This is a genomic window from Streptomyces sp. NPDC090445 (assembly GCF_044769385.1).
Classification (GTDB): domain Bacteria; phylum Actinomycetota; class Actinomycetes; order Streptomycetales; family Streptomycetaceae; genus Streptomyces.
This window is the reverse complement of sequence record NZ_JBIVXV010000025.1, coordinates 57,672-112,501: the sequence shown is the minus strand read 5'-3', so window position 1 is coordinate 112,501 and position 54,830 is coordinate 57,672. Positions and strand designations below refer to the sequence as shown.

The 54,830-nt window shown below is 75.2% G+C and carries 32 protein-coding genes (1 of these 32 only partly in view); 13 read left to right on the top strand and 19 right to left on the bottom strand.

The genetic code is table 11. The features are described from left to right. The 4 genes from ACIQUT_RS32065 to ACIQUT_RS32050 all read right to left on the bottom strand — a co-directional run. Positions 1-13,478, bottom strand: a 13,478-nt coding sequence (locus tag ACIQUT_RS32065; RefSeq protein ID WP_403568096.1) for an amino acid adenylation domain-containing protein, incomplete at its 3' end; no start/stop codon positions are given. Between the two features lie 104 nt (positions 13,479-13,582). Then, complete coding sequence (locus tag ACIQUT_RS32060; protein ID WP_403568095.1) at positions 13,583-15,841, bottom strand: ABC transporter ATP-binding protein; 2,259 nt, start codon at positions 15,839-15,841, stop codon at positions 13,583-13,585. 248 nt (positions 15,842-16,089) lie between these two features. Continuing rightward, positions 16,090-16,446, bottom strand: coding sequence for a DUF5132 domain-containing protein (locus tag ACIQUT_RS32055; RefSeq protein WP_403568093.1), 357 nt, complete (start codon positions 16,444-16,446; stop codon positions 16,090-16,092). A gap of 403 nt (positions 16,447-16,849) precedes the next feature. After that, positions 16,850-17,779, bottom strand: a complete 930-nt coding sequence (locus ACIQUT_RS32050; protein WP_403568091.1) for an MBL fold metallo-hydrolase — start codon at positions 17,777-17,779, stop codon at positions 16,850-16,852. Between the two features lie 104 nt (positions 17,780-17,883). On the opposite strand from ACIQUT_RS32050, the gene ACIQUT_RS32045 reads away from it, so the two are divergent. Then, complete coding sequence (locus ACIQUT_RS32045; protein WP_403568089.1) at positions 17,884-18,903, top strand: AraC family transcriptional regulator; 1,020 nt, start codon at positions 17,884-17,886, stop codon at positions 18,901-18,903. A 118-nt stretch (positions 18,904-19,021) separates the two neighbouring features. Here the strand turns inward: ACIQUT_RS32045 and ACIQUT_RS32040 are convergent, their stop codons facing one another. Beyond that, a complete protein-coding gene (locus tag ACIQUT_RS32040; protein WP_403568102.1) occupies positions 19,022-19,669 on the bottom strand; it encodes a DUF4360 domain-containing protein in 648 nt (215 codons plus the stop codon). 228 nt (positions 19,670-19,897) lie between these two features. Between ACIQUT_RS32040 and ACIQUT_RS32035 the strand changes: the two genes are divergently transcribed. The 4 genes from ACIQUT_RS32035 (at position 19,898) to ACIQUT_RS32020 (ending at position 26,175) form a co-directional block, all read left to right on the top strand. Then, positions 19,898-21,874, top strand: coding sequence for a galactose oxidase-like domain-containing protein (locus ACIQUT_RS32035; RefSeq protein ID WP_403568087.1), 1,977 nt, complete (start codon positions 19,898-19,900; stop codon positions 21,872-21,874). Positions 21,875-22,323: 449 nt separating this feature from the next. After that, positions 22,324-24,345, top strand: coding sequence for an RICIN domain-containing protein (locus tag ACIQUT_RS32030; RefSeq protein WP_403568086.1), 2,022 nt, complete (start codon positions 22,324-22,326; stop codon positions 24,343-24,345). Between the two features lie 182 nt (positions 24,346-24,527). Continuing rightward, complete coding sequence (locus tag ACIQUT_RS32025; protein WP_403568084.1) at positions 24,528-25,199, top strand: hypothetical protein; 672 nt, start codon at positions 24,528-24,530, stop codon at positions 25,197-25,199. A 94-nt stretch (positions 25,200-25,293) separates the two neighbouring features. Further along, positions 25,294-26,175, top strand: a complete 882-nt coding sequence (locus ACIQUT_RS32020; RefSeq protein WP_403568083.1) for a pirin family protein — start codon at positions 25,294-25,296, stop codon at positions 26,173-26,175. 26 nt (positions 26,176-26,201) lie between these two features. On the opposite strand, the gene ACIQUT_RS32015 is transcribed toward ACIQUT_RS32020, so the two are convergent. The 3 genes from ACIQUT_RS32015 to ACIQUT_RS32005 all read right to left on the bottom strand — a co-directional run bounded on the left by ACIQUT_RS32015 (position 26,202) and on the right by ACIQUT_RS32005 (position 28,807). Beyond that, on the bottom strand, positions 26,202-26,831 hold the full coding sequence (locus tag ACIQUT_RS32015) for a HutD family protein (protein WP_403568081.1): 630 nt from the start codon (positions 26,829-26,831) through the stop codon (positions 26,202-26,204). Positions 26,832-26,910: 79 nt separating this feature from the next. Beyond that, positions 26,911-27,297, bottom strand: coding sequence for a hypothetical protein (locus ACIQUT_RS32010; protein WP_403568079.1), 387 nt, complete (start codon positions 27,295-27,297; stop codon positions 26,911-26,913). A gap of 148 nt (positions 27,298-27,445) precedes the next feature. Further along, the gene (locus ACIQUT_RS32005) at positions 27,446-28,807 is read right to left on the bottom strand and encodes an FAD-dependent oxidoreductase (protein ID WP_403568078.1); all 1,362 of its coding nucleotides are present in this window, start codon (positions 28,805-28,807) and stop codon (positions 27,446-27,448) included. A gap of 204 nt (positions 28,808-29,011) precedes the next feature. Here ACIQUT_RS32005 and ACIQUT_RS32000 point away from each other — a divergent pair, with 204 nt between their 5' ends. After that, positions 29,012-30,112, top strand: a complete 1,101-nt coding sequence (locus ACIQUT_RS32000; protein ID WP_403568076.1) for a PHP domain-containing protein — start codon at positions 29,012-29,014, stop codon at positions 30,110-30,112. Here the strand turns inward: ACIQUT_RS32000 and ACIQUT_RS31995 are convergent. Next, complete coding sequence (locus ACIQUT_RS31995) at positions 30,080-30,538, bottom strand: hypothetical protein (RefSeq protein WP_403568074.1); 459 nt, start codon at positions 30,536-30,538, stop codon at positions 30,080-30,082. The genes ACIQUT_RS32000 and ACIQUT_RS31995 overlap by 33 nt on opposite strands. Before the next feature lie 210 nt (positions 30,539-30,748). Here ACIQUT_RS31995 and ACIQUT_RS31990 point away from each other — a divergent pair, with 210 nt between their 5' ends. The 4 genes from ACIQUT_RS31990 (at position 30,749) to ACIQUT_RS31975 (ending at position 32,769) form a co-directional block, all read left to right on the top strand. Continuing rightward, complete coding sequence (locus ACIQUT_RS31990) at positions 30,749-30,937, top strand: DUF6381 family protein (RefSeq protein ID WP_403568072.1); 189 nt, start codon at positions 30,749-30,751, stop codon at positions 30,935-30,937. A gap of 127 nt (positions 30,938-31,064) precedes the next feature. Continuing rightward, on the top strand, positions 31,065-31,574 hold the full coding sequence (locus tag ACIQUT_RS31985) for a DinB family protein (RefSeq protein WP_403568070.1): 510 nt from the start codon (positions 31,065-31,067) through the stop codon (positions 31,572-31,574). A gap of 31 nt (positions 31,575-31,605) precedes the next feature. Beyond that, on the top strand, positions 31,606-32,184 hold the full coding sequence (locus ACIQUT_RS31980) for a helix-turn-helix domain-containing protein (RefSeq protein ID WP_403568068.1): 579 nt from the start codon (positions 31,606-31,608) through the stop codon (positions 32,182-32,184). Between the two features lie 60 nt (positions 32,185-32,244). Next, the gene (locus tag ACIQUT_RS31975; protein WP_403568066.1) at positions 32,245-32,769 is read left to right on the top strand and encodes an HAD domain-containing protein; all 525 of its coding nucleotides are present in this window, start codon (positions 32,245-32,247) and stop codon (positions 32,767-32,769) included. 47 nt (positions 32,770-32,816) lie between these two features. On the opposite strand, the gene ACIQUT_RS31970 is transcribed toward ACIQUT_RS31975, so the two are convergent. The 5 genes from ACIQUT_RS31970 to ACIQUT_RS31950 all read right to left on the bottom strand — a co-directional run bounded on the left by ACIQUT_RS31970 (position 32,817) and on the right by ACIQUT_RS31950 (position 45,665). Beyond that, entirely contained in the window at positions 32,817-34,742 is a 1,926-nt protein-coding gene (locus ACIQUT_RS31970) for a hypothetical protein (RefSeq protein ID WP_403568064.1), read from the bottom strand. Beyond that, the gene (locus ACIQUT_RS31965; RefSeq protein ID WP_403568062.1) at positions 34,739-38,509 is read right to left on the bottom strand and encodes a DUF5682 family protein; all 3,771 of its coding nucleotides are present in this window, start codon (positions 38,507-38,509) and stop codon (positions 34,739-34,741) included. The genes ACIQUT_RS31970 and ACIQUT_RS31965 overlap by 4 nt, the downstream gene beginning before the upstream one ends. Beyond that, on the bottom strand, positions 38,506-39,669 hold the full coding sequence (locus tag ACIQUT_RS31960) for an AAA family ATPase (RefSeq protein WP_403568061.1): 1,164 nt from the start codon (positions 39,667-39,669) through the stop codon (positions 38,506-38,508). The genes ACIQUT_RS31965 and ACIQUT_RS31960 overlap by 4 nt, the downstream gene beginning before the upstream one ends. A gap of 123 nt (positions 39,670-39,792) precedes the next feature. Then, positions 39,793-44,799 carry a DNA-binding protein gene (locus ACIQUT_RS31955; protein WP_403568059.1) on the bottom strand — a complete coding sequence of 1,669 codons (5,007 nt, stop codon included), beginning with the start codon at positions 44,797-44,799 and terminating at the stop codon, positions 39,793-39,795. Continuing rightward, on the bottom strand, positions 44,796-45,665 hold the full coding sequence (locus ACIQUT_RS31950; RefSeq protein WP_403568057.1) for a DUF4132 domain-containing protein: 870 nt from the start codon (positions 45,663-45,665) through the stop codon (positions 44,796-44,798). Before ACIQUT_RS31950 ends, ACIQUT_RS31955 begins: the two co-directional genes overlap by 4 nt. A 234-nt stretch (positions 45,666-45,899) precedes the next feature. Here ACIQUT_RS31950 and ACIQUT_RS31945 point away from each other — a divergent pair, with 234 nt between their 5' ends. Next, positions 45,900-46,697 carry an HNH endonuclease family protein gene (locus ACIQUT_RS31945; RefSeq protein WP_403568055.1) on the top strand — a complete coding sequence of 266 codons (798 nt, stop codon included), beginning with the start codon at positions 45,900-45,902 and terminating at the stop codon, positions 46,695-46,697. A gap of 92 nt (positions 46,698-46,789) precedes the next feature. Here the strand turns inward: ACIQUT_RS31945 and ACIQUT_RS31940 are convergent, their stop codons facing one another. From ACIQUT_RS31940 to ACIQUT_RS31920, 5 genes are all read right to left on the bottom strand, one after another. Beyond that, on the bottom strand, positions 46,790-47,323 hold the full coding sequence (locus ACIQUT_RS31940) for a GNAT family N-acetyltransferase (protein ID WP_403568053.1): 534 nt from the start codon (positions 47,321-47,323) through the stop codon (positions 46,790-46,792). A gap of 47 nt (positions 47,324-47,370) precedes the next feature. Beyond that, a complete protein-coding gene (locus ACIQUT_RS31935) occupies positions 47,371-48,579 on the bottom strand; it encodes an alpha/beta hydrolase family protein (protein ID WP_403568051.1) in 1,209 nt (402 codons plus the stop codon). A gap of 121 nt (positions 48,580-48,700) precedes the next feature. Then, entirely contained in the window at positions 48,701-49,699 is a 999-nt protein-coding gene (locus ACIQUT_RS31930; RefSeq protein ID WP_403568049.1) for an isopenicillin N synthase family dioxygenase, read from the bottom strand. Then, a complete protein-coding gene (locus ACIQUT_RS31925; protein WP_403568047.1) occupies positions 49,642-50,379 on the bottom strand; it encodes an Imm21 family immunity protein in 738 nt (245 codons plus the stop codon). The genes ACIQUT_RS31930 and ACIQUT_RS31925 overlap by 58 nt, the downstream gene beginning before the upstream one ends. Before the next feature lie 129 nt (positions 50,380-50,508). Further along, positions 50,509-53,367, bottom strand: a complete 2,859-nt coding sequence (locus ACIQUT_RS31920; protein WP_403568045.1) for an XRE family transcriptional regulator — start codon at positions 53,365-53,367, stop codon at positions 50,509-50,511. Between the two features lie 238 nt (positions 53,368-53,605). Here ACIQUT_RS31920 and ACIQUT_RS31915 point away from each other — a divergent pair, with 238 nt between their 5' ends. Both ACIQUT_RS31915 and ACIQUT_RS31910 read left to right on the top strand, forming a co-directional pair. Next, positions 53,606-54,553 (top strand): hypothetical protein, encoded by a 948-nt coding sequence (locus ACIQUT_RS31915; RefSeq protein ID WP_403568044.1) that lies wholly within the window; start codon positions 53,606-53,608, stop codon positions 54,551-54,553. After that, positions 54,546-54,830, top strand: the 5' portion of a protein-coding gene (locus ACIQUT_RS31910; protein ID WP_403568042.1) for a peptidase inhibitor family I36 protein. The gene runs 129 nt beyond the window's last position; the window shows 285 of its 414 coding nt (coding positions 1-285); it begins with the start codon at positions 54,546-54,548; its stop codon lies beyond the right edge, outside the window. The genes ACIQUT_RS31915 and ACIQUT_RS31910 overlap by 8 nt, the downstream gene beginning before the upstream one ends.

Below are 54,830 nucleotides of genomic sequence, written 5' to 3'. Positions count from 1 at the left end.
CCCGCGCCCAACCGCGTGTACAGCGCCGCCAACGCCGCCTGCAGCACCATGAACAGACTCGCACCCGACCCCCGGGCCAACTCCACCAGAGCGGCGTGCAGTTCGGCGTCGATCCGGAGTTCCAGCAGGTCGCCGCCGTACGACACGGCGGCCGGGCGCGGCCGGTCGGCGGGCAGCTGCACCTGCTCGGGCAGCCCCGCCAAGGCCTCGCTCCAGTAGGCGACCTGACGGGCGAAGACGCTGTCCGTGTCGTGCTCGTCGCCGAGGATCTCGTGCTGCCAGAGGGTGTAGTCGCCGTACGTCACGGGCAGCGGCGGCCATGCGGGCGCCCCGCCGCCGCGCCGGGCGGCGTAGGCGGTGGCGAGGTCCCGGGCCAGCGGGCCCATGGACCAGCCGTCACCGGCGATGTGGTGCATCACCAGCAGCAGCACGTGCTCGTCCGGCGCGACCGCGAACAGCTCCGCCCGCAGCGGCACGTCCGAGGTCAGGTCGAAGCCGCGCACGGCCGCCTCGCGCAGCAGGACGGGCACCTCCGCCTCGCCGGCCGCGCGCACGACCAGCGGAACGGCCGCCTCGGCGGCGTCGAGCACCCGCTGGTGCGGGATTCCGTCGGTGTGCGGGAAGACCGTGCGCAGGGTCTCGTGCCGGGCCACCACGTCCGCGAGCGCGGCAGCCAGCGCGCCCCGGTCGAGGTCGCCGGACAGCCGCAGGGCCAGCGGCAGGTGGTAGGTGGCGCTCGGTGCCCCGAACTGCTGGAGGAACCAGAGGCGGCGCTGGGCGAACGACAGCGGCATGGGCTCGCGGCGGGGCCGGGGCGCCAGGGCCTGCCGTGCGGTGGCGGCGTCCTGCAGCCCGGCCGCCAGCCCGGCGGGCGTCGGCGTGCGGAACAGGGCGCGCAGCTCCAGCTCGACCCCGAGGGTCGCCCGGACCCGCGACACCAGCCGGGTGGCGAGCAGGGAGTGCCCGCCCAGGTCGAAGAAGTCGTCGTCGACACCGACCCGCGGCAGGCCCAGCACCTCGGCGAACAGCCCGCACAGAATCTGCTCCTGCGGGGTGCGCGGCGCCCGGCCGCCCCCCGCGGGGCCGGCGGGGCCGGCCTCGGGTGCGGGCAGCGCCGCCCGGTCCAGCTTCCCGTTGGGCGTCAGCGGCAGCGCGTCCAACGCCACGAACGCCGACGGCACCAGGTAGTCCGGCAACCGCTCGCGCAGGTACGCCGCCAGTGCCGCCACGGTGGCCGGCTCCGACGCCGAGGGCACGACGTACGCGACGATCCGGGTCTCGCCCGGCCGGTCCTCCCGGGCGAGCACCGCGACCTGGGCGACGCCCGGGTGCGCGGTCAGCTCGGCCTCGATCTCGCCCGGCTCGATCCGGAAGCCGCGGACCTTCACCTGGTGGTCCACCCGGCCCGCGAACTCCAGCTCTCCCCCGGCGCGCCAGCGGACCAGGTCACCGGTGCGGTACATCCGGGCGCCGGCCGGACCGTACGGGTTGGCCACGAACCGCCCGGCGGTGAGCCCGGGCCGGTTCAGGTACCCGCGGGCGAGTCCCGTCCCGGCCAGGTACAGCTCGCCGAGCACTCCGGGGGCGACCGGGCGCAGCGCCGAATCCAGTACGTACGCCCGGCAGTTGTCGATCGGGCGGCCGATCGGCACCGGCAGCGGGCAGTCGGCGGGGTCGGCCGACAGCGGGTAGGCGGTGATCACGTGGGTCTCGGCGGGCCCGTAGTGGTTGTGCAGCACCCGGCCCGGCCGGCAGGCCTGGAGGCGGCGCAGGGCACCGCCTAGGCGCATCGCCTCGCCGGCCTGGGCGACCAGTCGCAGGTTCGGCAGCTCCAGCCCGGCCTCCTCGGCGGCCTCGGCCAGCGCCTCGATCACCAGGTTGGGCGCGAACAGCTCCCCCACCTCGTGCCGGTCCAGCCAGTGCGCGAACAGTTCGGCGCTGCGGCGCTGTTCCTCGGTCGGCACGACGAGGGTCTTGCCGTACAGCAGCGCGGACAGCACCTCCTGCACCGAGACGTCGAAGCTGATCGCGGTGAACTGGGCGGTGCGCGTGCCGGGTTCGCCGCCGACGGCCCGGTGGTGCCAGGCCAGCAGGTTCAGCAGCCCGGCGGCGGGCATCACCACGGCCTTGGGCCGGCCGGTGGAGCCCGAGGTGTAGATGAGGTAGGCCGGGTGCCGCCCGTCCACGGCGACGGCCGGATCGTGCTCCGGCTGCTCCCCGGCCGGTGTGACGGCCGCGAGGTCGTCGAGCACCACGGCCGGTCGCGCGTCCTCCAGCATGTACGCGATGCGGGCGGCCGGGTAGTCCGGGTCGACCGGCAGATAGGCGGCGCCCGTCTTGAGCACCGCGAGGACGGCGACCACCAGTTCGGCGGAGCGCGGCAGCCGCAGGGCGACGACCTGCTCCGGTCCGACGCCGCGCGCGATCAGCGCGTGCGCCAGGCGGTTGGCCCTGCGGTTCAGCTCGCGGTACGTCAGGGCGGTGTCCTCGAACACCACCGCCGGAGCCTCCGGGGTTTCCCGGACCTGCGCCGCGAACAGTGCGGGCAGGTCGGTGGCGGGCGCCGGGAAGGCGGTGGCGTTGCGCGCGACCAGCAGCTCGTGCCGCTCCTCGGCGGTGAGGACGTCGATCCGGCTCAGCGGCCGGTCCGGCGCGGCGACCACCGCCGCCAGCAGCCGCAGCCACCGGGCGACCAGCGCCTCCACCGTGGCGTGGTCGAACAGGTCGGTGCTGTACTCGACCCGCCCGACGATGCCCTCGGCCGAACCGCCCGTCCCGCCGCGCTCCAGCAGGTGGAAGCCGAGGTCGAACATCGCCGTGGGCGTCCGGACCAGGAGGATCTCGGCGCTCAGCCCGCTCAGCGCGAACTCGGTGCGGGGCACGTTCTGCAACGCGAGCAGCACCTGGAACAGCGGCTGGCGGGCAAGCGACCGGGCCGGGTTCAGGGCCTCGACGACGTGCTCGAACGGCAGGTCCTGGTGCGCGTACGCAGCCAGCGCCCCCTCCCGGACCCGGGTCAGCAGCTCCGCGAAGCTCGGATCACCGCTCGTGTCGGTGCGCAGCACCAGGGTGTTGACGAAGAACCCGACGAGCTCGTCCAGCGCCTCGTCGGTCCGGCCGGCGATGAGGCTGCCGACCGGGATGTCGTCGCCCGCGCCGAGCTTGTCCAGCAGGGCCGCCAGCGCAGCCTGGAGGACCATGTAGACGCTGGCGCCGTGCTCCCGGCCCAGGCGCACCAGGGCGCCGTGCAGGTCCGCGTCCAGGTCGACCGCCAGGTGCCCGCCCCGGTAGGAGGTGGTCGCCGGGCGGGGCCGGTCGGCGGGCAGCCGGATCTGCTCGGGCAGGCCTGCCAGCCGCTCCGTCCAGTAGGCCGTCTGCCGGGCGAACAGGCTCGCGGGGTCGTCACGGTCCCCGAGGAGCCGGTCGTGCCACAAGGTGTAGTCGGCGTACTGCACCGGCAGGGGCGCCCACCGCGGCTCCTCGCGGCGGCGGCGCGCCGCGTACGCGGTGGCCAGGTCGGCGGCCAGCGGGCCCAGCGACCAGCCGTCACCGGCGATGTGGTGCATGATCACCAGCAGTACGTGTTCGTCCGCGGAGATCTCGAACACCTCGGCGCGCAGCGGCGGTTCGGCCGCGAGGTCGAAGCCGCGCGCCGCGGCCCCGGCCAGCAGTTCCGGCAGGGCCGTCTCGTCGGCCGGGGTGACCGACAGCCTCGGGCGCACCTGTCCGGCGGCCAGCACCTGCTGGTACGGCACGCCGTCCGCCGCCGGGAACACCGTGCGCAGGGTTTCGTGCCGGTCGACGAGGTCGCCGAGCGCCTCCTCCAGGGCCGCCCGGTCCAGCGGTCCCGAGAGCCGCCAGGCGAGCGGCATGTTGTAGACCGAGGCGGCGCCCTCCAACTGGCGCAGGAACCACAGCCTCCGCTGCGCGTCCGACAGCGGCAGCCGCTCGGGCCGCTCCGCCCGGGCGAGGGCAGGCCGGGCCCGGTCGGCGCCGTCCAGTCCGGCGGCCAGCCCGGCCACCGTCGGGGCCCGGAACAGGGTGTGCAGCGAGAGCTCCACGCCCAGGGTGGAGCGGACCCGGGCCACCAACCGGGTGGCCAGCAGGGAGTGCCCGCCCAGGTCGAAGAAGTCGTCGTCGACCCCGACCCGGGGCAGGCCCAGTACCTCGGCGAACAGCCCGGCCAGCACGTGTTCCCGGGGCGTGTGCGGTGCCCGGCCGGCCCGCGTCGCGGTGGACTCGGGCTCGGGCAGGGCGCGCCGGTCCAGCTTGCCGTTGGCGTTGAGCGGCAGGGCGTCGAGGGAGACGAACGCGGCGGGCACCATGTAGTCCGGCAGCCGATCGCGCAGGTGCGCCCGGAGGTCCTCCGGCCGGAGCTCCGCACCGGTGGCGGGCACCAGGTAGGCGACCAGGCGGGTGTCCTCCGCCCGGTCCTGCCGGACGGTCACGGCGGCCTGCGCGACCTGCGGGTGTTCCGCCAGTGCCGCTTCGATCTCGCCGAGTTCGATCCGGAATCCGCGGACCTTGACCTGGTCGTCGGTGCGGCCGAGGAACTCCAGGTTCCCGTCCGGGCCCCACCGCACCAGGTCGCCGGTGCGGTACATCCTCGTGCCGGCCGGCCCGAACGGGTCCGCGACGAACCGTCCCGCGGTCAGCCCCGGCCGGTTCAGGTAGCCGCGCGCCAGGCCCGCTCCGGCGAGGTACAGCTCACCGTGCACACCCGCGGGCACCGGCTGGAGCGCATCGTCGAGGACGTACAGCCGGATGCCCCCGAGCGGCCGGCCGATCACCGGGCGCGGGCTCGATTCCAGCGGCGCGACGACCGCGTCCACCGTGCACTCGGACGGCCCGTAGTAGTTCAGGCAGGACACGCCCTCGACGGCCCGCAGCCGCTCCCACAGCCGGTCCGGAACGGCCTCGCCGCCCATCGAGACCACCGCCGGACGACGCCCCGGGTCGTCCAGAAGCCCCCGCGCGACGAGTACTTGCAGGTAGGACGGGGTGGCGTTGACATAGTCCAGCCCGGCGCGCGTGACGTAGTCGACGAAGGCGTCCGGGTCGGACCAGGTCGCCTCGTCCAGGACGTGCAGCTCGTGGCCCGCGTACAGGCTTGACATCTGGTCGCAGGAGGCGTCGAACGACACCGACGTGGTCAGCCCCACCCGCAGCCGCTCCTTCGTCCGCCGGGCGAACAGCAGCGGACGCTGGCTGACGAAGAGGTTGAGCAGGCCGCCGTGCGTCGACACCACGCCCTTGGGCTTGCCGGTGGAACCGGAGGTGTAGATGACGTAGGCCGGGTGCCTCGGGTCGATGGCCACCGCGGGGTCCGTCGCCGGGCGACCCGCCGGCAGCGCGACCGCCTCCGGGTCGTCGACCACCAGCCACCCGGCGGAACCGCCCTCCGGCAGCCGGCCCCGGGTCCGGGAGTCGGTCAGCACCAGGACCGGCCGGGCATCGTCGAGGAGGTACCCGATCCGGGCGGCCGGGTACTCGGGGTCGACCGGCAGGTACGCCGCGCCGGTCTTCAGCACCGCGAGGATCGCCACCACCAGCTCGGCCGAGCGCGGCAGGGCCACCGCCACCAGCCGCTCCGGCCCCGCACCCCGCTCGATCAGGGCGTGCGCCAGCCGGTTCGCCCGCGCGTCCAGCTCCGCGTACGTCAGCGAGACATCCCCGCACACCAGCGCGACGAGGTCCGGAGTCGCCCGCACCTGCTCCCGGAACAACTCCGGCACGCTCGCGGCCGGGAGCTCCGTCGCCGGCCCGGTGCCCAGCGCCGTCAGCTCGCCGTACTCCTCGGCGGTGAGCAGACCGAACCGGCTGAGCCGCCGCCGGGGGTCGGCGACCGCAGCGCGGAGCAGCCGCTCCCACCGCCCGAGCACCGTCTCGACGGTGGCCGGGTCGTACATGTCGTCGGCGTACTCGACGAAGCCGTCGATCCCTTCCGGGGAGCCGTCCTCCGCGTGCCGCTCGGACATCGTGAAGATCAGGTCGAGCTTGGCGGTGGTCGTCGTCAGCGGCATGTCGGTGACGCGCAGCCCGGGCGGGGCGAAGTCGGCCCGGGGCGTGTTCTGCAGCACCAGCATGATCTGGAACAGCGGGTGGTGCGCCAGCGACCGCACCGGATTGAGGGCCTCGACGAGGTACTCGAACGGCAGGTCCTGGTGGGCGTACCCGGCCAGCGCGGTGTCCCGCACCCGGCCCAGCAGCTCGGCGAACGTCGGATCGCCCGAGGTGTCCGTACGGAACACCAGGGTGTTGACGAAGTAGCCGACCAGCTCGTCCAGCGCCTGGTCGGTCCGGCCGGCGACCGGGCTGCCGACCGGGATGTCGTCGCCCGCACCGAGCTTGCTCAGCAGCGCCGCCAGTCCGGCCTGGAGCACCATGAACAGACTGGTCCCGTGCGCGCGGGCGAGGTCGCGCAGACCGCGGTGCAGGTCCGCGTCCAGCCCGGCGTGCACGAAACCGCCCCGGTGCGAGGCGACCGCCGGGCGGGGCCGGTCGGCGGGCAGCTGGATCCGCTCCGGCAGATCGGCCAACTGCCGTGTCCAGTAGGCCGCCTGGCCGGCGAACAGGCTGCCCCGGTCGGTGGAGTCGCCGAGCAGCTCGTGCTGCCACAGGGTGTAGTCGGCGTACTGGACCGGCAGCTCCGCCCACTGCGGCTCCTCGCCACGGCAGCGCGCAGCGTAGGCGGCGGTCAGGCCCTGCGCGAGCGGGCCCAGCGACCAGCCGTCACCGGCAATGTGGTGGAGCACCACCTGGAGCACGTGCTCGTCCGGCGCCGACTCGAACAGCTCGACCCGCAGCGGCACATCGGCCGCCAGGTCGAACGGCCGGGCCTTCGCCGCCGCCATCACCCCCGGCAGCCCGGCCTCGGTGGTCCGGCTCACGAGCAGCCGCGGGCGGGCCGCCACGACGTCCAGCACCTGCTGGTGCGGGACGCCGTCCACCGCCGGGAAGACAGTGCGCAGGCTCTCGTGCCGCTCGACCACGTCCGCCAGGGCGGCCTCCAGGGCATGCCGGTCCAGGTTCCCGGACAGCCGCCACGCCAGGGAGATGTGGTAGTTCGCGCCGTCCCCCTCCAGCTGGTGCAGGAACCAGAGCCGCCGCTGCGCGAACGACAGCGGGATCCGCTCGGGCCGCGGGTGGGGCACCAGGGCCGGCTGCGCCTGGCGGGCACCCGCGAGGGCGGCGGCCACGCCGGCCGGGGTCGGGGTCTCGAACAGGGTGCGCAGCTCCAGCTCCACCCCGAGGGTCGCGCGGACCCGGGCGGCCAGGCGGGTCGCCAGCAGCGAGTGCCCGCCCAGGTCGAAGAAGCTGTCCTCGGCACCGGCCTCGGCCACCCCGAGGACCTCGGCGAACAGCTCGCACAGGACCTGCTCCTGCGGCGTGCGCGGCGCGCGACCGGTGTGCGCGGGAGCGAGGTCGGGTGCGGGCAGCGCACGGCGGTCCAGCTTGCCGTTGGCGGTCAGCGGCAGGCTCTCCAGGGTGACGAACGCCGCCGGCACCATGTACTCCGGCAGCCGCTCCCGCAGGTGCTCGCGCAGTTCGGCCGGGCCCGGGGCGGCGTCCGGGGCGGGCACCAGGTAGGCGACCAGCCGGGTGTCGTCGGCCCGGTCCTGCCGCGCCAGCACGGCGACGTGGGTGACGCCGGGGTGCGCGGCGAGTGCCGCCTCGACCTCCCCGGGTTCGATCCGGAAGCCCCGCACCTTCACCTGGTCGTCGGCCCGGCCCACGAACCGCAGGCTGCCGTCCGCGCCCCGCCGCACGACGTCGCCGCTGCGGTACATGCGCGCACCGGCCGGGCCGAACGGGTCGGCGACGAAGCGCCCGGCGGTCAGGCCCGGCCGGTTCAGGTAGCCGCGGGCGAGTCCGGCGCCCGCGACGTACAGCTCGCCGGGCACGCCCGGGGGCACCGGCCGCAGGTGGGTGTCCAGTACGTACGTGCGCAGGTCGGGGATGGCCGCACCGATGTGTCCGGGGGCGGTGCCGGACCGGCCGAGTGCGGCGTGGGTCACGTGCACGGTGGTCTCGGTGATGCCGTACATGTTGACCAGCCGCGGTGCGTCGTCCGGGTGGCGCTCGTACCAGCTCTCCAGCCGGGCGTGCTCCAGCGCCTCGCCTCCGAACACCACGGTGCGCAGGGCGAGTCCACGGCCGGTCTCCGGCGCCTCCCGGTCCGACTGCATCAGCTGGTAGAAGGCGGACGGCGTCTGGTTGAGGACGGTCACCCGCTCGCGGGCGAGGAGCTCCAGGAAACGGCCGGGCGAGCGGCTGGTCTCGTGGTCCACGACCACGAGCCGGCCGCCGTGCAGCAGCGCGCCCCACAGCTCCCACACCGAGAAGTCGAAGGCGTAGGAGTGGAAGAGCGTCCAGACGTCCTCGGCGGAGAAGCCGAACAGCTCCTCGGTGGTGGCGAACAACCGCACCACGTTCCGGTGCGGGACCACCACGCCCTTGGGGTTGCCGGTGGACCCGGAGGTGTGGATCACGTAGGCGGGGTGGCCCGGGTCGACGGCGACCTCCGGGTCCGTGTCCGGCTGTCCGTCCAGGTCGCAGGCGTCCAGCAGCAGCCGGTCCACCCCGTCCGATCCCGGCAGGTCGCCGGTCCCGCCCGTCGTCACGAGCAGCGACGGCCGGGTGTCCTGGAGCAGGTAGGCGATCCGGGCGGCCGGGTACTGCGGGTCCACCGGTACGTACGCGGCGCCGGACTTGAGCACGGCCAGGACCGCCACGACCAGCTCCGCCGAGCGCGGCAGGGCCAGCGCCACCAGCTGCTCCGGCCCCACACCGCGGGCGATCAGGGCATGCGCGAGCCGGTTCGCGCGGATGTTCAACTCCCGGTAGGTCAGGGTGACTTCGCCGTCCGTGAGCGCGACCGCGGCCGGGTGGGCCAGCACCTGCTGCCCGAAGAGCCCGGTGATGCTGCTCTCCGCCAGCTGCCCCGTGCTGTCGGCTCCGGCCGGCAGCAGCGCGCGGAGCTCGTCGGCGGAGAGCACGTCCACCCGGCCGATCCTCCGGCCGGGGTCGGCGGCCACGGCGCGCAGCAGCCGCAGCCACCGGTCGACGATCCCCGCCACGGTGGCCTCGTCGAACAGGTCGGTGCTGTACTCGACCACGCCCGACAGCCCCTCCGTTCCCGACTGTTCGGCCAGGATGAAGGTCAGGTCGCACTTGGCCGTCCCCGTGTGGACCAGGTCGGTCGCCACCCGCAGCCCCGGCAGGTCGAATGCGCCGAGCGGCGCGTTCTGCAGGGCGAGCATGGTCTGGAACAGGGGGTGGTGCGCCAGCGTCCGGGTCGGGTTCAGCGCCTCCACGAGGTGCTCGAACGGCACCTCCTGGTGCGCGTACGCGGCCAGGGCGTCGGAGCGCACCCGGCCCAGCAGTTCGGTGAACGACGGGTCGCCGGACAGGTCGGTGCGCAGCACCAGGGTGTTGACGAAGAAGCCGACCAGGTCGTCCAGGGCCTCGTCGGTGCGGCCGGCGACCGGCGTGCCGATCGGTACGTCGGTGCCGGCGCCGAGCTTGCCCAGCAGGGCGGCCAGGCCGGCCTGGAGCACCATGAAGAGGCTGGCGCCACCGCCGCGCGCGACGTCGCGCAGGCCCTGGTGCAGCTCGGCGTCGATCCGCACCGGCAGGTGCGCGCCCCGGTAGGACATCACTGCCGGGCGGGGCCGGTCGAAGGGCAGCTCCACCTGCTCGGGGAGTTCTGCCAGCTGCTGCCTCCAGTAGGCGAGTTGGCCGTTCAGCAGGCTGTCCGGGTCAGCGCCGTCACCGAGCAGCTCCCGCTGCCAGAGGGCGTAGTCGGCGTACTGGACCGGCAGCGGCGACCACTCCGGCTTCGCTCCCCCGGCGCGGGCCGCGTAGGCGGTCGTCAGGTCCCGCGAGAGGGGCCCCATCGACCAGCCGTCACCGGCGATGTGGTGCACCACCAGCAGCAGTACGTGCTCGTCGGCCCCCAGCCGGAACAGCTCGGCGTGCAGCGGCGGCTCCTCGGAGAGCTCGAAGCCGTGCCGGGCCGCCTCCGCCAGCCGGTCCGGCAGGTCGCGCTCGCCGGCCTCGGTCACCCGCAGCCGCGGCCGTGCCGCGTCGGGGTCCAGCACCTGCTGGCAGGGCACGCCGTCGGCCACCGGGAAGACGGTGCGCAGGCTCTCGTGCCGCTCGACCACGTCCGCCAGGGCGGCCTCCAGGGCCCGCTGGTCCAGGTCTCCGGCCAGCCGCAGCGCCAGCGGGATGTTGTACGTGGCGCTCGGGCCGTCCATGCGGTGCAGGAACCACAGGCGGCGCTGCGCGAAGGACAGCGGGACCGTCCCGGGCCGCTCACGCGCCGCGAGCGCGGGCCGGGCCCGGCCCGCCACGTCCACCGCCGCGGCCAGTTCCGCCACCGTCGGCGCGTCGAACAGGTCGCGCAGCCGCAGCTCCACACCCAGCACCGACCGCGCCCGGGCGACCAGCCGGGTGCCCAGCAGCGAGTGCCCGCCGAGGTCGAAGAAGCCGTCGTCGGCGCCGACTTCGGGCACGCCGAGCACCTCGGCGAACAGCCCGGCGAGCAGCTGCTCCGTCGCGGTGCGCGGGGCGCGGCCCGGGTCGGCGGGCTGCCGGTCGGGCGCGGGGAGGGCCCGCCGGTCGAGCTTGCCGTTCGGGGTCAGCGGCAGCGCGTCCAGCACCACGTACGCCGACGGCACCATGTGCTCGGGCAGCCGCTCCCGCAGGTGTTCGCGCAGGGTGGCGGCGGTCACCGTGGCGCCGGGCTCGCAGACCGCGTAGGCCACCAGCCGGGGCTCCTCCTCGGTGCGCACCGCGACGGCGGCCCGGGCGACCTGCGGGTGCTCGGCGAGGACGGTCTCGATCTCGCCGAGCTCCACCCGGAAGCCGCGGATCTTGATCTGGTCGTCCGTACGCCCGAGGAACGCCAGGTGGCCGTCGGCGCTCCACCGCACCAGGTCGCCGGTGCGGTACATCCTCCCTCCGCGGAACGGGTCCGCCACGAACCGTGCGGCGGTCAGGCCCGGCCGGTTCAGGTAGCCGCGCGCCAGGCCCGCACCGGCGATGTACAGCTCACCCGGCGCGCCGGCCGGCAGCGGCCGCAGGGCACCGTCGAGCACGTACAGCCGCGCGTTGGTGACGGGCCGGCCGATGACCGGGCGGGAACTCGACCCCATGGGCGCGGCCACCGAGTTGACGGTGCACTCGGACGGCCCGTAGAAGTTGACGCAGGACACCCCGTCGGCCGCCCGCAGGTCCGCCCACAGCTGCTCCGGGACGGCCTCGCCACCCGCTGCGACCATCGCCGGGCGCCGCTGCGGATCGTCCAACAGCCCGTGGGCGACGAGGACCTGCAGGTAGGACGGGGTGGCTTCGACGAAGTCCAGCCCGCGGCGCGCGGCGTAGCCGACGAAGGCGTCCGGGTCGGTCCAGGTCGCGTGGTCCAGGACGTGCAGTTCGTGGCCGGCGAACAGGGCGAGCAGCTGGTTCCACGACGCGTCGAACGACACCGACGTGGTCAGCGCCACCCGCAGCCGCTGCCGCTCGCCGAGCACCGGCGGCAAGTGCCCCTGTCGGAGGTCGGTGAGCAGGTTGAGCAGGCCGCCGTACGTCGGCACCACGCCCTTGGGCTTGCCGGTGGAGCCGGAGGTGTAGATGACGTACGCCGGGTGGTCCGGCGCGACGGCCGCCATCGGATCCACCGCCGGGTGACCCGCCACGCGTGCGGCCGTCTCCGGCTCGTCGAGCACCAGCCGGTCGACCGGGCCGGGCTCGGGCAGCCGCTCCGCGGATCCGGTGTCGGTCACCAGCAGGGTCGGTCGGGCGTCGTCGAGCAGGTACGCGATCCGGGCGGCCGGGTACTCGGGGTCGACCGGGACGTACGCCGCGCCGGTCTTCAGCACCGCGAGGATCGCCACCACCAGCTCGGCCGAGCGCGGCAGGGCCACCGCCACCCGCCGCTCCGGCCCCGCGCCCCGGGCGATCAGAGTGTGTGCCAGCCGGTTCGCACGCGCGTCCAGCTCGGCGTACGTCAGCGAGACGTCCCCGCACACCAGCGCGACGAGGTCCGGAGTCGCCCGCACGTGCTCCCGGAACAGCTCCGGCAGGCTCGCGGCCGGTGCCGCCGCCGGCCCGGTGCCGAGGGCCCCCAGCTCGTGGTGCTCCTCGGCCGTGAGCAGTTCGATCCGGCCCACCGCCTCGTCCGGGTCGCAGTCCGCGACGGCGTCGAGCAGGGCGAGCAGCCGCTGCCGGTGGGCGGCGAGGTCGTGGTCGCCGTACGCCTCCGGCGCGCCGTGGAGCCTGAGGAGCGGGGGGTTGCCGTCGCGGTAGTCGAACACCCAGACGGCGAGGTCGGTGGTCGACCCCGACACGAAGTGGTGCACGGAGGCGGGATGCCCGGCGAAGCTCGGCCTGGAGTTGAAGGCCATGATGTTGACGATCAGCGGGAACGCCGTCCCGATGCTGCCGGGCGCGCCGAGGTCCCGCAGCAGGTCCTCGCTGCGGTACCGCTCGTGCGCGACGGCCGACTCGACCTCCCGCGCCACCTGGGCGACGAGTTCGCGCCACCGCATGTCCGGCCGCACGGTCAGCCGCAGCGGCACCACGTTGGACATCGTGCCCGGTACGGACATCAGATCCCGGTCCGCGGACCGACGGGCCGTGACGGGGAGGGCGAGCACCACGTCCCGGGTGCCGGTCAGCCGGTGCGCGTAGAGCGCCGCCGCCGCGATCACCAGGCGGGACCACCGGACACCGGTCTTCCGCGCGGCCGCCCGCAGCGCGTCCGGGCGCCGCAGTTCCCGCTCCTCGGCCAGGCGGAGCGCGCGGTGCGGGTCGGTCGGGGCCGTGTCGGCGAGCCTCGTCGGCGCCGGCAGGTCCGCGAAACGCTCCGTCCAGTAGGCGCGGTCGGCGGTGAAGTCGGCCGACGCGCGGTAGGCGGCGTCACTGTCGACCAGGTCCTGCAGCGTGCCGAACGGGGACGGCGCCACCGGCCCGCCCTCGGTCAGTGCCGAGTACACGTCGGCGACCCGCTGCCGGATCAGGGCGCTGCTGATCGCGTCCAGCACCACGTGGTGGTAGTTCAGGTACCAGAGGAACCCGGTGGGCGACAGCCGGATCAGCGCGTGGCCGAACAGCGGATCGCATGCGAGGTCCAGCGGGCGCATCAGGTCCCGCTCCATCCACTCCATGGCCGCTGCGCGGGGTGCGGGCTCCCCGCTGACGTCCAGGTGCGCCGGTGCCCAGTCCCAGGTCTCGCGGAGGATCTGGCGCGGGCCCTCGCCGTCGTCGACGAAGGTCACGTGCAGGGCGTCGACCTCGTCGACCACCCGGCGCAGCGCGGTCTCGAACAGCTCCGGCTCCACCGGCCCGTGGATCTCCAGGCACTCGCCGACGCGATAGCCCGGGATCGCCGTGCGGGAGCTCTGCTCGGCGAGCCAGATCTCGTGCTGGGCCGCCGTCAGGGGAAGGGCGTCGCCGTCGCGACGGGACATGGGGGGTACCTCCAGAAATGTGGGCAGGCGTGGTCGCTGGGCGCGCCGGGCCGCGCCGACCGCGGTGGCGTCACGCGGTCGGCGGGTGGGCGCGGGTGCTGCGGTCAGGCGGTCGGTTCGCCGGCCTGGAGCTGCCAGAGGGACGCGTAGAGTCCCTGCCGGGCGAGGAGTTCGTCGTGGGTGCCCTGTTCGGCGACGCCGCCGCCCTTGTCCATCACGTAGACGAGGTCGGCGTGGCGGACGGTGGAGAGCCGGTGGGCGACGATGACCATCGTCCGGTCGGCTGCGAAGACGCGGAGGGTGCGCTGGATGGCGGCCTCGGTCTCGTTGTCCACGGCGGAGGTGGCCTCGTCGAGGATCACGACGGGCGCGTCCTTGAGGATCGCCCGGGCCAGGGCGATGCGTTGCCGCTGGCCGCCCGAGAGGGCGGCGCCGCGTTCGCCGATCAGCGCGCCGTAGCCGTCCGGCAGGGTCGCGATGAAGGGGTGCGCCTCGGCCATCCTGGCCGCCTCGGCCACGGCCTCGTCCGAGGCGCCGAAGCTGCCGTAGCGGATGTTGTCGGCGATGGTGCCGTCGAAGAGGAAGGGGTCCTGGGCGACGAACCCGATCGCGTGGCGCAGGTCGCGCCGGGGCAGGTCGCGCACGTCCTGCCCGTCGAGCAGCACGCTGCCGGATTCCGCGTCCTGGAAGCGCATCAGCAGTTTGGCGATCGTCGTCTTGCCGGAGCCGGTGGCGCCGACGAGGGCGGTGACCTGCCCGGCGGGGATGGTCAGCGAGAGGTCCTGCAGCGCCGGCGGCCGGCCGGGGTAGGCGAAGGTGACGTCCTTGAGGACGAACTCGCCCCGGACCTGCCCGGTGTCGAGCGGTCCGTCGGTGCCGTCGGCCTCGACGGGGAGGGCGTGCAGGCGCTGGACCCGGTCGTGGGCGGCCAGCGTGCGCTGGTACTGGTCGACGATGCCGCCGAGCCGGTTCATCCGCAGCATCAGCATCTGGGGCAGTCCGATGAGCGGGCTGAACACTTCGAACGGCAGGCTGCCGCCCAGTACCGCCCGGCCGCCGATCAGCAGGGTGCCGGCCATCGAGCCGGTCGTGCAGAGCCGGACGATCTCGGCATGGCGGATCGTGCTCCGATCGGTCTGCCGATCGCTCTCCCGAGAGCGATCGCTCAGCCGGTCGATGCGCGCGGCCTCGTAGTCCTCGGTGCAGAAGCTCTTGACGGTGGCGCCGGCCTCCAGGGTGTTGACCAGTTGGCTGTGCAGCCTGGCCCGGTGCTCGCCGGAGACGGCGTAGTCCGCCGCGACCTTGCTCTGGTAGTGGAACGAGAGCCAGGCGATGACCGGGACGGGCAGGAACGCGATCCAGGCGATCTGCGGTGCCAGCAGGAGGAACAGCGGCACCAGGAGGGCCAGGCCGGTGCCCAGGTGCAAGAGGTCGTTGGCGGAGGTGGCGAAGAAGGCGCCCAGCTGGCGGACGTCGTCGGTGAGTGCGCCGGCGACCCGGGTGGTCCGCTCGCCCTCCAGGTGCCGCAGTTCGAGGTGCTGCACGTGCGCGTAGGTGCGGCCCCGCCAGTCGTGCTCGATGTCCTGGCCGAGCCCGCGCCACTGGAGGTTCGAGGAGTACGAGAGGCCCGCCACGGCGGCACAGGCGAGGGCCACCAGCCCTGCCAGGCCCCAGAGTTGAGCGGACGCGGTGGTCAGTCCGAAGCGGGCCAGGGGCGCGGCCTCGCCCTTGATGAGGACCAGCGCGGTCCAGCCGAGGAAGGTTCCGAGTGCCATCTCCGAGACCTGGCAGGCGACCGAGAGCGCGGAGGCGCGGCAGAGGCGCCGACGGTGCGGCCCGACGATCTCCAGCAGGGGGTGCCGTTCGGCGCCGGACGCGGACCGCTCCCCGGCGCCTTCGACCGTCCTGCGCCAGGCCTTCCGGACGACCGCCGCGGTCGCGACCGCGACGCCGCCGAGCGCCACCAGTTGCCTGCTCAGCGCCGACCCGCGGATCAGTGCGATGCCGGCCGCCACCCCGCCGCCCACCGCGAGGACGGGACGCACGACGGAGCCGCGGTCCGGACGCGGGGCGGGTTCGGCGGCCGTCCGGGCCGACGCCGCGCGTCGCGTCCCGGCCGGCCCGTCCGCGACCAGGGCGACCGCCCTGCGCATGATCCGGCCGACGTCCCCCGCGGCCACCCGCGCGTCGTGTCGGACGAGGACCCCACCGGTGACCGGGTTGGCCCGGGCCTCTCTGATCCCGGGGACGCGGAGCAGGGCCGCGGCGAGCACTTCGGCCGCCCGGGGCCGCCCGAGAACCAGCTTGACGTCCCAGCGCTGGCGGCCCGGAATGACCGAGCGCGGGCTCGCGTCCAGATCCACGGAGCGAAATCCGGCTGCGGCACCCAGCAGAGATGGCATGTGTACGATCACCTGTTTGCGGAGGTCGCGGGTGGTCCGTCTACGGGCGCGGCGGAATTCGGCGCACGGCGGATTGCTGCGACGGAGTGGAAAATCCGAAGAGAGCAGAAATACGGCCGAAAGGCCCACGGTCGTCCACCGCGTGGACCCGTCCTCCGCGGTCGGCCGGAAGACGGGCCCGGGGGGCGGGCGGGCCGGGAATCAGGGCGTCACTGCGCCTTCCCGGTGGCGGTCGCGCGGATCCGCGGAGACCTCGCCTCACCCTCGCCGCGATCGGCTGCCTCGCCCTTCTCGCCGTTCGCGGCTCCGTTCCTCTCGCCGTTCGAGGCCGGGCTCTGGGCGGGCCGGTGGCCGTCGCCGGAGGCGATCTGCGCCGCCACCATGTCGGCAGCCACCTCGGCTGCGAGGTCGTGGATGTTCTCCCCGGCCTCATGGGCCGCCTTCTTCACCTCCATGACAACCCCGACGGACGTCTTGACGACGCCGCGCACCAGCGGCTTGAGGAGGCGCTTGGCGAGGGGCGCGACGATGAGACCGATCAGGAACGGCGGAACCAGGGGCGGCATGATGCTCCGACTTCTCTACGCAGACGGACGACAGGGGACCCCGGACACCGCGCACTCCGGAGCACGCACAGCAGGACGGACGGAAGAACCCATTTCCGGAACTCGCATTTCCCGTGCCGGGTTGAATTCCTCATCGATGGGGTACACCGCCCGTTCCGTGATCACCGTAGTCCAGCCATGTCCATCGAGGCCAAATCGCATCGGCGGGTTTCACTCATGCGAGTGCCATCCCCGTTCCGGACCGCAACGAATTGCGGTGGGTGCACCCGCCAGGTGAACCGCTTGCCCTATTTTCCTATTCCTCGTGAACGCTTTCACAGTGGCTGCCGAGTTCGCCCCCAGCCCTCCGGCGCAGGGCGCGAGTGCCGCAACAGGCCGGAGGCGATCCGGCTGACGGGAGGCGTCAGGCCTTCTCTTCCGCGGGGCGGTGCGCGGCCCCGGCGCCGAGCGCGAAGTCGGCTCCCCGGCGGTGGACCTCCAGCGCGCCCGGCCCGGCGAAGTGGGCCGGGATCACCAGCTCGCGCCGGTCGGCGGCCCGTTCGAGGATGCGGCGGCGGCTCGCTGCGGCCCCCTCCGGGTCCATGCAGAAGCAGCTGTTGCAGGAGGGGCGGAGGATCTGGACGGGGCTGTGGAGGAGGTCACCGACGAAGACGGCGCGTTCACCGCGGGATTCCAGGCGCAGCACGGCGGAGCCGGGCGTGTGTCCGGGGGCGGCCTCCAGGGTGAGGTGCTCGTCGATGCGGTGGGTGCCCTCCCACAGGACGGCCTGTCCGGCGTGGTGGAGGGGGGCGACGCTGTCCTCGTAGATCAGCCGGTCGTCCTCCCACAGCCCCTTGCCGTACCCGTTGTCCGGGCCGAAGTGGTGGTCGTCGGCGGCGGGGAGGAGATAGCGGGCGTTGGGGAAGGCCGGTATCCACTCGCCGCCGGCGCCGACGGTGTTCCCGCCGACGTGGTCGGCGTGCAGGTGGGTGCTGACGACGGTGTCGACGTCCTCGGGCCGGACGCCGGCCCGGGCCAGGTCTCCGAGGAAGTCGCCCTGCCGGTGGTGGAAGTGCGGGCTGCCGGGCCGCTCGCGCCCGCTGCCGACGCCCGTGTCGACCAGGACCGTGCGTCCCCCGCTGCGCACGACCCAGGTCTGGAGGGCGAGGACGGCCAGGTCGCGGTCGGGGTCCCAGTGGTCGGGGGCGAGGGAGGCCTCGTTGTCCTTCCACACCCGGGCGTCTGCCTGCGGGACGAGGTCGCGGGCGGGCCCGAACGGCCCCTGCCACTCCACGACCCGGATGATCTCGACGTCGCCCAGTACGAGGGGCTGCGTGTTGTTGTCGTTGTTCACACCGTCCACCGTAGGAAGGGCGGTTGAGTCGCTCAATGCGTATTCGGCGCGTACGGATACGCAGTTGTCTCAGGCTTGCGGCGGGACGGCGGTACGCTGGCGCCGTGGACGTGGTGAGCGATGCGATCTCCGCGGTGCGGATCGGGCGGCCCTCCTCGCAGCGGGTCCGGGTGCGCGGGCGGTGGTGCGCGCGGTTCGATCCGTACGACGGGGCGGGCTTCCACGTGGTGCTGGAGGGCAGCTGCTGGCTGCTGCCCGACGAGGGGCCGCCCGTCTCGCTGGGCGCGGGGGACGCGGTCCTGCTGCCGCACGGTACGGGCCATGTGTTGGCCGACTCCCCCGCCGACGCGGCGACGGTGGCGCGGGCGGTGCCCTTCGACTCGGGGCCGGACGGGGTACGGTCCGGGACGCTGTCGCTGTCACTGTCGGCCGGCCCGGGTGGGACGGTCGGGCAGAACAGGGCGGACGCGGCGCACGGGGCGGACGCGGCGCACGGGGCGGATGCAGCACACGGGGCGGAAGGGCCGGGTGTGGAGGTGCTGTGCGGCAAGTACCGGCTCGACCGGAGCCGTGTGCACCCGCTGATGCGGGAGCTGCCCGCCGTCGTCCACCTGCCGAACCGCGTGGGCAGCCATCCCGAGCTGCGGGCCGCCATCGACCTCCTGGGCGGCGAGCTGGTCGGGGTGCGGCCCGGCTCGGCGATGGCGGTGCCCAGCCTGCTCGACCTGCTGCTCCTCTACATGGTCCGTGCGTGGATGGCGGACGGCTCCCGGGGGGCCTGGCCGGCCGCCCTCGGCGACCCGGTCGCGGCCGCCGCGCTGCGGGCGCTGCACGCGGACCCGGCCGCGCCGTGGACCGGTGAACGGCTGGCCGCGCGGGCGGGGGTGTCCCGGGCCACGCTGGCACGCCGGTTCACCGCGCTGGTCGGCCGGCCCCCGATGGCCTACCTGGCCTGGTGGCGGCTGACGTACGCGGCCACCCTGCTCCGCGACACCGCGGATCCGCTCGCCGCCATCGCCCGCCGGGTCGGGTACGGGACCGCGTACGCCTTCTCGCACGCGTTCAGCAGGGAGTTCGGGACCACGCCCGGCCGCTACCGGGCCCGGGCGGCGCAGGAGCCGTGAAGCGGCGCGGGCACCGGGGCCCGCCGTGGCGCCGCTCACGGCTCCGGTCCGACGGGGCCGGACGGCTGTCGGCGGCCGTCCGGCAGGGCTCTGCGGCCTCAGCGGGCCTTCGCGGGCCTCAGCGGGCCGGGCACTCCTTCCAGGAGAAGTGGTACACGGTGCCGATGCCGCCGTCCGTGGAGTCGACGGTCATGTAGCTGACCTTCGCCGGGTCGGAGGTGCCGACCTCCGTGCGCAGCTCGGTGTTGATGTTGAGGTTGCGCTTCTCGCCGCACGGGGCGAAGACGAGGGCCTGGATGCTCGCGGTGTCGGTCACCTGCCAGTTGTCCTCGAGCGCGCCGTGGAACTGGTGGGTCCGGTAGGTGGTCTGGCTCATGCCCTGGAAGTAGTAGCTGGCCTTCTGGGTGCCGATCGCGCCCTCCGCCAGGCTGCCGAAGCCGCGGTAGTCGACCTTGGCCACCGCGTAGGTGAAGCCCTGGGGGACGTTGACGACGAGGGAGAGGAGGCAGTTCTTGCGGGCCGCGGTCACGGGGCTTTCGCCGCCGGCCTGGGCCAGGTAGTCGCTGTAGGTGACGGTGAAGGCCGAGTTGTCGGGGGCGACGGCGACGCTCGCGGTGCCGGGACGGCAGCCCGAGCCGTTGACGCTGGCGACGTCGACGGTCACCCGGCCCGGAGGAGCGACGGGCGCGGCCGTGGCCGCCGGCGACAGGGCGACCAGGCTTCCGGTCGCGGCGGCGACGGTCAGTGCGGTGCGAAGTGGCTTGATCACAGTCGCCATGGATAACCACTGCCGGACGACTGTCCACGTCCCGGGGCACGGGGGCTCACTCGGTCGGAGTCCCCGATTCACCGGCAGGAACGATTCACCCATGGCTTCCGACGGCCGAACGGCCCTGCCCGGAGCGCCATCCGCCGCAGCGCGGGGAGTCGAACCGAGGATTTCGGGCGGTTTCTTCTACTCTGGGCGCTTTCGGGCCTGGGAGGAGAGCAGCTCATGGCGGATCGGGCTTGGTTCGCACGGCGGTCGACCGTCCTCTGCGCCGGTACGGTCGTGGCCGCACTCGCCTCCCTCACCCCGGCCGTCGCGCAGGCACCGGACGCGACCCGCGGACACGCACCCCACCCGCACGTCCACCGCCACGCCGGCGGCCCCGAACCGGCCGCACCCGCCGCGCGGGCCTCGTCCGTCACCCCGGTGGTCCCGGATCCCGGCGAAGCCGCCGTCCTCGGCGAGGAGCACGCCCGGGCCCACGCCCAGCGGCGCCGGGCCGAGGCCGGCGCCGAGGGCTACCCGCAGGCGAAGCGCACCTCCGGCCTGGCCGCGCTGGCCCTCTCGCAGCGCAGGACCAACGCCGCACTCCCGGCGGCCCGGTTCGGCCGGTTCACCGACTTCTTCCCCTCCCCCGACTTCGGCGTGCACACGGCCCTGCTCCCCACGGGCAAGGTGCTGCTGTTCTCCTTCGAGCGGGTGGAGGTCAACCCCACCAAGGAGACCGGCCCCACCGACCGGATCGGCCGGACCAACGCGGGCCGCGCCTTCCTCTGGGACCCCTCCCTCGGCACCGGGGCCCGGGCGTTCAGGAAGGCGGAGCCGCCGACCGTCCTCATGCCCGACGGACTGAACGCCCCGCGCCCGGCGCCGTTCTTCTGCGCCGGCCACGCGTACCTGCCCAACGGCATGGTCGGGGTGTTCGGCGGCAACACCGGCGGCAAGGGCGGCAGCGGGGCCAGGCTGTCATTCGTCTTCGACCCGTGGACCGAGACCTGGTTCCGCAACCAGGACATGGCCGTCGGCCGCTGGTACCCGTCGGTGGTGACCGGGGCGGACGGCCGGCAGATCATCATGTCCGGCCAGTCCGAGCGGGGTACGGGCACCCCCACCCCGGTGGTGGAGCGGTTCCCCGCGCTGCGGCATCCCGTGCCCTGGCGCCCGTACGACATCCCCGTCGGGCTCGCGCCGGAGCGGCTGCGGGTGGACGCGCCGTTCCGGAACGACTACCCCCACCTGTTCTCGTTGCGCGACGGGATGGTCTACGGCCTCGGCCGGGACGCCGACCAGCAGTGGCTGTTCGACCCGGTGAAGGAGACCCGGGCCGACCTGCCCCGCCGCCCGGCCGACTTCCGCGGCTACGGCTCGGCGGTGCCGCTGCCCGCCGGACTGCGCGGCCCCGACTCGGTTCTGGTCCTCGGCGGGGACCCGCGGGACCCGAACACCTACCGGCTGTCCGGCGGCCGGTGGACCACCGAGGAGCCGCGGGCCTTCGGCCGTACGCAGGACGACACGCTCATCCTCCCGGACGGCACGCTGCTCACGGTCAACGGGGCACTGGACACCCGGAACTACGGGTACGGGCCGTTCAATCCGAAGGCCGACCTCAAGTACCGGCGGATCGAGCTGCGCGATGCGCACGGCCGGTGGCGGCTCGGGCCGGCGCAGCGGCTGCCGCGCGGATACCACTCGAACGCCCTGGTCCTGCCGGACGGCCGGGTGATGGTCACCGGCGACGAGCTCCAGCAGATCGCCAACGACCCCGACATCCAGGACGGGATGGACGGCAGTATCGAGCTGTACGAACCGCCGTACCTGCACCGGGGCGGCGGCCGGCCCGCCCTCGACCGGGTGCCCGCGGGCGAGCTCGGGTACGGGAAGGACTTCGAGGTGGCCAGCTCCACCGCGGCCGCGGTCACCCGGGCCGTGCTGCTGGCGCCGACCACGGTCACGCACGCGGTGAACACCAGTCAGCGGCATCTCGAACTCGCCGTGACGGCCCGCCCCGCCGCCGGACGCACGAAGGCCGGGGGTACGAAGGGCGCGAAGGGGAAGGCCGGGAACGCGAGGGCCGCCGCCACGATCGGCCTGCGGACGCCGCCGAGCGCCGCCGACGCCCCTCCTGGCTACTACCTGCTGTTCCTGCTCGACGGCAAGGGCGTGCCGAGCACAGGAAAGTGGGTAAAGCTGGGCGGTCGGTGAGGCACCGCACCGTCGCCACCCGGTCCGCGGGGCAGCAGTCGGGCGGGGCCCGCTGCCCCTCACGGGCGTTTTCCTAGGGCGGAACAGAGGATTCCTCACAGCTCGTGACAGCAGGAGTTCACCCCGTAGCATTTAGATGAATCCCTGACTGAATTACCGTCAACAAGCCGGATCACCTTATCTCGATTTGATAACGAGATAACAGGGGAGGACTGGACCTTTCCACCCCTACGCGCGTAACTGACGCTGCACATAGGCAAGTTGACTGATCATCAAATCGCACCACCAGGTAACAGTCAGATATCTTGACCGGCATTCCTGTTTGTCCGAATTCTCCGCGCCCCCCATCTGGCAGGCTCCCTCGCACCCACTCCTCCGACCAAGGATTTGAGGTGCGCATGACGGGTCACCGTCGAAGGAAGCCCGAACACCGGCGCAAACCGCGCCGCTTGATACTCGTCACCGCCGCCGTGGCCTCGGCGGCGGTGATAGCGGGGGGCCTGGCCTACTCCGGCCTCGGCGACGACGCCCAGGCCGAGACAACCGTGCAGGCGGCCACGGAGACGATCACGCCGGCCGCCGCTCCGGCCCGCGACGCGGAGCCCGATCCCATCAAGGAACAGCCCGCGAACGACGCGGACCGCGGCATGGTCTACGACGGCCTCAAGGCCGCGCCGAAGGGCGACCGCTGCGTCGGCGTCTACCGCACGGAGACGGGGCTGTGCAGCCACGGCCCGGACGCCCCGCCCAAGGACGTCGACATCAAGAAGGACGTCGCCCCGGCCGTGAAGTCGCAGGCCGTGGCCTCCGATCCGGCCAAGCCCGAGACCCCGGCCGCGGAAGGCAACGGGCGTCCTCAGGACGCGCCCGCCGCCGACGCCAAGGCCGCCAAGGACGCCCCCTCCGACGCGCCGGCCCCGGCCGCGACGGGCGGCACCGGCAGCCAGACCACCGCGGCCGCCGGCCCCGCCGGCCAGACCGTCCAGTGCGACAGCGACGGCAGCAGCGGCAACCGCGTCCAGGTGGTGTACGTCCACGGTCCCGACCGCGACCGGTACTCCGAGTACTTCGCCTCGTTCCGCAAGTGGGCGGCCGACGCCGACCTCATCTACTCGAACAGCGCCCAGGAGACCGGCGGCGTCCGTCACATCCGCTACGTGACGGCAGCCGACTGCACTCCGACGGTGCTCAACATCGAGCTGTCGGCCGCCGCGATGGCCGACTTCAACTCCACGAACAACGCGCTCGCGGACAAGGGCCTCAACCGCCGCGACCGCAAGTACATGATCTTCGCGGACAGCCAGGTCTACTGCGGCATCGGCACCTTCGCCGGTGACGAGCGCCCCGGCCAGAACAACCAGAGCAACTTCGGCCCCTCCTACGGCCGTACGGACTCCGGTTGCTGGGGCGGGCACACCGCCGCCCACGAGCTGGGCCACAACCTCGGCGCGGTCAACAACAGCGCCCCCAACACCAGCCGTGGCGCCCACTGCACCGACGAGTGGGACGTGATGTGCTACTCGGACACGCCGTACTACCCGCAGATGCGCAACATCTGCACCAACAAGGCGGCCGAGAACATCCTCGACTGCAACCACGACGACTACTTCCACACCAGTCCCAAGGCGGGCAGCTACCTGGCCACCCACTGGAACATCGCGGACAACCAGTTCCTGATGAAGTCCAAGGGCGGCAACGGCACGGACCCGGGCCCGAACCCCAACCCGAGCCCGCAGCCGACCAAGAAGCCCACGCCCACGCCGACGAAGAAGCCGACCGGCGGACCGACGGTGACGGCCGGCCAGATCCAGTCGACCTCGGTCGTCGTCAGCTGGCCCAAGGTGGACGGCGCGGCCTGGTACCAGGTCATGCTGAACGGCAAGCACCTGACGTGGGTCCAGTCGCAGTCCGTGCGCATCTACAACCTGCAGGCCGGCACGGAGTACAAGGTCGCCGTCTCGGTGCGCGACAGCGCCGGCCGTGACAGCGGTGCCGGCAAGACCACGGTCTTCCGCACCACGGGCGGCGGCGGCAACACCGCCCCCAACCCCAACACCCGCTACACCCTCCAGAACGGCAGCACCGGCATGGCCGCCGAGCTGTGGGGCGGCCGCAGCGCCGACGGCACGGTCCTCGTCGGGGCCCGGTCCAACGGCTACACCCACCAGCAGTGGGTGTTCGAGGACGCGGGCAACGGACTGATCCGCATCAAGTCCGCCGTCTCCGGCAAGTGCCTGCAGACGGGCGGTGCCCCGGCCCAGGGCATGTGGATCGCGCAGCAGCCGTGCGGCAACGGCTCCACCCAGCAGTGGAAGCTGAGCTCCGGCAACGGTACGACGGCCATCACGGACCCGAGCGGCGGCTACGCCCTGACCGTGAGCAACCGTCCGTACTACGGCGAGTGGCTGCTCGACCTCCAGCGCGCGGACGGCCGCGCGAACCAGGTCTGGACGGTCCAGAAGGCCGCCTGACCCGAACCGCCGACTGCCGGCGGACGGCTGCCCCCACGGCCGTCCGCCGGCCCCTTACGTTCACCCGCCCCACAGCGCCGGCCGCGCGCCCCCACGGCGCGGCCGGCACCGCGCGGTTCGCACCGCGGCGACTGCGGGACGGCGACCCCTCGCATCCCACCGCACCAGGGAGCACCACAACGATGCGCACACGACACGCTTTCCCCGTCCGCACCGGACTCGGAGCCCTGCTCCTGTTCCTCGCCCCGGCCCTGGGCCTCGCCGTGCCGACGACGGCCCACGCGCACGGCGACACCCTCAAGGTCTTGATCACCGGCCAGCGGGAGGGGCATGTCACCACCGACATCACCTGGGAGAACGACGGGGACGCCGTCGACGAGAACGTCGCCGCCACCGTCAACGCGACCAGCGTGGACGGGACCCGTACGCAGGGGCCGTGGCGACTCGTGCGGGGCCAGGGCGTCGGCTGGAGCACGGCCGAGGTGCTGCCGCCCGGCACCTGGAAGGTGACCATCGACGTCGGGTTCCCCGCGCTCGGACATGCCGAACGCGAGGTCGACGTACCGGTCGTGGACCCCGTACCGCCCGGCGGCTCCGCGGCGCCGACCGCTCCCGTCCCGGTGGACCCGTCCGCCTCGGCCGCGGCGCCCTCGGCCGTGCCGTCGGTCGCGGCTCCGGCGCAGTCCCCGTCGCCCGCCGCCGCTCCGGCCTCGCCGTCGGCGTCCGCTGCCGCCGACGGGAAGGCCGGCAGCGGCAGCGCCGTCTGGTGGACCACGGCCGGCGTGGCCGTGATCGCCCTCGCGGGCGCGGCCGTCGGCGTGCTCGTACGCCGGGCCCGGGCGCGACGGCGGTAAGCGGGCGGGCACGCCCGGCGGGATCACTCCGACGACCTGACAACCGAACGGAACCGCGTTGACGCCCCACCGGGCCGTGTCGTTCGCTCGGGGCATGGACATCACCGCCACCGCCGTCCGTTCCACCGCCCGGGTGTTCCGCCCCTTCCACACCTTCGAGGGCGAGGGCTTCCCGGTCCGCCGCCCCTTCCCCCAGCCCGGACTGCCCCTGGTCGACCCGTTCCTCATGGTCGACCAGGTCGGCCCGCACGTGCTGGGCCCGGGCGAGGCCAAGGGCGCGCCGCCGCTCCCCCACCGCGGTTTCGAGACCGTCCGGTACGTCATCGACGGCGCCGTGGAGGACATCGACTCCGCCGGGAACGAGCGGGTCATGAACGCCGGCGAGGTCCAGTGGCTGACCGCCGGCTCGGGCCTGGTCCGCCTCGCCCGCCCGACCCCCGAGCTGCTCGCCGGGGGCGGCCCGCAGCACCTCCTGCAGATCTGGGTCAACCTGCCGGCCCGGCTCAAGGAGACGCCACCGCGCGTCCAGTACGGGTCCGTCCCGCAGGGGATCCCCACCGTGTCCACCGAGTGCGGCGCCGCCGAGCTCACGGTGATCGCCGGTTCCACCCACGGGGTGACCGGCCCGTTCGAGACGCACACCCCCGTCCTCGTCGTCCACGCCCGCCTCGCGGCCGGCGGGCGCGCCGAGTTCGCCGTCCCCGCCGGGCACAACGCGATGCTGTACGTCCTGTCCGGGACGGCGGCCACCCCGGACGCCGGGCTCCCCGACGGCCACCTCGCCGTCCTCGCCCGGGACGGGGAGCGGTTCGCCGTATCGGCGCCCGGCGAGGCGGCGGAGGTGCTGGTCCTGGCCGGAGAGCCGATCGGCGAGCCGGTGGCCCGCACCGGCCCGTTCGTCATGAACACCGCCGCCGAGATCCGCCAGGCGCAGTTCGACTACCAGCACGGCCTGATCGGCCGCATCGCCGTCTGAGGCCGTCCGGCCACGACCGCCGGCGGCTACACGGGCCGACCGGAGAGACGGACCACGGCCGTGTGGCCCGGGCTGCGCAGGAGCCCGGTGAACGGCTCGCCGAGCGCGGGAACCCCGACCAGTGCCGCGTCGAAACGGTCGAGGACGGTGCTCGCTCCCTCGGCCTCGACATGCGCCGGACCCTCCAGGGCGACGACCAGCAGGACCTCGTCCGGCGCGGCCGTGAGCGTGAGCGAGCCCCGGACGACGGCGGTCTCGGCCGGGGCCGCGCCCCGGCGGTACATCACGTTGAAGTTGACGACGGGCCCGTCCAGCAGCCGGCAGCCGGTCGGTGCGTCGCCGGGGAAGTCCCGCGGCGCGAAGCGCTCGCCGACCACGCGGCGGGCGCCGGCCACGGTGAGGTCCATGCCCGCTCCCTCGGCGAGGGTGAGCGTACGGTCCACTCCGGGGAAGGCCGAGAACGGCCCGTCCGCGGCCACCTCGGCGAGGCTGACCCGCCATGCGAAGTCGTCCATGCCGGCCCCCTCGGGCCAGGCCGCGATCTCCCGGGTCACCCCGCCGCCGTTCTTCCAGGCGACGGCCGGCCGGTCATCGGCGCGCAGGATCCTGACCCGGCTCCCGCCGGGCACGGCCCCGGCCCCCGTTCCGATGTGCATGGCACCCCTCCCGCGACTCCGGCGACTCTCGCAACTCCCGCAGCTCCTGTCACACAGGAACCTAGCAAGCCCGCGGGACTCAGACGAGGCCGAGGCCGCGCGGCGGGACGAAGAGGTGGGCGGCCCGGTGCTCGGCGCCGACGAGGGCGGCGCCCGCCCCCAGGTCCGAGGCGGCGGTCTTCTCGACCCGGCGCCGGTGCTCGGCACAGCGCGCGCAGGCCGGGGCCCAGTCGGGCAGCAGGTCCCGGTGCGTGAGGGCCATGTGGCGGGCGAGCCGGATCCGGGAGCCGGGGCCGCTGTCCATGGGGTCCCAGTCGACGCCCCGGTCCCCCGTGAGCCACAGTTCCGCCGTGGCCTCCTGGATCTCCTTCATCGACCGGTAGAGGCGGGCACATCGGGCACAGCCGAACATCCAGGCCGGCGGCAGCGGCCACACGTCCTCGGGATCGAGGTCATCGGCACTCATGCCCGCCACGGTAGTGCCGTCCCGTCCCCCGTGCAGCCGTTCCCCCGGACTGCCCCCTCAGGGGTCAACCACCGGACTGCGACGGCCTCTTGGCAGCCCGGGGAACGCGAAGGGGCCCGCCGTCGACGGCGGGCCCCTTCGCGGGGGATCAGGCCCCGCTGGCCTTGAGCATGTCCTCGCGTTCGACGATCTTCACGCGCTCGCGGCCCTGCGGTTCGCCCAGGGCCTTCTCGGCGGCGTCCAGGCGGTACCAGCCCTCCCACGTCGTGTACCGGACGCTCCGCTCGGCGAGGAAGGCCTCGACGGCCTCCGGCGCGGGCTCGGCGGGGGTGTGCAGGCGGCCGGCCGCGTGGTCCTGGAGGAGGTTCGCGATCGTCTCGTTCGCGTCGCCCTTGGTGTGGCCGATGAGGCCGATGGGGCCGCGCCGGATCCAGCCGGTGACGTACGTCGACTGCAGGTGCTCGCCCGCCTCCATCACGCGGCCGCCCTCGTCCGGGACGGTGCCGGTCTCGACGTCCCACGGCAGCTTGGGCAGCTCGTCCGAGAGGTAGCCGACGGCCCGGTAGACGCCCTGCACGTCCCAGTCGGTGAACTGGCCGGTCCCCTTGACGTTGCCGGTGCCGTCGAGCTCGGTGCGCTCGGTGCGCAGGCCCACGACCTTGCCGTCCTCCCCGAGGATCTCGGAGGGCGACTCGAAGAAGTGCAGGAACAGCTTGTGCGGGCGCTCGCCGATGTCGCGGATCGCCCAGTTCTCCAGGGTCTTGGCGACCATGTCCGCCTGCTTGTTGGAGCGGCGGGTGGCGATCGAGCCCTCGTCGTAGTCGATGTCCTCGGGGTTGACGATGACCTCGATGCTGGGCGAGTGGTCGAGCTCGCGCAGCTCCATCGGGCTGAACTTGGCCTGCGCGGGGCCGCGGCGGCCGAAGACGTGGACCTCCAGGGCCTTGTTGGCCTTGAGGCCGTCGTGGACGTTGGCCGGGATCTCGGTCGGGAGCAGCTCGTCGGCGGTCTTGGCGAGGATGCGGGCGACGTCGAGGGCGACGTTGCCGACGCCGAGGACGGCGACCTTCTCGGCCTCCAGGGGCCAGGTGCGCGGGACGTCCGGGTGGCCGTCGTACCAGGAGACGAAGTCGGCGGCACCGTAGGAGCCGTCCAGTTCGACGCCGGGGATGGCGAGCGCGCGGTCCGCGGTGGCACCGGTGGAGAAGACCACGGCGTCGTAGAAGGAGCGCAGCTCGTCGAGCGTGATGTCGCCCGGGTAGTCGACGTTGCCGAAGAGGCGGACCTGCGGCTTGTCGAGCACCTGGTGGAGGGCGGTGATGATGCCCTTGATCCGCGGGTGGTCGGGGGCGACGCCGTACCGGATCAGGCCGAAGGGCGCGGGCATCCGCTCGAAGAGGTCGATGGAGACCCCCGGGTCGGCGGCGGCCTCGGACTTCAGCAGCGCGTCGGCGGCGTAGATTCCGGCGGGGCCGGCACCGACGATTGCTACCCGCAGAGGGCGAGGCATGACTTGTTCCCTTCGACCGAAAAACTGGATCAAAGGGAACCCTAAGCTAAGGGCAACCTAACCCGGCACCCGCCCCCCGTTTATAGCCTCATAACCCTGACTTATGACCATTCAAAGCATCGCTTTGGGGGGCGTCGGGTCGCCCTGCAGCCCGGGTATTCCGGAGGAAACTGGGAGGAAACCGGCGATCTCGGGAGGTGGCCGATGGACCCCGTGGCGGCACTGCAGCGGATCGCCTTCCTGCTGGAGCGCGGCCAGGCGCCGGCCTACCGGGTACGGGCCTTCCGCACGGCGGCGGACACGCTGACGCGGATGGGCGAGGACGAGGTCGCACAGCGGACCGCCGCCGGAACGCTGGAAGCGGTCAAGGGCATCGGGCCGAAGACCGCCCAGGTGGTGCGCGAGGCACTGGGCGGGGCCGTCCCGGACTACCTGCAGAAGCTGGAGGACGAGGTCGCGGCCCATCCCGAGGGGCCGCCCGCCCCACCCGCCGCGCGTGCGCTCCGCCGGGCCCTGCGCGGGGACTGCCACCTGCACTCCGACTGGTCCGACGGCGGCAGCACGATCGAGGCGATGGGGCGGGCCGCGGCCGCCCTGGGCCACGCATGGGTGGTACTCACCGACCATTCGCCGAGCCTGACCGTCGCACGGGGGCTGTCGCCGGAACGGCTGCGCGAGCAACTGGACGCGGTGGCGGAGCTGAACGAGGCCTGGGCGCCCTTCCGGATGCTGACCGGCATCGAGTGCGACATCCTCCCCGACGGCTCGCTCGACCAGGAACCGGAACTGCTGGACCGGCTGGACCTCGTCGTCGCGTCCGTCCACTCGAAGCTGCGGATGGACGCGCCCGCGATGACCCGGCGGCTGCTCACCGCCGTACGCAACCCCCTGATGGACGTGCTGGGCCACTGCACGGGACGGCTGGTGACCGGGCGGACCCGCCCCGAGTCGCAGTTCGACGCCGAGGCGGTGTTCGCCGCGTGCGCGGAATCCGGAACCGCCGTGGAGATCAACAGCCGGCCGGAGCGGCTGGACCCGCCGCGCCGGCTGCTGCGGCTCGCGGTGGAGGCCGGGACGCTGTTCGCCATCGACACGGACGCCCACGCGCCGGGCCAGCTGGACTGGCAGCCGACCGGCTGCGCACGGGCCGTGGAGTGCGGGGTGCCCGCCGAACGCGTCGTCAACACGTGGCAGGAGAAGGACCTGCTGGCCTGGACCCGCACGCGCACGCCGCCGCGGGGGCGGGCCCGGCACGGCGCCGGGTCCGCGCGCTCAGCCGCCGGCGCCCGCCCCCGCCCCCGGTGACCGGTTGACCAGGGCCAGCCCGGCGAGCAGTGCCGCGACCGCGGCGCAGAGCACCGCGGCGGCGCCCGCCCAGGCCAGGGAGGCGCTCACCGCGCCGGAGAGGGGGTCGTAGCCGCCGACGCCGCCGGCCACGTGCAGGGTGACGACCCCGAGGGCGGCTGCCGCACCGGCCCGCCACACGGCGTCGCCGTCCCGTATGCCCAGGGCCGCACCGAGCCCCAGGCACAGCAGGGCGGCGAGGAGCGGCAGCAGCCCGGCCGGGCCCGCGGACGGGACCGCCGTCGGGTCGCCCGGCAGGTGCAGCACGCCGCAGGCCATCAGGGTCGCGGCGACCGGCCGGCGCAGGGCACGGCGCAACGGCCGCGACGGCGGCGACTGCCGTGAATGCCGTGACGGTGAGCCGGCCGGGGCCACTGGGTCGTTCATCGAGAGCTCCGTTCGCCGGCGTGCGGGGCTGCGCGGCGCACGCCCGGTCCCATTCACCGTCACCCGTCCGCGTTGCGCCATTCGCGCGGGGCAAACGGGGGAGCACCGGCTCCGGGCGGGGCGCGCGGGGAGGCGGCTCGAGATGCGTCCCCGCGGCACTGCTGTTTCGCTGAATCCGCTCTTCCCACCTCCCACCCCCGAGGAGAGACCATGAATGCTTCCAGCGGATCCAGCGGCCGTGTCCGGCAGTTGCGCGAGAAGGCGCTGGAGCTGAACCGGGCCGCCGAGCGCTCCGCCGACCCGGAGGAGCGCCGTCGGCTGCAGGACAAGGCCCGCCGGCTGCAGGAGCAGAGCGAGCAGGAGAGCAAGATCGACGATCGGGGTATGGATCCGATGTAGGCCGTCGACGGTCCGGGGCACCGGCCGGCAGCCGCACGGCTCCGGCCGGTGCCGGCTGGTGCCGGCCGCCTGCGGCGGTACGGACGGACGGCAGGTCCGGCGGGTCCGACGAGTCAGGGGACGGTGGATGAAGGCGACACAGGTACTGGCCGACGGGTACGGGCGGATCCGAGAGGTGGTGCACGAGGCGGTCGAGGGGCTGTCGGCCGAGGAGCTGAACGCCCGGATCGACCCGCATGCCAACTCGATCTCCTGGCTGGTGTGGCATCTGACCCGGGTGCAGGACGACCACGTGGCGGACGCCTCGGGCCTGGAGCAGGTCTGGACGGCGCAGGACTGGGCGGCCCGGTTCGCGCTGCCGCTGCCCGCCGAGGACACCGGGTTCGGGCACAGCGCGAAGCAGGTCGGCACGGTCCGCGTCGACTCGGGCAAGCTGCTGCTGGGCTACTTCGACGCCGTGCACGAGCAGAGCCTCGGTTTCATCCGCTCGCTCGCCGCGGCGGACCTCGAACGGATCGTCGACGAGGGCTGGGACCCGCCGGTCACCCTGGGGGTGCGGCTGGTCAGCGTCCTCGCGGACGACCTCCAGCACGCCGGCCAGGCGGCGTACGCACGGGGCGTGCTGCGGCGGCGGTGAGCCGCGGAACGGGCACCGTAGGCTTGCCGTCATGGCAAACGACGATGCCGCCGTCCTGGCCTCCGTGGGTCCGCGGCTGCGCGCCCTGCGCAAGAAGCGCGAGATCACCCTGACCCGGCTCTCGGACACCACCGGCATCTCGGTCAGCACGCTGTCCCGCCTCGAATCCGGCGAGCGCAAGCCCAACCTGGAACTGCTGCTGCCGCTGGCGCGCGCCTACGCGGTCCCGCTCGACGAGCTCGTCGGGGCGCCGCCCGTGGGCGACCCGCGGGTGCGGCTGAAGCCGATCCGGCGGGCCGACATGACCATCGTGCCGCTGACCCAGAACCCCGGCGGGCTCCAGGCGTTCAAGATGGTCATCCCGGCCGCCCGCAGCGCACCGGATCCGCGGACCCACGAGGGGTACGAGTGGCTGTACGTGCTGAGCGGCCGGCTCCGGCTGGTCCTCGCCGAACGCGACCTCGTCCTGAAGGCGGGCGAGGCCGCGGAGTTCGACACCCGGCTGCCGCACTGGTTCGGCAGCACCGGGGAGGCCCCGGTGGAGGTCCTCAGCCTGTTCGGCCCGCAGAGCGAGCGCGTGCACGTCCGGGCGAAGCCGCGCGAGAGGTAGCCGGTCCCGCGGCCGGTACCGGGCTGCGGCCGCGGGCCCGCGTGGGGAATGATCGCGGGGATGGAATCCGCACTGCCTTTCGTCTTTCTGGATGTCGACGGTCCGCTGATCCCGTTCGGGGCGACACCGCGGGAACTCCCGGGCGGCTACCCGCTGTACGGGCCCGCCGACGACGGGAACCCGCTGCTGGCCCGGCTCGACCCCGCACTCGGCCCGCGCCTGCTGGCCCTCCCCTGCGAGCTGGTGTGGGCCACGACGTGGGGGGACGACGCGAACGCGTGGGTCGGGCCGCGGATCGGGCTGCCGGAGCTGCCCGTCGTGGCCTGGCCGGACCCGTCCGACGAGGACGGCCCGGGTGCGGGCCGGGGCCGCCCGCACTGGAAGGTGCGCGCCCTCCTCGACCACGCGGCCGGGCGGCCGTTCGCCTGGGTCGACGACGAGATCGGCGGCGCGGACCGGGCCTGGGTGGACGCGCACCACCCGGGCCGGGCCCTGCTGCACCGCGTCGACGCCCGGTTCGGGCTCACCGACGCCGACTTCGCCGTCCTCGGCGCCTGGCTGCGCGGCCCCGTACGGCTCGGCTGAGCCCGCGCGCCCTGCCCTGTGCACGCGCCCCGGCGTACGCGCCGGGTTCAGGCCCATGACGCGGCCACCAGGGACCGTTCGGCGGCGGCCAGGTGGGCCGCCGCGGACAGCCAGGCCCAGGCGTAGCCGTCCGCCGACGGGTCGGTGAGGCGGCCGAACGCGTCGCGGGGGCGCCGGTCCGCCTCCGCGGCCAGAGCCGTCGCCAGCTCCGCGGCCGCGGTGAATCCCGCCCGGCGCAGCGGCCCGTACGCGGCGGCGGGCTCGCTGCCGCGGGCCGATTCGGCGACGGCCCGCCGCCCGCCCGCCACCCCGGTCTCCAGCAGGCGGCGCACCCGCCACAGCGGTGCGTCGGCGAGCGGGTCCGGCCCCGGGTCCACGGTCAGGGGTCCCGCTCCCGGAGCGGTGCCGGGAGGGAAGTGGCTGCCCTGGAGGCGCTCGTAGCCGAGGTCGGCCCGGCCGAACCACTCCTCGGGCAGCCTCAGCGTGTGCTCCGCGTCCGGCACCGGCCCGACGGCGAGGGGCCGCAGGGTGGCGGCGCGGTCCAGGTCGGGGCGGCCGAGGACGCGCAGCGCCAGGCCCGGGTGGGCGGCGATGCGGCGCAGGTTCTCCCGGTGCGGCAGCTCCGGGTGGGGGTGGGCGGCCCGCAGCCGCAGCAGCGGGGCCGGGGCCTCCCCGGTCCGGATCTCGCGGACCAGGAGGTCCTCGCCCGCCGCGCCGACCACCGTGACGTCGCAGCCCAGCAGTGCGGGACCGGCCGCGTCCGGGTCGGGGTCGGCGAGCTGCGCGGCCACGGCCTCGGCCGCCGGGCGGGCGAAGAGCGCCGCTGCGGGTGCGTCGGTCCACCGGACGCCCGGCAGCGGGGTCGCCTGCACCCCGCGCCCGGCGCCGAGCCGGCCGTCGGGCGACACCGTGGCCCCGGCGATACGGAGTCCCCCGCGCGCCAGGCCCGCGTGGTCGAGGACGGCGCCGCCGAGCGCCACCGAGGCGGAGCCGGCGCCCTTGGCGCGGGCGAGGCCGCCGGGGCGCACGTCGGAGACCGAGTAGCGTCCCCCGTCGGGGGCCAGCAGGTGGGTGACCACTCCCCCGTACCCGGTCGCGGACAGCACCGGCTCGCGGCACAGGCCCTGCACCCGCAGGCTGCCGCCCGGCCGGTAGGCGCGGCGGACGCTGCCGGCGAGGGCGGGGTCGGCCGCCCCGGAGGCCAGTACGGCGGCGATGTGCAGGAGTTCACGGAAGGCGGCGGTGAGGTCGGCGAGCCGGTGGGTGCCGCTGCGCTCCCGCGCGGCACGCAGGCCGCGTACGAGCCGCAGGGTGGCGGCCTCGGCGCGGGGCAGCCCGGCGAGGCGCGCGGTGTGGGCGGCGCGCAGCAGCTCGGCCTGGACGACCGCGCCGCCCGCCGTGACGCCCGCCGCGAGGGCCTCGGCGGCGGCCCGCCACAGCGCGGAGGCGGCGGCGGTCTGGGCAGGCGTCAGGACGGCGGCCCGGGCGGGGTCGGGTTCCGTCGGCCCGGCGTCCTCCCGTACGGCCTGCTGCGCCGCGGCTCCGGCGCCGGCCGGGGCCGCGGCCGCGGGCTCCGACGACGGGACCGCCGACGGCTCGGGCTCCGCGCCGCCCCCGGAATCGGAATCGGCCGCGGAATCGGGCTCGGGCTCGGGCGGTGCGGCGTCGGCGAGCGGGGCCGCGCCGAGCACCGCGGCCCGATGCAGACAGCGCGGCGCCAGCAGGCAGCTGCAGACGGCCTGCCCGGCGCTGGTGACAGCGCCGCCGGGGCCGAGCCGCAGGGTCACGACGGCGTCCTCGCCGAAGCGGAAGCCGATGCTGCCGTCGTCGGCCTGCTCGGCAGCCGGCGTACCGGCGGCGCAGCCCTCGATGGCGGCGTCGAGCTTTTTGCGCAGCCGGGCGGTGAGGTTCTCGACGGCTTCGGCGAGGACCTCGGGGGCGACGGGCGGCAGCGGCGTCGGGGCGGTGCTCAACGGGTTTCTCCACGGAGGCGGTCGCCCACCCAGCGGGCGAGGGCGAGCGGGCTGAGGGCGGCCACCGGCATGCCGGCGGCGACGAGCTGCCGGGCGACGGGCACCGAGTAGCGGGGGGTGCCGGCATCGTCGAGCGCGGCGCAGCCGAGCAGGTGGGCGCCGGACGCGGCGAGCGCGCGCACCTCCCCGAGGAGTCCGCCGATCGGTCCGCCCTCCTCGAAGTCGCTGACCACGACGACGAGGGTGCGGCTCGGCACGGTGATGAGGGAGCGGGCGTGGGCGAGGCCCGCCGCGATGTGCGTGCCGCCGCCCACGCGGACCTCCAGCAGCAGCGACAGCGGGTCGTCCACCCGGTCGGTGAAGTCCACGACCTGCGTGGAGAACGCCAGGAAGTGCGTGGACAGGGTAGGGACACCGCCGAGGACGGCCGCGGTCAGCGCCGACCAGATGACCGAGGCCTCCATGGAGCCGGAGACGTCGACGACCAGGATCAGCCGCCAGTCGGCCTCGCGGCGGGCCCGGGTGCTGAACACCGGCCGCTCCGGGACGACGGCGATGCTGCCGTCGTCGAGGCGCCGGGTGTGGGCGAGGTTGGCCCGCAGGGTGCGGTCCAGGTCGAGCCGGCCGCCGGGGCGGCGGCTGGGGCGCGGGGTGTTGAGGCCGGACAGCGCCGGGCGCAGCCGGGTGGCCAGCTCCTTCGCGAGTTCGTCGACGAGGCGGCGGACCAGCGGGCGCAGCTTCGCGACCTGGGCTTCCGGCAGGCCGCCGGCGAGGGACAGCACCGAGCTGAGCAGTTCCACCGAGGGGCGCACGGCGGCCGGGTCGAGCTGGGCCAGCACGTCGGTGCGGCCCGAGTCGGCGGCGGCCGCGAGCACTTCCTCCCGGACGTCCGTGCCGAAGATCGCTTCCAGTTCCTCGGCCCATTCGCGGGCCGTGGGGAACGAGGCCTCCTGGCCGCCGCCGCTGCCGCCGGCGTCCAGGTCGGCGGAGCCCTCGCCGCGGCCCGCGCCGTACAGCTCGTCGAGGGCGTGCGCGTAGCGGCGGGCGCCGGCGGGCAGCCGGTCGCGCTGCCGGCCGAGGAGCAGCCGCCACCGGTCGGCGGGGGCGAGCCGCTGCGGTCCGGCGGCCGTCCCGGCTCCCGGTCCGGGGACGGTCTCGGTCTCGGGTGCGGATACGGGTACGGGGGCCCCGGCCGCGTCCGGAGCCGGGGCGTCGTGCCCCGGGCGGGGCAGGGACTTCAGGGCGGCGGCCCCGGCGGCGTCCGCGGCGGCCCACAGGGCGAGCAGGGCGGGCGGCGCGTCGAGGGAGAGGTCGACGCGGTCGCCGAGCCGCTCGGTGACGGTGGCCAGCAGCCGGTCGCGGGCGGCGGGGGCGAGCGCGTCGAAGCCGCCGCGGAGGGCGGGGAGCCGGTCCAGGAAGTCCTGGTCGGTGAGCGAGTCGACGCGGTCGAGGACCGGGACCAGGGCGGCCGCGGAGGACTGCAGCAGCGGTCCGGCCGCGGCCAGCAGGCCGCCCAGACGGCGGGTCAGGGCGCGCCGGCCGTCCGGGGTGGCGGCGCCGTCGATCCAGCCGGCGGCGCGGTCGCCGAGTCCGGCGGCCGCGTCGAGGTCCAGCAGGACCCGTACGGCGTGCGCCGCGCCCTGGATGAGCGGGGACCCGTCGGCGGCGAGGCCTGCGAGGGCCTCGTCCATGCGCAGGCCGAGGTGCCGGGCGGCGGCCCGGTCGGCGAGGGCGACGAGGGCGCGCGCGTCGGCGGGGTCCTCGCTGCCCGCGAGGCCGGGCAGGGCGCGTACGGCGGCGTCGAGGAGTTCGCCGGCCAGTGCGCCCGCGGTGGCGCGCACGGTGTCGGAGTCGACGGGGAAGTGCCCTCGGGAGAGCCCTTCCAGCAGGTCCAGCGCCTCCAGCAGCTCGGGCAGGGCCGCGGTCTGCGGCAGGGTGGCGGCCGCCTCGTCGAGTCGTACGGCGACCAGCTCGGGCAGGTCGCAGCGGGCGGCGGCGGTCAGTCCGGCGAGGATCCCGCCGGGGGTCGGGCCGCCTTCGGCGGCGGCCCGGCGGGCGGTGTCGCGGAGGGTGCCGGCGGCCGCCTGGGCGGCGGTGACGCCGCGGACCCCGGCGAGGTCGAGGCGGGCCGGGACGGAAGGGGTCCACTTCAGCCGCCACTTGGTGCCCAGCGCGGTGCCGTCGCCGGTGGCGGCCACGTCGAGCGGCTCCCCGTATCCGGCGCCGAGGACGGCCAGCCGCTGCAGCAGGACTTCGCGGCGCCGGTCGAGCGGGGAGCGCAGCGGGTCGAGGCGGACCTCGCGGGGGGCGGGGTCCTCGGGGCCGGGCAGCCGCAGCTCGGCGAGCTCGGCCTCGACACCGGGGCCCAGTCCGGAGCGGGGGGCGCGCGGGGTGATGCGGCCCCGGCCGGCGCCGACGAGGACGGCTTCGAGGGCGCGGGCCAGGGCCCGGCCGCGGCCCAGCGGTTCGCCCTGGCCGAGGACGGTGGTGACGGCCTCCAGGAGTTCGCCGCGGCCGGGGGCGGGCAGGCCGCGCAGGACGGCCAGGTCGCAGGCGAGCCGCAGGGTCTCGGCGGCTTCCCCGGTGCCGGCGGTGTGGCCGGCCCGGCGCAGTTCCCGGCACAGGCCGGTCACGGCGGCGGAGGCCGCGGTCCGCAGCCTTTCCGGGTCGCCGCCGGCCTCCAGGACGGCCTGCTGCCACAGCGGGTCGCGGATGCCGGCGGGGTAGCCGGAGCGGGAGTCGAGCAGGTCGAAGGAGTAGGGCACGAACGAGGTGACGGCGGCGTCGTCGGCGGCTTCGGGCCTGCCGGCTCCCGACTTGTCGGCCCCGGCCTTGCCGGCCCCCGCCCGGGCCGCATCGGCGCCGCCCGCAGCGGCCGGACCCGAGACAGCCGGGCCCGATGCGGCCGCCCCCTCGGCAGCCGGCCCATCGGCGGCACCGGAGTCGAGGAGGGCCGGGGCGTGGAAGGCGCCGATCACGGCGGCGACCCGCCGGCCCCCGGCGGCCGCGGCCGCGATGACCGCGCGCATCCGGGCCTCGCGGGCCAGGTCCACGGCGGGGACGGCGGCGGCCGCGTCCTGGCGCAGCGCCCAGCCGACGCCGAGGGCCGCGCGGCGGACGGCCTCCGGCGTGCAGCCGGGGGCCAGCACCTCCACGGCGCGGTCCCACAGGTCGTCGCCGTCCCGGCCGGTGCCGGCCGCGCTGAGGGCGCCCGCGTACGAGCGCCCCCGCGGGCCGGAGCCCGTGCCGGTGCCCGTGCCGGTGCCGGTGGCGGGCTCCGCGGCCGGGGCCGCTTCGAGGGGAGCGTCCGGACCCGGCTCCGCAGCCGCATCCGGGCCGGCGGGCCCGCGCAGGGTCCATCCCGGGTCGGACAGCGGCAGGTCGCAGCACAGCACCTCGGCGCCGTGCGCACGCGCCCAGCGGATCGCGGCCAGTTCCGGGGAGAAGTCCGCGAAGGGGTAGAACGCCAGCCGGCCGTCGGATCCGGTGCCGGCGAGGGCGACGGGGGCCTGCGTCTCCGGGTCCGCGAGGTGCTCCAGCCACGGCTGGAACCTGGCGGGCAGCTCGATGCAGACCACCTCGGCCCCGGCGGCGTCCAGCAGCGCCGGGACCACGGCGGCCAGGGCGGGGCTGTGGTGGCGCACCCCCAGCAGGTACGGCGTCCGGGACGCGGCGAGCGCCTCCACGGTGGCCCGCGGATCGGCGTCCCGGTCCGGGACGGCGGCGGGCGCCGGGGCGCCCGCCGACAGGGCGGTGGTGGTGGTCATCGCAGGCTCCCGCGCAGGTCCCACAGGCGGCGCCACATGGCCGAGCCGTCCTCGGCGCGGCGGCGGACCGGGCCGTCCCAGTAGCCGAGCAGACGGCCGTGGTCGGCGGGGTCGTCCTTGCGGACCACGCCCAGGAGGTGGCCGGGCAGCAGGTCCAGGACGTCGCCGCCCGGCAGGTAGGCGGCGGCGACGCCCAGGGAGGTCGCCACCTGGACGGCCTCGGCGGTGGACATGACCGTACCGGGGCGTTCGACGTCCCAGCCTTCGGTGGAGCGCCCGGAGCGCAGGTCCCGGAAGACGGTGACGAGCGCGTCGAGCACGGCGTCGTCCACGCCGAAGGCGGCGCCCGCGCGCTGGACGGCCGCGACCGCCTGGTGGCGGATCAGCGTGGCCTCCGCGTCGGCGTCGGCGATGGGGTCGACGGTCTCGAAGTTGAAGCGGCGCTTGAGGGCGGCGGACATCTCGGAGACGCCGCGGTCGCGCAGGTTGGCGGTGGCGATGACGGTGAAGCCGGGGGCGGCGCTGACCACCGCGTCCTCGGTGGCGGCGAGTTCGGGCACGCTGACCCGCCGGTCGGACAGGATCGACACGAGGGCGTCCTGGACCTCGGGCAGGCAGCGGGTGATCTCCTCGACCCGTACGACGCGCCCGGTCCGCATGGCGGAGAGGACCGGGGAGTCGACGAGTGCCTGCGGGGTGGGGCCCTGGGCGAGCAGCAGGGCGTAGTTCCAGCCGTAGCGGAAGGCGTCCTCGGTGGTGCCGGCGGTGCCCTGCACGGTGAGGGCGCTGGTGCCGCAGACGGCGGCGGCGAGCAGTTCGGACAGCATCGACTTGGCGGTGCCGGGCTCGCCGGTGAGGAGGAGGCCGCGCTCTCCGGCGAGGGTGACGACGCAGCGTTCGACGAGGGCGCGCTCGCCGACGAACTTGGGGGCGATGGCCAGCTTGGCGGGCAGGCCCGCCCGCCGCTTCGGCAGGGCCAGCTCGGTGCCGTCGCTGCCGCAGACGAAGGTGACGACGGCGCGCGGGGTCAGCGCCCAGCCCGGCGGGCGGGGGCCGGTGTCCTGGGCGGCGAGGAAGGCGAGTTCGGCGGCGTACCGCTCTTCGGCGGGCAGCGTCTGGCGGGCCGGGGCGGCGGCAGCGTCTTCGGTGACGGTCGTCATGGGAGTCCTCGGAAACTCGAACAAGGGAAGGAAGGGAACGGACAAGGAGAAGGGACGAAGGACAGGGGGCGCGCCGGCCGGCCCCACCCACGGGGCCGACCGGCGGTGCCGTCAGCGGTGCCGTCAGCGGCGGCGGGTGCGGGTGCGCTTGACCTTGAGCTCCTCGAAGCGCGGTACGTCGCCCTCGGTGACCCGCTGCCAGGCCCTGCGGTAGAGGTCCGCGGCCGGTTCGGCCGGCACCAGGACGCGGAGGACCGGCCTGCCGCCGGGGGCGAGGCCCTCGTACATCGGCAGCTTCCACTGCTCGACGGGCAGGTTCGGGGAGGCCATGTCCGCCCAGGGGCCGGGGAGGAACAGGGTGCGCCCCGCCCGGGTCCGGTTGGCCGTGACGACCAGGTCGGTGGCGGCCAGTTCGGCGCGGGCCGCCTTCAGGCGGGCCGGCTTCCAGCCCGTCCACCGGGCCGTGTTCCGGTCGGTGGGGTCGGGCATCGCCAGCAGCATCAGGTACAGCACCGCCGCGTCCGCGCCCACGCCGTACGCCGCCTGCACCTCGGCCGCCAGCTCCGGCACCGACCGGCCCGGGTCCTGCGGCCACCACGTCCCCTCCTTGTCCACCCCGCCCGCGGCCGGGGCGCCCGGGTCGGCGAGGAGCGCCGCGTACTGCGGGTCCCGGGCGCAGCGCAGGGCGGTCTCGGCCGATGACGGCTGCTGGTCGTCGCCGCGCAGGGCCGGCAGGTAGGGGTCGGAGCCGGTGGAGTCGAGCAGGGCGGTGCGCAGGGCCGGCCGCGGCCGGTCGTCGCCGGTGGCCATGACGACCGCGCCGTAGCGCTCGTGGCCCTCCGCGGTCTCGGTCGGGGTGCCGGCGGCCTTGCGGAAGTCGGGCAGGTAGGCGAAGCAGCCGAGGTCGAGGAGGAGTCCGGGCGCGGCGAGCCGCTGCCGGACGGCGGTGAGCACCGGCGGCAGGGCGGCCCGCACGGGGTGTCCGGCGGGCAGCCGGTGGGCGAGCCAGGCGGTCACGGCAAGGGCGTCGGTGAGGACCGTCGTGGTGAACGGCTCTCCGCCCGGTGTGACGGGCACCACCCGGTCGCCCTGGACCTTCCACTCCGTGTCGGTGCCGAGCGCGGGGGACGCCTCGGGGTCGAGGACGGCGGCGAGGGCCCGGTGCGCTGGCCAGGAGGTGCGCACGGCGCGGGTGGTCTCGGCGAGCAGCCACTCGGGTACGGGCGTACGGCGGCCCACGCGCCGGTTCCACAGCTCGGCGGCGGCGGCCACGTCCGGGCCGTCGGTCCACAGCCGGGCCGGGTCGGCGGGCAGCAGGGCCGCGACCAGGGACCGGCGCAGGTCGATGTCGAGGGCCCTGAGCTCGGTGCGGGCGTGCTTGGCGTCGGCGGCCTTCACGCCGAGGGCCGTGCGCAGTTCGGCCGGCAGGAAGTTGTGCTCGTGGCTGTCGATGTTCGGCAGGCCGGCGAGCAGCAGCTTCGCCGCCGTGGCGGAGACGCCGGTCAGCCGCGCGAACTCGTCGGCGGCCTCGGGGCGCAGCGGCGCGGAGCCGTGCGCGGCGGCCTCGGTGAGGAAGGCGGTCAGCCAGCCGGGGCCGCGCTCGCGGTCGCCGACGGGGGCGTCGCCGCGCAGGGTGTAGGGGCCGGGGACGGTGAACCGGCCGGACGGGTCGTGGAGCAGGGCCCCGAACTCGCCGCCTCCGCCGGGTACGCCCTCGCTGTGCTCGGTGAGGGCGAGGACGGCGCCGCCGCCGAGCGGGAGCAGGCTGCGGTGCGAGAAGCTGCGGCCCAGGCCGTCGGGGGTGTGCAGGTGGTGGTCGTCGAGGTGGACGAGGACGCGGCGCCAGCGGTCGGCCGAGCCTGCGGCCGAGGCCAGGCCGAGGGCGTCGATCGTGCCGAGCAGCCCGCACAGGGCGGCCCGCTGCTCGTCGGTGGCGCCGGGTGCGACGGCGCGGTAGGCGACGGCGGCGGGGTGGTCGAGCATGGGCGTGAAGGGGAGCCTGGAGTACTCGAACGCGGGCGTGTCGAAGTGGAGCCGGCCCGGGACCGCGGTGGCGCCGGTGTCGGCGATCGCGGCGGCGAGGCGGTGCAGGTACTGGTGGGCCACGTCGCGCTGGGTGCCCCAGTGGTAGTAGCCGGTGCCGATGACGCCGCGCAGGGCGTCCTCGACGAACTGGTCCGTGGGGCCCTCCGGTTCGCGGGGCGCGGCGGTGTCGGCGGAGTCGAGGCGGGCGGCGATGCCGTCCAGGGCCTTCTGCTGGGCGAGGGCGAAGCGCAGGACCTCGATGATGCCGCCGAGCAGCTCGGGCGCGGTGATCTGCGGGAAGGCGGCGCTGACCAGGCCGGGCAGGTCGGACGCCTTCTCCGCGGCGGCGGCCGCCTTGAGCAGGGCGGCGACGGTGTCCCGGTCGGCGGCGCGCAGGGCGGCGGAGCCTTCGGGGTCGCGGGGGCGCAGGGCGTACCAGAAGGGCAGCGGCGGGAGGTCGATGCTGCCGGTGGCGAAGCCCTCGTTGCGGTGGTCGCCGCTGGTCGTCACGGTGACGACGCCGTCGGGGTCGGTGATGCTCAGCTCGCGCCAGCGGTGGGTGAGGGCGCGCGGCCGGTCGTCGCCGGGGACGGCGAGGGCAGCGGCGGGCATGTGGGCGTCCGCGGGGACGCGGACGGTGCGGCCGGCGGTGTCGCGGCCGTACCAGCCTTCGTCCTTGACGCGGACGGCGCACCAGCCGAGGAGGCCGTCGGCGGGCGTGCCGAGGGCGGATCCCTCGACGGTGGGCGCGGGCCGCAGCCAGGTGGAGTGGGCGGCGAAGTTGGTCCGCGAGGGGTGGGCGTTCAGTGTGTCGGTGAGGAAGGCCGGCTGGGAGAAGCGGCCGTGGGTGCCGTCGGCGGGGTTGTACTCGCACCAGCCGGCGGTCTTGTCCTGTTCGTGGCGCCGCCACACCCAGTACGAGGTGCCGTCGCACAGCAGGGACTGCTCGGGGGGCAGTTCGGTGTCCCCGGCGTGGAGGACGCCGCCGCCGACGGTGCGGCCGCCGCCGGGCAGCGGCAGGCTGATCTCGTCGGAGCGCAGCGACCAGTAGGTGCGGTCGGCCTTGAGGGTGAAGACGTTCTGCGGGTCGGTGTGCCAGTAGCCCTGGACCCCGCTGCCGTAGGTGGACCAGAAGACGAGCAGCGCGCCGTCGACGTAGTGGAATCCGTACCGGTACGAGCCGCCGGTCGGCACGCGCAGGTCGTGGGTGAGCACGGTGGAGTCGGCGTCGACGACGCGGACCTGGATGCCGTTGGCGACGATGAGGTGGGGCCAGGCCTCGACGATGGTCAGGTTGTTGCGGTGCAGTGCCTTGCGGTCGGCGAGCTCGGTGAGCGCCTCCTCGAACGCGGGCCAGGCGTACTCCTCGAAGAGGCCTCCGCGCAGGGTGCGGGCGAGGATCGCGCCGAGGTCGGCGGCGGCCGCGTCGGCCACCTCCTCGCGGGCGAGTTCGAGGGCCTCGGCGGGCAGCCAGGTGAGCCGGCCGATGGCCTCAGGCAGCCCGGGCAGGCCCGCGGCCTCGGAGTTGCGGGCGACCTCCTGCATCCACTCGGTGAGCATCGGGCGGCCGCCGGGCGAGGCGGCGAGCCGGCGCATCACGTCGCCGCCGGAGCCGGCGTCGCCGAAGGAGTTGGCGGCGCGGCGGAACGCGGGCCGGAACCGCCCGTCGGCGGCGAGGGCGAGCAGGTCGCGGCGCTGGTCGGCGCGTGCCCAGTCGGCCACGTTCAGCTGGTTGTGGCGGTACTGCGGGCGGGAGTCCGCTTCGGGGTCGGCGACGGGGATGCCGAGGGAGAGGAGCAGGTCGAGCAGGTCGACGTCCTGGACCCCGATGAGCAGGCCGGCCTCGCGGCCGGGCTCGGCGAGTTCGGTGCGCAGCCGGTCGGCGGCGCGGGTGACGAGGTCGAGGAGGCCGGGCGGGGTGGGGCACTGCCTCCAGCCGCTGTGGCGGGCGGCGTGGTAGCGCTGCAGCCAGCCGGCGGCGCCGTCGGTGCAGCGCTCCTCGGCGGGCAGGTCGGCGTCGACGAGCCCGGCGGTGGCGCCGGACTCCTCCAGGACCTCCAGCCACAGGTCGGACAGTTCGACGTCGCCGCCGGGCGGCGTCAGTTCGAGGAGGGTGCCCCGTACGGCCGGCTCGCGGCGGGCCAGGGCGATCAGGGCGGTGCGGTGCGCCTTCCACCAGCCGAACGCGGCGCGCAGGGTGGCGGGCAGCGGCAGCAGCTCGGCGAGGTACTCCTGCTCGGCCTGGCTGCCGGTCAGGCCGGCGGCCCGGGCGAGGCGGCGGAGCTCGGTCGCGGCCTGGGCGGACGGCGGAAGGCCGCCGGCGGTGCGGCGGACGCACAGGCGGCGGAAGCGGGTGTGGGCCTCGGCGGGGCTGACGCGGGCCGAGAGGTCCTTGGCGTAGCCGGTGAGGACCTTCACGGGGAGGGCGCCGACGAGGGCGAATTCGAGGAAGACGGCGTCGAGGCGGTCCTCGTCGATCGTGAGGCCGTGCTGGGCCTCGGCGGTGCGGGCGCGGCCGAACAGCTGGGAGGCGTAGGCGGTGTTCTCGACGGCGAGGAAGAGGCGGGCGGCCTGCTCGTAGAAGACGGGCAGGAAGTGCGGTACGGCCGCGGCGAGCCGGCCGGCCAGCTCGTGGCAGGCGTCGAGGGCGGCTTTGGGCTTCGTCTTGGCCTGGCGGGCGACCCGGTCGAGTTCGGGGACGACGGCGAGGGCGTGGTGGCCGTCCTCGGGGTGGTGGACGAGGACCCACTCGGGGAAGCCGAGGGCCTGGCGCTGGCCGAGGCCGACGACGGGCGGCTCGCCCTCGTCGGGGACGAGGCCGAGGAATCCGGCGGCCAGGTCCTCGGCCGGGCCGAGTTCGGCGGCGGCGAGCCGGACGACGACGCGGCCGTCGGGGAGGGCGGGGTGGCAGTAGGTGCGGGCGGTCAGGTCGACGGCGGAGGGTCCGGCCCCGTCGGTGCCGATGGGCAGCACGGCGCCGGCCTTCAGGAGCAGTTCGGCCCGGGCCGCGGTGCCGACCGCGGTGCCGGCCGCGGTCGTGTCGGTGGTCGCGGCCGTCGCGGTCGTCGTGGCGGTGGTCGCGGTGGTGGTGGTCGTGGTGGTCATCGTGCGTCCTTGCCCTCTTCGATCTTGCGTCCGGCGTACAGTGCGGCGGCCATGCGCATGCCCTCGGACCAGGCGACCGGTCCCACCTCGGTCAGGCGCACGGCCCGGCCGTCCTCGTCGTGCCAGCTCAGGGCGCCGGTGGTGGCCTCGGCCTCGTAGTAGGGCTCGCCGATCCAGACGGCGGCCTCGACGGCCCGGCCGGTGTCGCGGACCGCGCAGGTGGCGTAGCCGCCGGAGACGCGGTGGCCGAGGCCGGTGGCGCGGGCGGCCAGGCCGAACCGGTTGGGGAAGACGCCGCCCGCGTAGTCCCGTACCTCGGTGTCCTTGGCGGCGAGCCCCTCGGGCTTGAGCCAGGTCGCCCGGTGTATCTGCTCGACGCGCTGCACGATGCCGAGTTCGGCCGCGAAGTCCCGTACGTCGTCCAGGTCGGGCAGCAGCACGGGGTGGGGCAGGGTCACGGTGCGCGGGGAGAGGCGTACGGTCTCGCCGTCGAGGTTGACCACCTTCAGCTCGCCGGAGGCGGTGGCGTCGCGCAGGAAGCCCACCTCGTCCGGGTCGTCGCCGACGACAGCGAGGTCGCGGAGCGCGTTCTGCCAGGCCTCGTCCGGCCAGACCCGGGCGAGCAGCGCGGTGGGCACGGGCAGGGAGGACACCATCCAGGTGTCGACCTGGGCGATGCAGGCCGCCTCGTGCCGGTCGAGCCATTCGGCGAGCCGGCGCAGCCGGTCCACCTCGGGGTGGTCCCGCAGGGCCCTGGGCAGTGATTTCAGCTGCCGTCCCGCCGTGCGCCCGGTGGTGGACCGCGCCGCCACCTTTCCTTCCACCAGGGCGATCTCGTATCCCTCGCCCGCCGCCAGCCAAGCCATGTGCCTCGCGCCTTTCCGCCTGCCCGATCCGATTCCGCGCAGCGCCGGGCACGGCCGAAAAGCCCCCCTGAGCTGCGGTATGCGGGGAGATTAGCGAGAGCCACTGACAACGGCCCTCCAGGGGGCCCGTATCGGGGCCCCGCGGCCGCTGCGGGATCCGGGGTCTGGGCTGAATGTCCGGTTCTGGGTACTGTTTTCAAGACAGGGCGCGGACCGGGTCTCGGGGTGGGGTACATGGGACGTCAGATACGGGTGCGGGGTGCGGTGCTGGCGGCTTCGCTGCTGCTGGGCGCCGCGGGCTGTACGTCGGGCGGGTCGGACGGGGCGGACGGGGTGGGTTCCCGGGCCTCCGCCCCACCGTCACCGGCCGGTTCGCCGACGCCCCCGCAGGCATCGCCGTCAGCCGGCGACGGAAAGGCCGGCGATGGAAAGGCCGGCGATGGAAAGGCCAGTGACGGAAAGGCGGGCGGCGGTGAGCTCCTGCCGGGCGTGGCGGGCGTCGAGGCGGCCCGTGCGCAGCTGGCCGGGCTGGCGGTGGCGCCGGTGGGGACGATGGCCGGATACAGCCGGGACAGGTTCACGCACTGGGCGGAGCAGGGCGGGACCTGCAACACGCGCGAGGCGGTCCTCCAGCGCGACGGTACGGACGTGGTGCGGGACGCGGAGTGCCGGGCGGTCTCGGGGACGTGGAAGAGCCTGTACGACGGGGCGGTGGTGACCGACGCGTCGAAGCTGGACATCGACCACGTGGTGCCGCTGGCCGAGGGGTGGCGTTCGGGGGCGGCCGCCTGGGACGCCGCCAAGCGGAAGGCGTTCGCCAACGATTTGACCCGCCCGCAGCTGCTGGCGGTCACGGCGGCGGCGAACCGGTCGAAGGGCGACCAGAGTCCGGACCGGTGGCAGCCGCCGGCCCGGTCGAGCTGGTGCCTGTACGGGCGGGCGTGGACGACGGTGAAGTCCGCCTACGGGCTGACGGTCACGGAGGCGGAGAAGACGATGCTCACGAGGATGCTGGACACCTGCGCGGCCTGACGGCCGGCGGCCGGCAGCGGTGCGAGCGGGCGGGCGGGCAGGCGGCCGGGGCGCGGCGGCGGAGGGCCGCGCCCCGGCCCGACGGGTGCGGGTCAGGCCTCGTACTCGGTGAGGTCGATGCCGTACACGCGGAGCAGGTGTCCGTGCTCCGCGTCGGTGGCGTCCCCCTCGGGAGCCATGCCGAGCTTCTCGGCCACGTTGTCCGAGGCCCGGTCGCCGGCCCGGACCACGGCGATGACCCGGTCCAGGCCGCGGTCCTGGAGGGCGAACTCCAGTACGGCCTGGGCGGCCTCGGAGGCGTACCCCTGGCCCCAGTACTGCCGGCCGAGGCGCCAGCGGATGTCGACGGCCGGCAGCAGCTCGGGCAGGTCCTCGGGCACCGACAGCCCGACCGCGCCGACCAGCTCACCGGAGCCCAGCAGTTCGACGGCGAAGAGGCCGAAGCCCTCCTCGTCCCATTCGTCCTCCCACCGCTCGATCTCGTCGGCGGTCTGCTCCAGGTCGAGCGGGGAGCCGTCGCCGATCCAGCGCATCACCGCCGGATCGGCGTTGATCTCCGACAGGGGGATGAGGTCGTCGTCGTCCCAGCGGCGCAGGAGGAGGCGGGGGGTGCGGATCTCGGTCATGCCCCCATCCTGCCGAAACGCTGCCCGCCTGCGGAAATCGGCGGCCGTCAGGGCCGGTGGAAGCGGACCTCGGGCGCGTCGGCGGCGGGGCCGTCCAGCAGCGGCTGCGGTATGCCCTTGAGGTGCAGGTCGAAGAAGGCCCCGACGTAGCGGCGGGTCAGCTCGACCGAGCGGTCGCCGGGCAGCGGGGTCATCCTCGGCAGTCCGAGGCGGTCGCTGACGGCGGGCCAGTCGGTGAAGGTGAAGTGGTGGGCGTCGGCGAAGGTGATCCAGCGCTTCCAGCCGTCGAGCCGGGGCCAGTTGGCGTCCCAGCCGGCCGGGTTGCCGGGCATGCTCCCGGGGACCGCGTCGGCCCCGCCGAGCAGCATGAAGGGCCGGCCGTCCAGTCCGCCGTCGGGCACGGGTGAGAACAGTCCGCCGTCCATGTCGATGCCGGCGCGGACCCGCGGGTCGGCGGCCATCACGGCGGCCGCGGCGGAGCCGCCCATGGAGTGGCCGGCCGCGGCGATCCGCTTCCGGTCGATCAGGCCGGAGTGCCGCCAGGCCGGGTGCCGGCCGGTGAGCCGGTCCAGCAGGAAGGACACGTCGCGGGCGCGGTTGTCGGCCACCGGCTTGTAGTCCTTCGTCTGCCGGACGACGTCGCAGGCCTTGCAGGTCAGGACGCGCCCGCCGGGGAAGCTCGTGCCTGCGGTCTCGTACGCGTGGTCCACGGCGGCGACCACGTGGCCGCGGGAGGCGAGTTCCTCGGCCAGCGAGGTGAGCGTGGCGCGCGGCACGGTGAAGCCGGGCGAGAGGACGACCAGGGGGTGGCGGCCGGTGACGGGGCGCGCCCCGGTGCGGGCGTACGCCTTCGTGCCGGCCAGGCTCTCGACCGCGACCTGCTGCTCCAGGCCCCGGTCGGCGAGCAGCAGCCGGGCCTCGTCGTCGGTGAGGTACGGGGCCGGGGGCCCGCCGGTGCCGCGGTGGGCCGGGTAGCGCAGGGTGACCATCAGCTCGCGCGGGCCGGACCCGGCCCAGGGGTCGGTGCGGCTGTGGTCGACGAGGTGGAGGGTCTCCTGCCCGACGGCGTACCGGCCGGTGGGGCGGGGCAGTTCGGGTATGACCGCCCCGGTGGTGGCGGGCGCGGACGCGGCGGCCGGCGCGGCCGGCGCCCCCGGGGCGGGCCCGGCGGCCGAGGCGGTTCCGGCGGTGGTCAGGACGAGCGGCAGGAGCAGGGCGCCTAAGACGGCGGCAGTGGTGGTGCGGCGTCGGTTCATGGTGTCGAACGTACCCGCGGGCCGTGCGGCTGATCATCATCTCGGAGTCGGATCCGGTGCTCCGTCCACGGGAGGGCCTCCCGTCCGCCGCGAGGGTGACGGGAGGCCGGCCGGGTCCGTGTCAGGAGACGCTGATCGCGTCCAGTTTGGCCCGCAGGTAGGCGTGGGAGTCGACCGGCTCGTGCGCGATCCGGCCGATCGGCTCCGGCAGGGACTCGACGCGGGTATGCGCATCGCATTCGTAGAAGTACACCAGCGACACCAGTTCCTCGGCCGGGGCGGCGGCGGGCGGCGGGAGCACCCGGTGGCGGCCCGCCCGCCAGCGGTCCCCCGTCCAGCGGGCCAGCAGGTCGCCGATGTTGACGGTGAGGGCGGCCGGGTCGTACGGGGCGTCCTGCCAGCCGTCGGCGTCGGTGTGGATCTGGAGCCCGCCGGCGCCCGGCTCGCGGTCGAGGACCGTGACGGTGCCGAAGTCGGTGTGGGCGCCGATGCGGAACTGGCCGGGCAGCGGGGGGCCGAGGAGCTCGGTGCCCGGGTACCAGTTGAGGTTGAAGCCCCAGGTGGGGTGGCCGGTGTGGCGGGTGAAGTGGTCCGTGCCGAGGCCGAGGGCGCCGGCGAGGAGCTCCAGCAGCTCGTCGGACAGGGCCCGCATCCGGGTGAGGTACTCCTCCACGGGCGGGCGGAGTCCGGGCACCTCGGCGGGCCAGGCGTTCGGGCGGAACCACTCGGCGTCCACCGCGGGGTCGCCGGTGGGTTGGTCCGCCGCCCAGGACCAGGACTCCTTCAGGTCGGGCGGCGAGGCGCCGCCCTCCGCGTAGCTGTTCGCCTCGGCGCCCGGGCCGAGCCAGCCGCGGCCGCCGACGGTGACCGCATACGGTTCCTTCACCGCGGCGGGCAGCCGGAAGAACGCCCGGGCGGCGGCGCGGATCCGCGCGGGCAGGGCCGGGTCGATGCCGTGCCCGGTGACCAGGAGGAACCCGGCGGCCTGCAGGGCCCCGTCGACCTCGGCGGCGATCCGCGTGCGGGCCGCCGGGCCGCCGGACCGCCACGGCCCGAGGTCGATCACGGGGATCGGGGAGCCCGCTCCCCCGCCGCTGGTCTCACGAAGGGAACTCGCCATGGCAGCCTGCCTTTCCGAGCCGGTGTCGGACGTCCGCCACCGAGGCTAGTACGGCAGCGGCCGTGCCGTGTCGGATGCGCGGATGGGCGGATGTGCCGCGCCGTCCCGCCCCACCGGCTGATGCAGGCGGATCCGCCGGGTGCGGCGCAGGGTCCGCCGGGTGCGGCGCAGGGTCCGCCGGGTGCGGCGCAGGGTCCGCACCGATGCGCGTTCGCGCGGGGTCGGACCGCCTGCAGTCGGTGGAGGTGGAACTCTCCCAGCGGGCGCTCGATGTACACGGACTGCACCCGGTAGCGGCCGTGGGGGATGTCGATCCGGAGCATGTAGTCGTCTTCCGTGTCCGCACCCGGCACCATGGCGTCGATCAGCGCGTACTGCCCGCCCAGGACGATCTCGACGGCATCCTGCCACCCCGGGGCGGCCATGGCCCGCTCCACCTCCCGGTGGAGGTCGACGCTCTCGTCGGAGCCGACGTTCTGGACGAAGGTCAGGCTCCCGGGCAGACAGGTCACGGGGAGGGCCTCGCCACCGATCGTGAGGACTTCTCCGTCGCCGGGGAGCAGGATCTTGTTGATGTACTCCTCGAGCTCCGTGTGGGCCTCGGTGCCGTCCCATTCCCGTACACGGCCCGCAGGGCACAGCACGTAGTAGCCGAAGTCCGTCCCCTCGAGCCAGTCCACCGACGTCATCACATCCCCGTCCCGGTATCCCAACGCGCATCCGCGTCTGCCGTGCCCCAGGGTTGGCACGGGCCGCCGACAGTCCGGCACGGGGGGAGGGCTCCGGGCCGGCTCGGCGGGCCGTGCCGCTCAGGGGCGCTCCAGGCCGGTGCAGGGCGGGGAGTAGGCGACGTACGGCAGGTGGGCGGTCCACTGGGCCCGGGTGATCCGGGGGCCGGTGTGGGCGCACGCTCCGGCGATCACCCGGGCGAGGTCGGTGCCCGCCAGCCGGACGGTGGTGTCGAAGCCGCCGGAGGCGAGCACGGCGCCGTCGGGGCTGAAGGCGACCGAGCCGACGGCGGTGGCATGGCCGGTGAGGGTGGTGAGCAGCCCGGGGCGGGCGGGGCGGGCCACGCTCCACATGCGGACGGTGCGGTCGTCGCTCGCGCTGGCGAGGGTGCGCCCGTCGGGGCTGAACACCACGGCGCCGACCACGTCGGTGTGGCCGGTGAGCGTGGCGAGGGGGGCGGGCCGGCGCGGGTCGGCGGCGTTCCACAGCCGGATCGGGGAGCGGCCGCCGCCCGCGGAGGCGAGAACGCCGCCGTCGGGGCTGAAGGCGACGGAGAACACGACGGTGTCGTGGCCTTCCAGGGCGGCGAGCGGGACGGGGTGGCGCGGGTCGGCCACGTCGGTGAGCCGGACGGTGGAGTCCTCGCCCGCGCTGGCCAGCGTGCGGCCGTCGGGGGCGAAGGCGACCGCGCGGACGGCGTCGCGGTGGCCGCCGAGCCGGGCGAGGAGGGCGGGGCGGGCGGCGTCGGCGACGTCCCACAGGCCCACGCTGCCGTCGCTGCCGGAGGTGGCGAGCGTGTGTCCGTCGGGGCTGTAGGCGAGGGCGCGCACCTCGCCTCCCTGCCCGGTGAGCGAGGCCAGTGCGGCGGGGCGGGCCGGGTCGGAGACGTCCCAGAGCCGGGCGGTGCCGTCGGCGGATCCGGTTGCCAGGGTGCGGCCGTCGGGCCGGTAGGCCACGGTGCGGACGTCGCCGCCGTGCCCGGTGAGGGTGGCCACGGCGACGGGCCGGTCGGTGCCGTCGGTCCGCCACAGGCGGGCGGTGTCGTCGCCGCCGGCGGTGGCCAGCTGCCGGCCGTCGGGGCGGTAGGCGAGGGCGACGACCTCCTTGGGGTGCGCCGGCAGCGTCGTCATCAGGGCGCTGACCAGGCTGTCGCGGGTCTTCGGGGTGGGCGAGAGGCGGTACGCGGCCAGGCTGAGCTGGACGGCCAGCCCGGGCTCGGTGGTGGTGAGGTCGCCGACGCTGTCGGCGAGGTTCCCGGCGACGGCGTCGTTGCGCTGGCGGGTCACCTCGGCGCCGGCCCGGACGGCGCTGGCGGTGGCGACGCCCGCGACCACGACGAGGGCGGCGAGCAGGGCGGTGAGGTAGCCGAGGCGGCGGGCGCGGCGGCGGGCCGAGTTGCCGGCGGCCTCCTCGGCCGCGAGTCCGGCGTCGAGGAAGTCCCGTTCCGCGGCGGTGAGTCCGGTGGCGGGGCCGGCGGCGAGGTCGCGGGCGAGGGCGAGCCGGGTGCCCCGGTAGAGGGCTCCGGGGTCGCGTCCCAGGTTCTCCCAGGCCCGGGCGGCTTCGGTGAGGCGGCGGTGCAGCCGCAGGCGTTCGCGGTCGTCGGTGAGCCAGCCGCGCAGCCGGGGCCAGGCGCGGATCAGCGCCTCGTGGGTGAGTTCGACGCGGCCGTCGTCGAGGGTGAGCAGGCGCAGCCGGGCGGCGCGGGCCAGCACGGTCGCGGTGCCGGCGTCCGAGGGCAGCTCGTCGCGGGCAACCGGGCGCTTGGTGTCCTCGGTTCCCTCGCCGAGGGCGATGAGGTGGACGAAGATCTGCCGGGCCAGCTGCTGCTGCCGGGTGGTGAGGGAGGCGTACAGGGTTTCCGCGGACTGGGCGAGGGCTCCCTCGAAGCCGCCCGCGGCGTGGAAGCCGTCCAGGGTCAGGGCGGCGCCGCGGCGCCGCCGCCAGGTTTCCAGGAGGGCGTGGGACAGCAGGGGCAGGGCGCCGACCTGGCCGTGCGCGTGGGCGACGAGGGTGGCCTGGAGGCCGCCCTCCACGGTGAGGCCGGCCCTGCGGGCCGGTTCGACGACGGCGCGGCGCAGTTCGGCCGCGGTCATGGGGCCGACGACGGTCTGGGCGTCGCGCAGGACCCCGACGAGCGGGACGTGCCGGGTGCAGTGGGCGTAGAAGTCGGCGCGGACGCCGAGGACGACCCGGCGGCGGGAGCCGGGCCGCTGCGCCTCGCCGACGAGGGCGGCGATGAACCGGTCCCGGGCGGCGGGGTCCGTGCACACGGTGAAGACCTCTTCGAACTGGTCGACGACCAGGACGAGTTCGTCGGCGGTGGCGGGGTCGCGGGGTGCGGCGAGGGCTTCCTCCAGCCGCTGGACGGGGTGCGGTCCGGGGGTGAGGACGCGGGCCTCGGTGTGCGGGGCGTCCTGCCGGAGCCGGGGCAGCAGTCCGGCGTGCAGGAGGGAGGACTTGCCGGCTCCGGAGGCGCCGACGAGGGCGACGACCCGGTGGCGGGCGAGGGTGGCGAGGAGGTCCTCGACGAGCCGTTCCCGGCCGAAGAACAGGCCGGCGTCCTCGGCCCGGAACGCGGCCAGGCCGACGTACGGGATGCCGTCGGGGCCGTCCTGCGGCGGGCCGGTGCCCTGCTCCCGGCCGGGCCGGTCGTCCGGTTCGCGGTGGCCGGCGGCCAGTTCGGCGGCGACGGCGTGCCAGCGTCGCTCCCACTCCCCCGTGTCGCCGCCGCAGGCGCGGACATAGGCGAGGGTCACGTCCAGGCTCGGCAGCCGCCGTCCGGCCGCCGCCTCGGACAGGGTCGCCACCGAGTAGTGGGCGCGGGCCGCGAGGCGGCGGTACGGCGGGGAGCCCGCCGCGTGGCGCAGGCGGCGCAGGGCGGCGGCGAACCGCAGCAGCGGTCCGTCGTCGCCTTCGAGCGGGCGCTCCTTGCGGGCCATGCCCCTTCCCTTCCCCGAATGATCGGCTTCCCGCCTTCCCGTACGGATTGTTCGGCGGTTGTTTGTTCGCCCGCCCCGCCCCGACGCCGAACAACGGATCGCCGCTAGACCTGGGGCGACCGCACACCGCACCGCACCGCACCGCACCGCACCGCGCAAAGCACTGCACCGCACCGCACCGCACCGCACACCACCGCGCACCACCGCACACCGCACCGCGTCAGGAAGGAGCCCCCGGGTGGACCGACACCGCACCGTCGCCGCGGCGGCCGCCGCCACCGCCACGGCCGCGGCCCTGGCCGCCGTCCTGGTCCTGGACGGCTGCGGGTCCTCCGCCCGGGGGGCCGCCCGCGAGCCGAGCACCGCCGAGTCCCGCACGCTGGAGCGGGCCGAGCAGATCCTGATCAGCCGGTGCATGGCCGCGCGGGGGTTCCCGTACGCGGTGACCGAGGGGCCGGGCGACGGCGCGCGCTCCTTCCCGTACGCGGTGGACGACATCGCGTGGGCCCGGGAGCACGGCTACGGCGGCGCCGAGGAGCGGGCCGCCGCGCGGGCCCGCGGGGACGATCCCAACCAGCGGTACTTCCGGCAGCTGTCGGCGCCCGAGCGCGCGGCCGCCCGTACCGCGCTGATGGGCGCCGCCCCCGTGGGGCTGTCGGTGGAGGCGCCCACCGGGATGACGGTCACCGCCTCCGCGGACGGCTGCATCGCCGACGCGCAGCGCTCCCTGTACGGCGATCCGGCGGCCTGGTTCCGGGTGAAGGTCGTCACGATGAACCTGCGGCCGGTGCGGGAGGCGCGGGTCCGCGAGGACGCGCGGTACACCGGCGCGGTCGCCGAGTGGGCCGTGTGCATGAAGGCGGCGGGCCGGCCCCACGCCACCCCCGACGAGTCCCGGCAGGCCGCCGCCCGGTACGGCGAGGACCTGCCGCCGGCCGAGGCGGACGCGGCCGCGGCCGAGCTGGCCGTCGCCGAAGCGACCTGCGCGACCGGCACCCCGCTGGCCCGGGTCTCCCAGACTCTGGACCGCGCCTACGGCGAGGAGCTCCGTACCCGGCACCGGGCGGAGATCACGCTGAGGTGGCGGCTCCAGAACGAGGCGCTGCCGAGGGCGCGGCGCCTCACGCAGTCCGAGCACGACACCGCCACCGAGACCTCTGGAGGGTCCCATGCGTCCCATGCGTAAGTACCGCAGCCTGTTCCTGGCCGGCGCGCTCACCGCATCGCTGCTGGCCGTTCCCGCCGCGCTGACGACGGCGGGCGCCGCCCCGGCCGGGGCCTCCGGCCTGGCCGCGGACGGCAACTACTGGGTGTGGGAGCACACCAACCGCGGCGGGGCCTCCTGCGGCTGGTCCACCAACGACGCCGACTGGCGCACGTGCGGCTCCACCGGCACCTTCGACATGAACGACAAGGCGTCGTCGTGGTGGAACAACGGCTACGCCGGCTCCTACGGGGACATC

Bases quoted from the DNA above. Each gene is read 5' to 3' on its own strand.
- ACIQUT_RS32055 (WP_403568093.1), bottom strand. From the start codon at position 16,446: ATGCCGCCCCTGGTTCCGCCGTTCCTGATCGGTCTCATCGTCGCGCCC.
- ACIQUT_RS32035 (WP_403568087.1), top strand. From the start codon at position 19,898: ATGGCGGATCGGGCTTGGTTCGCACGGCGGTCGACCGTCCTCTGCGCC.
- ACIQUT_RS32025 (WP_403568084.1), top strand. From the start codon at position 24,528: ATGCGCACACGACACGCTTTCCCCGTCCGCACCGGACTCGGAGCCCTG.
- ACIQUT_RS32020 (WP_403568083.1), top strand. From the start codon at position 25,294: ATGGACATCACCGCCACCGCCGTCCGTTCCACCGCCCGGGTGTTCCGC.
- ACIQUT_RS32015 (WP_403568081.1), bottom strand. From the start codon at position 26,831: ATGCACATCGGAACGGGGGCCGGGGCCGTGCCCGGCGGGAGCCGGGTC.
- ACIQUT_RS32010 (WP_403568079.1), bottom strand. From the start codon at position 27,297: ATGAGTGCCGATGACCTCGATCCCGAGGACGTGTGGCCGCTGCCGCCG.
- ACIQUT_RS32005 (WP_403568078.1), bottom strand. From the start codon at position 28,807: ATGCCTCGCCCTCTGCGGGTAGCAATCGTCGGTGCCGGCCCCGCCGGA.
- ACIQUT_RS32000 (WP_403568076.1), top strand. From the start codon at position 29,012: ATGGACCCCGTGGCGGCACTGCAGCGGATCGCCTTCCTGCTGGAGCGC.
- ACIQUT_RS31995 (WP_403568074.1), bottom strand. From the start codon at position 30,538: ATGAACGACCCAGTGGCCCCGGCCGGCTCACCGTCACGGCATTCACGG.
- ACIQUT_RS31990 (WP_403568072.1), top strand. From the start codon at position 30,749: ATGAATGCTTCCAGCGGATCCAGCGGCCGTGTCCGGCAGTTGCGCGAG.
- ACIQUT_RS31985 (WP_403568070.1), top strand. From the start codon at position 31,065: ATGAAGGCGACACAGGTACTGGCCGACGGGTACGGGCGGATCCGAGAG.
- ACIQUT_RS31980 (WP_403568068.1), top strand. From the start codon at position 31,606: ATGGCAAACGACGATGCCGCCGTCCTGGCCTCCGTGGGTCCGCGGCTG.
- ACIQUT_RS31975 (WP_403568066.1), top strand. From the start codon at position 32,245: ATGGAATCCGCACTGCCTTTCGTCTTTCTGGATGTCGACGGTCCGCTG.
- ACIQUT_RS31965 (WP_403568062.1), bottom strand. From the start codon at position 38,509: ATGACCACCACCACCGCCCTGTCGGCGGGCGCCCCGGCGCCCGCCGCC.
- ACIQUT_RS31960 (WP_403568061.1), bottom strand. From the start codon at position 39,669: ATGACGACCGTCACCGAAGACGCTGCCGCCGCCCCGGCCCGCCAGACG.
- ACIQUT_RS31955 (WP_403568059.1), bottom strand. From the start codon at position 44,799: ATGACCACCACGACCACCACCACCGCGACCACCGCCACGACGACCGCG.
- ACIQUT_RS31950 (WP_403568057.1), bottom strand. From the start codon at position 45,665: ATGGCTTGGCTGGCGGCGGGCGAGGGATACGAGATCGCCCTGGTGGAA.
- ACIQUT_RS31945 (WP_403568055.1), top strand. From the start codon at position 45,900: ATGGGACGTCAGATACGGGTGCGGGGTGCGGTGCTGGCGGCTTCGCTG.
- ACIQUT_RS31940 (WP_403568053.1), bottom strand. From the start codon at position 47,323: ATGACCGAGATCCGCACCCCCCGCCTCCTCCTGCGCCGCTGGGACGAC.
- ACIQUT_RS31935 (WP_403568051.1), bottom strand. From the start codon at position 48,579: ATGAACCGACGCCGCACCACCACTGCCGCCGTCTTAGGCGCCCTGCTC.
- ACIQUT_RS31930 (WP_403568049.1), bottom strand. From the start codon at position 49,699: ATGGCGAGTTCCCTTCGTGAGACCAGCGGCGGGGGAGCGGGCTCCCCG.
- ACIQUT_RS31920 (WP_403568045.1), bottom strand. From the start codon at position 53,367: ATGGCCCGCAAGGAGCGCCCGCTCGAAGGCGACGACGGACCGCTGCTG.